The organism is Streptococcus sp. 1621 (assembly GCF_013276615.1).
Lineage (GTDB): Bacteria > Bacillota > Bacilli > Lactobacillales > Streptococcaceae > Streptococcus.
The window spans coordinates 1-57671 of the sequence record NZ_VMLJ01000027.1; the positions used below are offsets into that span (position 1 = coordinate 1).

The window sequence follows — 57671 nt, forward strand, 5'->3', positions numbered from 1 at the left end:
GGTTTGAAGAGATTTTCAAAGAGTATTAAATGCTGAAAAGTTGTCCTAGCAGAAAGGTAACTCCCATAGTTAAGAGACCAATAGCAAGGTTCCGAATCATAGCCGTTTTGGTTGGGGCTTTTCCAAGTCTGGCACTAGTGTAACCAGTGAGAAGAAGGGCTACACCGACAATCAGGACAGTAGCAGGGATGCGGTATTCACTTGGGAAAATGGTAATTGAAAGCATTGGTGGTAAGCTACCAAGGAAAAAAGAAATAAAGCTAGAGATAGCAGCATGCCAAGGATTGGTAAACTCTTCATACTCAATCCCATATTTTTCCTCTACCAAAGCCTTGAGTGGATTATTTAAAAAGGCTTTGTTGGTGAGAAGTTGGGCTGATGTTTCACACTCGCCATTTTGAATATAGGCAGCATAGAGGGATTTTTTGGCTAGTTCCATATCTTGGTCTAGCAAGAGCTGCTCACGCGCAACGGCTGCTTCCTCGGTATCTTTTTGAGTTGAAACGGATACATATTCTCCACCAGCCATTGAAAAGGCACCAGCTAAGATAGCTGCAAAACCTGATAAAAAAATAATCCAGATATTGCTGGTAGCACTGGCAACCCCGATAACCACACCAGCGATGGAAATAATTCCATCATTGGCACCAAGAACACCAGCACGCAGGATATTTAAACGACCTGCAAAATTTGAATCGATTTCGTGATTTGTTTCTGACATACTAATCTCCTTTTTATCCAGTATAAAGGAAAGAGGTAATGAAATCAATCTTTTAAAAGTATCTGAAAAAAGTTGCACGATTTTAATGATATAAAAATGTCGACATCTTCTCTAATAGATCAAACACCGAAGGTAAAGAGTATAGAATTTTTAAATTAAATACGATAAACATTTTGTTCACTTTATAATCGTTTACAAGAGAATAATGAGTATTAAATCAAATAAAATCCAAATATTTTGCGAACTTTTTTATATTTTTTTCGTAAAAGGCTTTACAAGTTCTTAAAAACATGATATAGTAATGGAGCTTAGAAAATGAGATGATGTTTTCTAGCAAATATAAACCCGAGTAAAAAATGCCTACGGACAGGCAGGGTTGAATGCCGAAGCGTGGTTGAAAAACCACATTATTGATAGGGTTAAAAGCCTACTTTTATAAGTTGATGTTAGGACACTTGTCCTAATTCATAAATTTTTAGTGTGGTGAAAGCACACGTCATCTTGTGAAACGATCAATAAAGTACGTAATATTTGCTACTAGAGAGTTAGGAAACATCGGGAACAGACATACTCAACAGAAACAAACATAAAAACGTCAGAAGATTGCAGAGCAGGTGAAATCCTGCTCTTTTTTCATGAGTCAACCTTTAGTTCCTTAGTTTTCATAAGGTACTAAAAATATGGAAAGGAGTATGTCTTGAAAGAGTTAGATCAAAACCAAGCCCCAATTTATGAGGCCTTGGTGAAGTTACGCAAGAAAAGGATTGTTCCCTTTGATGTTCCAGGTCACAAGCGCGGACGGGGAAATCCAGAACTTGTCGAACTGTTAGGTGAAAAATGTGTTGGCATTGATGTCAATTCGATGAAACCCTTGGATAATCTTGGTCACCCTATTTCGATTATTCGGGATGCAGAGGAGCTAGCGGCGGATGCTTTTGGAGCTAACCATGCCTTTCTCATGATTGGTGGAACAACTTCATCGGTGCAGACTATGATTCTGTCAACCTGCAAGGCTGGAGATAAGATTATTCTGCCACGAAATGTCCATAAATCTGCCATCAATGCGCTGGTTCTATGTGGTGCCATTCCCATCTATATCGAGATGAGTGTAGATCCTAAGATTGGTATCGCTTTAGGTCTTGAAAATGACCGAGTAGCCCAGGCCATAAAGGACCATCCAGATGCCAAGGCCATTTTGATTAACAATCCCACTTACTACGGAATCTGTTCAGACCTAAAGGGTTTGACAGAAATGGCTCATGAAGCTGGCATGATGGTTTTAGTAGATGAAGCCCACGGAGCGCATTTGCATTTCACTGATAAACTTCCAATTTCTGCTATGGATGCAGGTGCTGATATGGCAGCAGTTTCTATGCATAAGTCTGGTGGGAGTTTGACACAAAGTTCGCTTCTTTTAATCGGGGAGCAGATGAATCCCGAGTACGTACGTCAGATTATCAATCTGACCCAGTCAACATCCGCCTCTTACTTGTTGATGGCTAGTTTGGATATTTCACGTAGGAATTTAGCCCTTCGTGGTAAAGAGTCTTTTGAGAAGGTCATCGAGCTATCCGAGTACGCTCGTCGTGAAATCAATGCCATAGGTGGCTACTATGCCTACTCAAAAGAGTTAATAGACGGAGTGTCCGTTTGCGATTTTGACGTGACCAAGTTGTCAGTTTACACTCAGGGTATTGGCTTAACAGGTATCGAGGTTTACGACCTCTTGCGAGACGAATACGACATTCAGATTGAGTTTGGTGATATTGGCAATATCTTGGCCTATATTTCGATTGGTGACCGTATCCAAGACATCGAGCGCTTGGTCGGTGCTTTGGCTGATATCAAGAGACTCTATTCACGAGATGGGAAGGACTTGATAGCTGGAGAATATATCCAGCCCGAGTTGGTCCTTTCTCCTCAGGAAGCCTTCTATTCAGAGAGAAAAAGTTTGTCTTTAGACGAATCTGTTGGACAGGTCTGTGGGGAATTTGTCATGTGCTATCCTCCAGGTATTCCTGTCTTGGCTCCTGGAGAACGCATTACACGAGAAATTGTCGACTATATCCAATTTGCCAAGGAACGTGGTTGCTCCCTCCAAGGGACGGAAGATCCAGAGGTCAATCACATCAACGTCATTAAGAGAAAGGAGAACTAGATGGATTTATGGTTTTCTGAAGTTCATACTCCAGATGTGAAATTGTCCCTGAGAACAGCCAAGCAACTCTACGCTGGTAAAAGTGAATGGCAGGATATCGAAGTCTTGGATACACCAGCTTTTGGGAAAATACTAATTTTAAATGGGCACGTCTTGTTCTCAGATGCGGATGATTTTGTCTACAATGAAATGACCGTTCATGTTCCCATGGCTGTCCACCCAAATCCCAAGAAAGTCTTGGTTATTGGGGGTGGTGACGGTGGTGTTGCCCAAGTATTAACCCTCTATCCTGAACTGGAGCAAATCGATATTGTGGAACCAGATGAGATGTTGGTTGAGGTCTGTCGTGAGTATTTCCCAGACTTTGCTTCGGGACTTGATGACCCTCGTGTTACCATTTACTATCAAAATGGGCTACGCTTTTTGCGAAACTGCGAAGATGACTACGATATTATCATCAACGATGCGACAGATCCATTTGGACATACGGAAGGGCTCTTTACCAAGGAATTTTACGGTAACAGTTACAGAGCCTTGAAAGAAGACGGCATCATGATTTACCAGCATGGGAGTCCCTTCTTTGACGAGGATGAGTCAGCTTGTCGAAGCATGCACCGCAAGGTCAATCAAGCCTTTCCAATCAGTCGGGTCTATCAGGCCCATATCCCAACCAGCCCTGCTGGTTATTGGTTGTTTGGATTTGCATCGAAAAAATACCACCCTGTTAAAGATTTTGACAAGGAAGGCTGGAAAAAACGCCAGCTTTTCACAGAATACTACACTGCAAACTTACACGTGGGAGCCTTTATGTTACCCAAGTATGTTGAGGACATTTTAGAAGAAGAGGAAGGAAAAAAATGAGTCGTTTATTAGTTATTGGATGTGGGGGCGTTGCCCAAGTTGCTATTTCAAAGATTTGTCAAGATAGCAAAACCTTTACAGAAATTATGATTGCTAGCCGTACCAAGTCAAAATGTGATGACTTGAAAGCTAAATTGGAAGGCAAAACAAGTACAAAGATTGAGACAGCTGCTCTTGATGCTGACAAGGTTCAAGAAGTGATTGCCCTGATTGAAAGCTACAAACCAGAAGCTGTTTTGAACGTAGCTTTACCATATCAAGATTTAACCATTATGGATGCTTGTTTGGAAACAGGTGTTCACTATATCGATACGGCTAACTATGAAGCAGAAGACACAGAAGACCCTGAGTGGCGTGCTATCTACGAAAAACGTTGCAAAGAACTTGGTTTTACCGCCTACTTTGACTACTCATGGCAATGGGCTTATCAGGAAAAATTCAAAGAAGCAGGTTTGACTGCTCTGCTTGGATCTGGCTTTGACCCAGGTGTGACTAGTGTCTTTTCTGCCTATGCTCTCAAACATTATTTTGATGAAATCCACTATATCGACATTTTAGACTGTAATGGTGGTGACCACGGTTATCCATTTGCGACCAACTTCAACCCAGAAATCAATCTACGCGAGGTTTCTGCGCCAGGTTCTTACTGGGAAGATGGAAAATGGGTTGAAGTCGAAGCTATGTCTATCAAGCGTGAGTACGATTTCCCTCAAGTTGGACAAAAAGACATGTATCTCCTTCACCATGAAGAAATTGAATCATTGGCCAAAAACATTCCTGGAGTCAAACGCATTCGTTTCTTTATGACTTTTGGTCAATCATACTTGACGCACATGAAATGTCTTGAAAATGTTGGGCTCCTTCGTACGGATACCATTAACTTTAACGGTCAAGAAATTGTTCCAATCCAATTTTTAAAAGCGCTACTTCCAGATCCTGCAAGCCTTGGTCCACGTACAGTCGGAAAAACCAATATTGGATGTATCTTTACAGGTGTAAAAGATGGCGTTGAAAAGACCATCTACATCTACAATGTCTGCGACCATCAGGAATGTTACACAGAAGTTGGTTCACAAGCTATTTCTTACACGACAGGCGTTCCAGCCATGATTGGGACAAAATTGGTTATGAACGGTACTTGGAAACAAGCTGGAGTGTATAACCTTGAAGAATTGGATCCAGATCCATTTATGGAAGCTTTGAATGAGTACGGTTTGCCTTGGGTTGTGGTTGAAAATCCACAAATGGTGGACTAATGAAGCTAGAACAAGTACCAACACCAGCTTACGTCATTGACTTGGCAAAGTTAGAATCAAACTGCCGCATTCTACAATATGTACAAGAAGAAGCTGGTTGCAAGGTTTTGCTTGCCCAGAAGGCCTATTCCCTCTATAAAACCTATCCCTTGATTAGCCAGTATCTATCAGGTACGACAGCTAGTGGACTCTATGAAGCTAAGCTAGCTAGAGAGGAATTTCAAGGGGAAGTCCATGTCTTTGCGCCAGCTTTCAAGGATGCAGACTTGGAGGAATTGCTTGAGATAACAGACCATATCGTTTTTAACTCTGAGAGACAGTTGCGTAAACATGGGGCTCGTTGTCGGAAAGCTGGTATCAGTGTAGGTTTACGTCTCAATCCTCAGTGTTCAACTCAGGGTGATCACGCGCTCTATGACCCTTGTGCACCAGGCTCTCGTTTTGGAGTCACTCTAGACAAGATTCCTAGTGATTTACTAGATTTGGTGGATGGTCTTCATTTTCATACCCTTTGCGAGCAGGGAGCAGATGATTTACAAACAACTTTGAAAGCAGTAGAAGCGCAATTTGGTTCGTACTTACATGAGGTAAAGTGGCTCAATATGGGGGGCGGACACCACATCACAAGAGAAGGTTACGATGTGGATTTGCTGATTTCTGAAATCAAACGTATCCGAGAAACTTACAATCTTGAAATCTATATCGAGCCGGGTGAAGCCATTGCGCTCAATGCAGGTTATCTAGCAACTGAGGTATTAGATATTGTCGAAAACGGTATGGAAATCTTGGTTTTAGACGCCTCCGCGACCTGCCATATGCCTGACGTACTTGAGATGCCCTATCGTCCACCTTTGAGAAATGGCTCTGAGGCACAGGAAAAAGCCCATACCTATAGACTTTCTTCTAATACCTGTCTGACAGGCGATGTGATTGGTGATTATAGCTTTGAAAATCCAGTTCAAATCGGTGATAGACTTTATTTTGAAGACATGGCTATTTATTCTTTTGTCAAAAATAATACCTTTAATGGTATTGGATTGCCAAGTCTCTATCTCATGGACGAACAGGGAGACTGCAACTTAGTCAAATCTTTTGGTTATCAAGACTTTAAAGGGAGATTATCATGATGGACAGTCCAAAAAAATTAGGCTATCACATGCCAGCAGAGTACGAACCCCATCATGGTACCCTCATGATATGGCCGACTCGACCAGGTTCATGGCCTTTTCAAGGAAAAGCTGCTAAAAGAGCATTTAGTCAGATTATCAAAACCATAGCAGAAGGAGAAAGAGTCTATCTTTTGGTGGACCAAGACTACTTAGCTGAAGCCCAAGACTACCTTGGAGATAGCGCTGTTTATTTAGACATTCCTACCAATGATGCCTGGGCGCGTGATACAGGTCCAACTATTCTTGTCAATGATAAAAGAGAAAAGTTGGCAGTCGATTGGGCTTTTAATGCCTGGGGTGGCACCTATGATGGTCTTTATCAAGATTATGAAGATGATGACCAAGTAGCCAGTCGTTTTGCTGAGGCCTTGGAAATGCCTGTTTACGATGCTAAGCCTTTCGTCCTTGAAGGCGGAGCCATTCATAGCGATGGTCAAGGAACCATTCTTGTGACTGAAAGTTGCCTTCTAAGCCCTGGACGCAATCCTCATCTAAGTAAAGAGGAAATCGAGAGTACCTTATTAGAGAGCCTTGGTGCTGAAAAAGTTATCTGGCTTCCTTATGGTATTTATCAGGATGAAACCAATGAACACGTTGACAATGTTGCTGCCTTTGTTGGTCCTGCAGAACTTGTCTTGTCTTGGACGGACGACGAAAGTGATCCTCAATATGCCATGTCAAAAGCAGATCTCGAACTCTTAGAGCAAGAGACAGATGCAAAAGGACGGAAGTTTACCATTCATAAACTTCCAATTCCAGCTCTTCATCAAGTTGTAACCGAAGAGGATCTGCCAGGCTACATCTATGAAGAAGGAGAAGAAGAGCGATACGCAGGTGAACGACTAGCAGCTTCCTACGTAAACTTTTATATCGCCAACAAGGCAGTCTTGGTTCCACAGTTCGAGGATGTCAATGACCAAGTGGCCTTAGATATCCTCAGTAAGTGTTTCCCAGACCGTAAAGTTGTCGGAATACCAGCCAGAGATATTCTTTTAGGTGGTGGCAATATCCACTGTATCACCCAACAAATCCCAGAATAGGAGAAAAAGATGAGAAATGTAAGAGTTGCAGCCATTCAGATGCAATGTGCCAAGGATGTGGCAACAAATATTCAAACAGCGGAGCGTTTAGTACGTCAGGCTGCAGAACAAGGTGCACAAATTATCCTTTTACCCGAATTGTTTGAACGTCCCTATTTCTGTCAGGAACGTCAGTATGACTACTACCAACATGCCCAGTCGGTGACAGACAATACAGCCATTCAGCATTTTAAGGTGATTGCTAAGGAACTAAAAGTTGTTTTACCAATCAGTTTCTATGAAAAAGATGGCAATGTCTTGTATAACTCTATTGCCGTCATTGATGCAGATGGAGAAGTGCTGGGCGTTTATCGAAAGACCCACATACCAGATGACCATTACTATCAAGAAAAATTCTATTTCACGCCTGGCAATACAGGTTTCAAGGTCTGGGATACTCGCTATGCTAAGATTGGGATCGGTATCTGTTGGGATCAATGGTTCCCTGAAACAGCCCGTTGTCTTGCATTGAATGGTGCTGAATTGCTCTTTTATCCAACTGCTATTGGCTCTGAGCCTATCCTAGATACGGACAGTTGTGGTCATTGGCAACGTACCATGCAAGGACACGCAGCAGCAAATATTGTCCCAGTTATTGCAGCCAATCGTTATGGTTTGGAGGAAGTCACTCCTAGTGAGGAAAATGGTGGACAGAGTTCCAGTCTTGACTTCTACGGTTCATCCTTTATGACGGATGAAACAGGAGCTATTCTAGAGCGAGCTGAAAGACAAGGAGAAGCTGTTCTGTTAGCTACTTATGATCTTGACAAGGGAGCAGGCGAACGCCTAAACTGGGGCTTGTTTCGAGATAGAAGACCAGAAATGTATCGACGAATTACGGACTAGTAGGGGAGAAATGAGAGATTTATTATGCTAGACTCGTTTTTACTAGCAACTATAAGATACTAGGTCATCTAGCAAGTGAATTTTACATTTTAACCCTCTAAGGCTTTCTCGCGCTTTAATGCGAGGAGCTTTTCTATTTAAGCTTTATCAATAAAACATGCTATAATAGTTGCAGAAAGGTTGGTATTTATGGCTAGGATATTGGTTATTGAAGACAATAGTGACATTCAAGAGATTTTGCGAACACTTCTTACTGAGGAGCATGAGGTAATTCAAGCCTTTTCCGGTACAGAAGGAATCATGCGTTTTGACCAAGGTGGGATTGAGCTCGTTTTGCTAGATATCATGCTTCCTGGGAAAAATGGGGATCAGGTTTTAAAAGCCATCAGGGAACAAAGTCAAACTCCAGTCATTATGCTAACGGCTTTGAGCGATAAGAAGCTAATCAGTCAATATCTCTTAGATGGTGCCAATGATTACATAGTGAAACCTTTTGATTTGGATGAAGTCTTTGCTAGAGTTACTGTTCAGTTACGCCAAAGTGCAGAAAAACAGCCTGTGGAAATAGTAAAAACTGAAAATCTGCCACAAAACTTGAAAAATATCCAGTTTGATGCAGAAAGTTTTGAAATCAAAAATAACCAGGAAACGATTCGCCTTGCCAAGAAAGAATGCTTGATTCTCCAAACTCTCCTTAAACATCCTAAGAAAATTTTCACCAAGGAAGAACTGTATGAATTGGTCTGGGAGGAGAGCTACCTACCTGGAGATAATACCCTCAATACGCATTTGAGTAATCTTCGTAAAAAATTAAACCAGCTTGACCCAAATCAAGAATATATTGAAACCATCTGGGGCGTTGGGGTAAGATTAAAAGGAGACAAGCAATGACCTACATGATAATTTTTGTCCTACTAGTACTCCTAATTATTTTATCGATTGCATTGATTCGCTACCATCTAGCACTTAAAAACTTGAGTCAACAGATTGAAGACAAGATTCTCACAGGTAGTATGAAAAGAGTCGGAGTCAGCATTTTTTCCAAACATTTTTTACATCTCTACCAGCAGATTGATAATCTATTTCAGGAAGTGGAACAATCTCGATTGGTTATGAAAAGGGAAAAACAGACTCTGGATATGGCCATCAGCAATATCGCCCATGATATTCGGACGCCTTTGACTATCGCTTCAGGCTACACGCAACAATTGATAAAGTCTCCTGAAAACCAAGCAGAAACCCTACAAAAAATTGCCAATCATCTTGATTTAGTTTCCAAACGTTTGGAGGCACTCCTAGAATATCGTCGTTTGATGGAAGGGGCTGTCAAACCGAAACTGGAAGAAGTGGATTTTTCAACTTTTATCACCAAAAAGACTCTGGCTTATTATGATGTTTTTCAAGCGGCGAATATCACGCTTGATTTTAAGGTTGAAGATGATTTAAAAATGAGAACTGATGAAGACTTGCTGGATCGAATTTTACAAAATCTGCTTGGAAATGTCCTCAAACATGGCAAGGAAGAAGCGCGTCTATCTTTGAGAAAGGAAAAGGGACAGCTTGTCTTAGAGATTGCAAACCTTGTCAAACAGCCCATCAAAAAAATAGAAAATCTCAGCAACCGTTTTTATTCTGAAAATCTATCTGATACGGAAGAATCCTCTGGTTTAGGCCTTTATATCACTGAGGAATTATGTCATCTTCTCGGTGCAGAGATGAAACTAAGCACAGATGGACAGTGGTTATCGGTTTGTATTTACTTTTAACGAAAAGGAACCTCCTCTGTAGGCTAGAGGAGGTCTTTTTTTATAGACTTTTCTTTTTGAAAACTATCAATCCACTTATATTAAAGATTACAATAACAGCTAAGCTACCTATAAATGTGTAGAGAATTGACTCACTATTAGCAGTCATAGCATAAGTAAATTGCAATGATAAATATGGCAAAATTTTGATACTTGGAAAAATGAGCATTGGCATAGAAAGTAAGATCGAGCTGACAAAATAACCAATAAATACTGCAAGATAAGAATGGCTAACATAGAGAATAAAGGAAACAATGGAAAGCCAAGCAAGGAGGCAAAATAATTGAAGGAAAATGGTTATCAGTAGATTTCCGATAAAGCCATCAGGCATAGTTCCAAATCCATTTAAGATAGTTGCTGGAACAAAGGCAATCACAAGACTGATGATAAGTTGCAAAAGTGCAATACAAGCCACTACAAAGGCTTTAGCAAGGAAAAACTCTGTACGAGAAACACCTACTGTCAAACTATTTTTATAGAGCTTTCCGATTAAATCAACTCCGAGAACGAGGCAGGCTAGGATGATGCAGAGAAAAACGAGGTTTGAACCTTGACTAGATGCGTTGATCAGGGCTTGTACACCATTCCAACCTTGGGTTGGAATTTCTGATTCTTCTGCCTGGATTGCCATCAGATGACCCGTAGCTCCTATACTTGCACCCATTAGCATGAGAGCAAAGAGAATGAACTCTGTAATCCAGAATCCTTTGGAACGGAAAAGACGGTAAAAGTCTGCTTGAATGGTATGTATCATGATTTTCCTCCTATTCGACCAATTGAGTGAAGTATTCTTCTAGGTTTTGACGGGCATAGTAAATCTCGTCAATGTCAACATCTGCCAAAGTTAATTCCTTGAGAATCTGTTTGACATCTTGTTCCTGACCAAAGATGTGAATTTCGTTTTCAGGATTAACAACCTTGAACTGGAGCTGGATTTGTTCTTTCAATACTTGACAAGCTTTCTCTTGGTCGGCTGTCTTAAGCACAATATAATCCTCACTTAGTGTTTCAAATTCAGCCTTGCTGATTTCACGGATAATCTTGCCTTGATCTAAAATACCAAAACGATTAGCTACGAGGTAGAGTTCTGACAAGATATGGCTAGAGATGAGAATGGTTATCCCTTTTTCTTGATTGAGCCGTTGAATCATTAGTCGAAATTCTTTGATACCGATTGGGTCAAGACCGTTGATAGGTTCATCTAAGATCAGGAAGTCTGGTTTGGATAGAAGGGCAATGGCGATACCAAGTCTTTGTTTCATTCCTAGCGAGAAATCACGAAAGACTTTCTTACCTGTATCTGACAAACCTACATAGTCCAGCGTTTCTCGAATGACTTGATCAGCATTTGGAATATGACGAATCATACAGTAATATTTCAGATTTTGATAGGCTGTTAAGTGATTATGAGCTACAGGCGATTCGATAACAGAACCTACTCGAGATAGAGCCTTGGTCCACTCATTTTCCGTTTGGCTAGAGAAGAGGGAAACAGTCCCTTTATCCGCAAACAGTAGTTGCGTAATGATTTTTATCAAGGTGGTTTTCCCAGCTCCGTTCTTTCCAATAAGTCCATAAATATCTCCCTCTCTTATCGTTAAATGAAGATTCTGAAGAATAGCTTGTTTGTCAAAGTTTTTGGACAATCCATGAATATCAAGTACTGTTTTCATGATTCTCTCCTTTTGATTTATTTTGTTAACTTTAGTATAAAGCATAGAAATCAAAGAAAGCTCAAGGATTTCTAAAGAGTTTCTAAAGTTTTAGGAATTCTTAAATATCAAAACCCAGTTGATATGAACTGGGCTTCTTTACTATAAAATATATTTCTCAATGGCACGCGCAACGCCGTCTTCTTCGTTGCTGGCTGTAACAGCATCCGCAAGAGATTTGACATAATCGCTGGCATTTCCCATAGCAATACCAAGCCCTGCAAACTGGAGCATTTCGATATCGTTATTAGCATCGCCCATAGCCATAATCTCTGAGGAATCAATCTTCAAAATATCTGCTAGTCGAGAAAGAGCAGTAGCCTTTGTCGTACCAAGTGGCATGGCTTCATAAATAACAGGCTGTGAACGAACTCCACTAAATCGTTGACAGAGTTCCCCAGCAAAACGCTCTTCAAAATCGTCTGTTTGCTCTCTGGTGCCCAAAAACATCCCTTGGAACATCCGGTACTTGCCACTAGTCGCTTCCTCAAGAGAAATTTCAGTCAGGTCTGAAAAGACTAGTTTAGCATCATTTTGAACAATTTCATTAGGCTTGCCACCGAGGACAAAATAATGAGTCTCGTCAAAAAGTGTCAACTGAACCTCACTTTTTTCAGCAAGCTCATAGAGGTATTCGATGTCAGCTGGACTGAGTTCTTGCCAGTCGACTAGCCCCCAATCACTTGTCTGGTGAGTTGAACAACCGTTGTTAACAATCACATACTCATTCTGGAGATCAAGCCCCAGTTTTTGATAGTAGGGGAGGACACCAAAAAGCGGGCGACCTGTACAGAGAACCAGTTTGACACCTTTTTCAATAGCTTGGTGAATAGCAGTAATATGAGCTTGTGGGATTTCCTTGGCTTCATTGAGGAGGGTTCCGTCCATATCCAAGGCTAGTAGTTTAATCATAAGACTTCCTTCTTTATCTTTTGGTATTATTATAGCATATTTTGGAGAAGAAATTGATAGAAAGCTTGGGGCTAATTGATTTTACAGTTTAGGATGTTTTGATAACAATTCATGATTTGAAGAGGATATTTGGCCAAGATATGCTATACTAAAATTGTCAATGTTGCAACTAGACAAGCATAAAAAAACTAGCTTAAAATAGTTTTTTTGTAAGTAGGTATGAGTATCAGATTACTCAACTAATCTAAACAATAACGGAGGAAATATATCATGATTTTAATGACAAAAAATATAAATCTAACAAATGAAGAATTAGAGCTGATACAAGGTGGAGCAGATCCCTATGGAAAAGAACCTAATGGTTATTTTCCTTGGCAAATAGAGCCGGTATTAACTATGCCGGTTCATGGATTTTGTCCCAGAGGAACCTATGATTTAGGATATATTGGAGGAGGCAATCATCTTTGCAAAGGAAGTCCTGTGAGATTTTAAGTAAAATTTATTAGGAATATGGAGAAAACAGAGGATTTAATATGAAAAAACGGATTATTCAGATTTTACTAGCATTATCCTTAATTTTTTACAAATCAACTTGGTTTTGGGGAATTTTCAATCACCTCGCAAAGCCCTATCTACCAGCAAGTCGTGAATTTTTTCAGATTCTGCTTTGGATGGAGAGTGGAGGTCTTTTATTAGCGGTCATCTATCTACTAGTTTTTGCAGGAAAGAAGACTTTTCATTTCAAATGGCAGCTGAGGCACTTTATCTACCTTTTACTGGGTTACATCATTTTGTATATGTCTGACTTCCTCTTGTCTTATTTCATACCCTCGTCTTCAAATCAAATTTCTTTGAATGAAACGATAGAAATGATGGGGAGACAGGAATTACCCTATTTCTTGCTCATAGCTTGCTTCATCGGCCCTATTGCTGAGGAGTTGATTTACCGCGGTGTGCTTATGACAACCTTTTTCAAAAACTCGCCTTGGTACGGAGATGTCTTGCTTTCTGCTATTATTTTCGGTTATATTCATATCAATTTTGCTTTAACACCTCTTGCTTTTTTCATTTATGCTAGTGGAGGTCTCATTTTAGCTCTACTGTATCGCATGACAAAAAATCTCTACTATCCAATACTAGTTCATATTCTCATCAATATCACTGCCTTCTGGAATGTATGGTTACTCCTATTTTCAGGAAGTTAGCTTACTAAAACAATGTCGGAACTTTCCGGCATTTTCTTTTTTTCACAAATAGTCAACGTTTTTCTTTTCGATATTGGAGTGGTGTGTATCCAGTTATTTTTTTGAATTGATTTTGAAAATAAGATTGGCTTGAGAAAGGCAGATAGTGAAGATAGTTAAGAAGAATAGGATGTTCTTTTTTACTTTTTGGAAAACTTCTAAAATATGGTATAATGAAAAGATAAAGAAGTTGGGGGTAGAAGATGAACATTCAACAATTACGCTATGTTGTTGCCATTGCCAATAGCGGTACTTTTCGTGAAGCTGCTGAAAAGATGTATGTTAGTCAGCCGAGTCTGTCTATTTCTGTTCGTGATTTGGAAAAAGAATTGGGCTTTAAGATTTTTCGTCGGACCAGTTCAGGGACTTTCTTGACCCGTCGTGGTATGGAATTCTATGAAAAAGCGCAAGAATTGGTTAAAGGATTTGATATTTTTCAAAATCAGTATGCCAATCCTGAGGAAGAAAAAGATGAATTTTCCATTGCTAGTCAGCACTATGACTTCTTGCCACCGACGATTACGGCTTTTTCAGAGCGCTATCCTGATTATAAGAACTTTCGTATTTTTGAATCAACTACTGTTCAAATCTTAGACGAAGTAGCGCAAGGGCATAGTGAGATTGGGATTATCTACCTCAACAATCAAAATAAAAAGGGGATTATGCAACGGGTTGAAAAGCTAGGTCTGGAGGTCATTGAATTGATTCCTTTCCATACCCATATTTATCTCCGTGAGGGTCATCCTTTAGCCCAGAAAGAGGAATTAGTCATGGAGGATTTAGCGGATTTACCAACGGTTCGTTTCACTCAAGAGAAAGATGAGTACCTTTATTATTCAGAGAACTTTGTTGATACTAGTGCGAGCTCGCAGATGTTCAATGTGACAGACCGTGCCACCTTAAATGGCATTTTGGAGCGGACGGATGCTTATGCAACAGGTTCTGGATTTTTAGATAGTGACAGTGTGAATGGCATCACAGTTATTCGTCTCAAGGATAACCTAGATAATCGCATGGTCTATGTTAAACGTGAAGAAGTGGAGCTGAGTCAAGCTGGGACTCTCTTCGTAGAAGTCATGCAAGAATATTTTGATCAGAAGAGGAAATCATGAAAAAAAGAGGAATAGTGGCAGTCATTGTACTGCTTTTGATTGGTCTGGATCAGTTGGTTAAATCCTATATCGTCCAACAGATTCCACTGGGTGAAGTTCGTTCTTGGATTCCCAATTTCGTTAGCTTGACCTACCTGCAAAATCGAGGGGCAGCCTTTTCTATCTTACAAGATCAGCAGTTCTTATTCGCTGTCATTACTCTGGTTGTCGTGGTAGGTGCCATTTGGTATCTACATAAACACATGGAGAACTCACTTTGGATGGTCTTGGGTTTGACCTTGATTATCGCAGGTGGTCTTGGAAACTTTATTGACAGGGTGAGTCAGGGATTTGTTGTGGATATGATCCACCTTGACTTTATCAATTTTGCAATTTTCAATGTGGCAGATAGCTATCTGACGGTTGGAGTGATTATTTTATTGATTGCAATGCTAAAAGAGGAAATAAATGGAAATTAAAATTGAAACTGGTGGCCTGCGTTTAGATAAGGCTTTGTCGGATTTAACAGAATTATCACGCAGTCTCGCGAATGAACAAATTAAATCAGGACAGGTCTTGGTCAATGGCCAAGTCAAGAAAGCTAAATACACTGTCCAAGAGGGCGATGTCGTCACTTACCATGTGCCAGAGCCAGAGGTTTTAGAGTATGTGGCTGAGGATCTTCCACTAGAAATCATCTACCAAGATGAGGACGTTGCTGTCGTTAACAAGCCCCAGGGGATGGTGGTGCATCCGAGTGCTGGTCATACTAGTGGAACTCTGGTAAATGCCCTTATGTACCATATTAAGGACTTGTCGGGTATCAATGGGGTTCTGCGTCCAGGAATTGTTCACCGTATTGATAAGGATACGTCAGGTCTTCTCATGATTGCTAAAAATGATGAGGCGCACTTAGCACTTGCCCAAGAACTCAAGGATAAAAAGTCTCTCCGCAAATATTGGGCGATTGTTCATGGAAATTTGCCCAATGATCGCGGTGTCATTGAAGCACCGATTGGTCGTAGTGAAAAAGACCGTAAGAAACAGGCTGTGACTGCTAAAGGTAAGCCTGCAGTTACCCGTTTTCACGTCTTGGAACGCTTTGGTGATTATAGCTTAGTAGAGTTGCAACTGGAGACAGGGCGCACCCATCAGATTCGTGTTCACATGGCTTATATTGGCCATTCAGTCGCTGGTGATGAAGTCTATGGTCCACGCAAGACACTTAAGGGGCATGGACAGTTTCTCCATGCCAAGACTCTAGGATTTACCCATCCGAGAACAGGTGAGACCTTGGAATTTACAGCAGATATCCCAGAGATATTTAAGGAAACCTTGGAGAAATTAAGGAAGTAAGAATGAAAAAGAAATTGATTAGTTTAGCACTTGCAGGCGCTTTTTTAGGTTTGTCATGGTATGGGAATGTTCAAGCTCAAGAAAGTTCAGGAAATAAAATCCACTTTATCAATGTTCAAGAAGGTGGCAGTGATGCGATTATTCTTGAAAGCAATGGACATTTTGCCATGGTGGATACAGGAGAAGATTATGATTTCCCAGATGGAAGTGATTCTCGCTATCCATGGAGAGAAGGAATTGAAACGTCTTATAAGCATGTTCTAACAGACCGTGTCTTTCGTCGTTTGAAGGAATTGGGTGTCCAAAAACTTGATTTTATTTTGGTGACCCATACCCACAGTGATCATATTGGAAATGTTGATGAATTACTGTCTACCTATCCAGTTGACCGAGTCTATCTTAAAAAATATAGTGATAATCGTATTACTAATTCTGAACGTTTATGGGATAATCTGTACGGTTATGATAAGGTTTTACAGACTGCCGCCGAAAAAGGTGTTTCAGTTATTCAAAACATCACACAGGGAGATGCTCATTTTCAGTTTGGGGACATGGATATTCAGCTCTATAATTATGAAAATGAAACTGATTCATCGGGTGAATTAAAGAAAATTTGGGATGATAATTCTAATTCCTTGATTAGCGTGGTAAAAGTCAATGGTAAGAAAATTTACCTTGGGGGCGATTTAGATAATGTTCATGGAGCAGAAGACAAGTATGGTCCTCTCATTGGAAAAGTTGATTTGATGAAGTTTAATCATCATAAGGATACCGAAAAATCAAATACAAAAAACTTTATATTAAATCTATCTCCAGAAATCATAGTGCAGACAAGTGATGCTGTTCCAGGTTTTTATGATAGTCCTATTGTAGACAACCCTGAATATATAGCATGGTTAGATAGTTTAGGGATAAAGCGAATAAATGCAGCTAGTACAGAATATGATGCAACTGTTTTTGATATTAGACAAAATGGCATAGTTGATATAAGTAAACAATATAAAAAAATACCATCGTTTGTTTCGGGATGGCATCAGAAATCTAATGGCGAGTGGTGGTACCAAGCACCAGATTCTACAGGAAATTATTCTATCGGTTGGAACGAAATTGATGGAAAAAGATATTATTTTAATCAAAAAGGAATTCTAATAGAGCAATAATGAAAAAGAAATTGATTAGTTTAGCACTTGCAGGCGCTTTTTTAGGTTTGTCATGGTATGGAAATGTTCAAGCTCAAGAAAGTTCAGGAAATAAAATTCACTTTATCAATGTTCAAGAAGGTGGCAGTGATGCGATTATTCTTGAAAGCAATGGACATTTTGCCATGGTGGATACAGGAGAAGATTATGATTTCCCAGATGGAAGTGATTCTCGTTATCCATGGAGAGAAGGAATTGAAACGTCTTATAAGCATGTTCTAACAGACCGTGTCTTTCGTCGTTTGAAGGAATTGGGTGTTCAAAAACTTGATTTTATTTTGGTGACCCATACCCACAGTGATCATATTGGAAATGTTGATGAATTACTGTCTACCTATCCAGTTGACCGAGTCTATCTTAAAAAATATAGTGATAGTCGTATTACTAATTCTGAACGTCTATGGGATAATCTGTACGGTTATGATAAGGTTTTACAGACTGCTTCAGAAAAAGGTGTTTCAGTTATTCAAAACATCACACAGGAAGATGCTCATTTTCAGTTTGGGGACATGGATATTCAACTCTATAACTATGAAAATGAAACTGATTCATCAGGTGAATTAAAGAAAATTTGGGATGACAATTCCAATTCCCTGATTAGTGTAGTGAAAGTCAATGGCAAGAAAATTTACCTTGGGGGCGACTTAGATAATGTGCATGGAGCGGAAGATAAGTATGGACCTCTTATTGGAAAAGTTGATTTGATGAAGTTTAATCATCACCATGATACAAACAAATCAAATACCAAGGATTTCATTAAAAATTTGAGTCCGAGTTTGATTGTTCAAACTTCGGATAGTCTACCTTGGAAAAATGGTGTTGATAGTGAGTATGTTAATTGGCTCAAAGAACGAGGAATTGAGAGGATCAACGCAGCCAGCAAAGACTATGATGCAACAGTTTTTGATATTCGAAAAGACGGTTTAGTAAACATTTCAACTTCCTACAAGCCGATTCCAAGTTTTCAAGCTGGTTGGCATAAGAGTGCGTATGGGAATTGGTGGTATCAAGCACCTGATTCTACAGGAGAGTATGCTGTCGGTTGGAATGAAATCGAAGGTGAATGGTATTACTTTAACCAAACGGGTATCTTGTTACAGAATCAATGGAAAAAATGGAACAATCATTGGTTCTATTTGACAGACTCTGGTGCTTCTTCTAAAAATTGGAAGAAAATTGATGGAATCTGGTATTATTTCAACAAAGAAAATCAGATGGAAATTGGTTGGGTAAATACTGGAGGTCAGAATTATTATTTATCCAAGGATGGTTCGCTGCAAACAGGTTGGCTTCAATATAAGGGGCAATGGTATTACTTTGCTCAATCAGGAGAAATGAAAACGGGCTGGGTAAAAGATAAAGAAACTTGGTACTATATGAATTCTACTGGTATTATGAAGACAGGTGAAATAGAAGTTGCAGGTCAACATTACTATCTAGAAGAATCAGGAGCTATGAAGCAAGGCTGGCTTAAAAAGGCAAACGATTGGTATTTCTATAAGGAAGACGGTTCACGAGCTGTGGGTTGGATCAAGGACAAGGATAAATGGTACTTCTTGAAAGAAAATGGTCAATTGCTTGTGAACGGTAAGACACCAGAAGGCTATACTGTTGATTCAAGTGGTGCCTGGTTAGTGGATGTTCCGGTAGAGAAATCTGCTACAATTAAAACTACAAGTAATTCAGAAATAAAAGAATCTAAAGAAGTAGTGAAAAAGGATCTTGAAAATCAAGAAACGAGTCAACATGAAAGTGTTGCAAGTTCATCAACTAGGCAAGATTTTACTTCATCAACTTCAAAAAGCTCTGAGACGAGTACAAACAAATCGGAATCAGAACAGTAGTAAAAAAGAAGGTTTTAGGGCCTTCTTTTTCTATCAACTCTTTTCTATTTCCTGTCATTCATGTTATAATGGATGAATATGAAGAATCGGAGTGAGACTATGAAATACAAACGGATTGTCTTTAAGGTGGGGACTTCTTCTCTGACAAATGAGGATGGAAGTTTATCACGTAGTAAGGTAAAGGCTATTACCCAGCAGTTGGCTATGTTGCACGAGGCTGGTCATGAATTGATTTTGGTGTCGTCAGGTGCCATTGCGGCTGGTTTTGGGGCCTTAGGATTTAAAAAGCGTCCGACTAAGATTGCTGATAAGCAGGCTTCAGCAGCGGTAGGGCAAGGGCTTTTGTTGGAAGAATACACGACCAATCTTCTCTTGCGCCAAATCGTTTCTGCACAAATCTTGCTGACCCAGGACGACTTTGTGGATAAGCGTCGTTATAAAAATGCCCATCAAGCCTTGTCAGTTCTACTTAGCCGTGGGGCGATTCCTATTATTAACGAGAATGACAGTGTCGTCATTGATGAGCTCAAGGTCGGGGACAATGACACTCTAAGTGCCCAGGTAGCAGCTATGGTCCAAGCAGATCTTTTGGTCCTCTTGACAGACGTAGACGGTCTATATACAGGAAATCCTAATTCAGATCCAAGAGCAAAACGCTTGGAGAAAATCGAGACTATCAATCGTGAGATTATTGATATGGCCGGTGGAGCAGGTTCGTCTAATGGTACAGGGGGCATGTTAACCAAAATCAAAGCTGCAACTATCGCGACGGAATCAGGAGTTCCTGTTTATATCTGCTCATCCTTGAAGTCAGATGCCATGATTGAGGCAGCTGAGGAGACCAAGGATGGTTCCTACTTTGTTGCTCAAGAGAAAGGACTTCGTACCCAGAAACAATGGCTGGCCTTTTATGCTCAGAGTCAAGGTTCTATTTGGGTTGATAAAGGGGCTGCAGAAGCTCTCTCCCAACATGGAAAGAGTCTTCTCTTATCTGGTGTTGTTGAAGCAGAAGGAGCCTTTTCTTACGGTGATATCGTGACAGTATTTGACAAGGAAAGTGGAAAATCACTTGGAAAAGGGCGTGTGCAATTTGGTGCATCTGCTTTGGAGGATATGTTGCGTTTTCAAAAAGCCAAGGGGGTCTTGATTCACCGTGATGACTGGATTTCCATTACTCCTGAAATCCAACTACTCTTTACAGAATTTTAGAGGTAAACTATGGTAAGTACACAAGAACAATTTGAACAGGTACAGGCTGTTAAAAAATCAATCAATACAGCTAGTGAAGACGTGAAAAACCAAACCTTGCTAGCCATGGCTGATCACTTAGTAGCTGCTACAGAGGAAATTTTAGCAGCCAATGCCCTTGATATGGAAGCGGCCAAAGGTAAAATCTCAGATGTGATGCTGGATCGTCTTTATTTGGATGCAGGTCGTATAGAAGCGATGGCAACTGGTATTCGTGAAGTGGTTGCTTTACCAGATCCAATCGGTGAAGTTTTAGAAACAAGTCAGCTTGAAAATGGTTTGGTTATCACCAAGAAACGTGTGGCCATGGGTGTTATCGGTATAATCTATGAAAGCCGTCCAAATGTGACGTCTGATGCGGTTGCTTTGGCTCTTAAGAGTGGAAATGCAGTTGTTCTTCGTAGTGGTAAGGATGCCTATCAAACAGCACATGCTATTGTCACAGCCTTGAAGAAGGGCTTGGAGACGACTACTATTCACCCAGATGTGATTCAACTGGTGGAAGATACCAGCCGAGAAAGCAGCTATGCCATGATGAAGGCAAAGGGCTATCTAGACCTTCTCATTCCTCGTGGAGGAGCTGGTTTGATCAATGCCGTAGTTGAGAATGCTATCGTACCCGTTATCGAGACAGGAACTGGGATTGTCCATGTTTATGTCGATAAGGACGCAGATGACGACAAGGCACTGTCTATCATCAACAATGCTAAAACAAGTCGTCCTTCTGTCTGCAATGCCATGGAGGTTCTGCTGGTTCATGAAGACAAGGCAGCAAGCTTCCTTCCTCGCTTGGAGCAAGTTCTAGTTACAGAGCGTAAGGAAGCTGGACTGGAACCAATTCAATTCCGCTTGGATAGCAAAGCAAGTCAGTTTGTTTCAGGCCAAGCAGCTGAGGATCAAGACTTTGACACCGAGTTTTTGGACTATGTCCTAGCTGTTAAAGTAGTTTCAAGTCTTGAGGAAGCCGTCGAGCATATTGAAGCACACAGTACTCATCATTCGGATGCCATTGTGACGGAAAACGCTGCAGCTGCAGCTTACTTTACAGATCAAGTGGACTCTGCAGCGGTTTATGTCAATGCCTCAACTCGTTTCACAGATGGAGGCCAATTTGGTCTGGGTTGTGAAATGGGAATTTCTACTCAGAAACTGCACGCGCGTGGTCCAATGGGCTTAAAAGAATTGACTAGCTACAAGTATGTGGTTACTGGTGACGGACAGATAAGGGAGTAAGAGATGAAGATTGGATTTATCGGATTGGGGAATATGGGTGCTAGTTTGGCCAAGGCTGTTTTGCAGGCCAAGACGGGTGCTCAGATTCTCCTTGCCAATCGTAGCCAAGACAAGGTGGATGCTTTCATCGCCAACTTTGGTGGTCAGGCTTCCAGCAATGAAGAAATTTTTGCAGAAGCAGATGTGATTTTTCTAGGAGTTAAGCCTGCTCAGTTTTCTGAACTGCTTTCTCAATACCATACTATCCTTGAAAAGCGAGCATGTCTTCTTTTAATCTCCATGGCAGCTGGATTGACTTTAGAAAAACTAGCAAGTCTTATCCCAAATCAACACAGAATTATTCGTATGATGCCAAATACCCCTGCTTCTATTGGTCAAGGAGTCATTAGTTATACCTTGTCAGCCAACTGCCAAGCAGATGATAAGGAAGTCTTTTGTCAACTTTTACAACATGCCGGTTTATTGTTTGAAATCAGTGAAGGCTTAATCGATGCAGCGACAGGTCTTGCAGGCTGTGGGCCGGCCTTTGTCTATCTCTTTATTGAGGCCTTGGCAGATGCAGGTGTTCAGACTGGATTGCCACGAGAGACAGCATTGAAAATGGCGGCTCAAACTGTGGTAGGAGCTGGTCAATTGGTCCTAGAAAGCCAAGAGCATCCTGGAGTATTGAAAGACCAAGTCTGCAGCCCAGGAGGTTCGACTATCGCTGGTGTAGCAAGCTTAGAAGCGCATGCTTTTCGAGGAACAGTCATGGATGCAGTTCATCAAGCCTATAAACGAACACAAGAATTAGGTAAATAAGAGGTGGATTTGTCTGCCTCTTTTATGGTGGTTGATACTCTTCGAAAATCTCTTCAAACTGCGTCAGCTTCCATTTGCAACCTCAAAACAGTGTNNTTTTCATTGAGTATGAAATGAGAAGACAAAAAAGATTGTCACAAACCTCTATTTTTTTGATAGAATAGAAGTAGTAAAAAAGAAATGAGTTAGACATGTCAAAAGGATTTTTAGTCTCTCTTGAGGGACCAGAGGGAGCAGGAAAGACCAGTGTTTTAGAGGCTCTGCTCCCAATTTTAGAGGAAAAAGGGGTAGAGGTGCTGACGACCCGTGAACCTGGCGGAGTCTTGATTGGGGAGAAGATTCGGGAAGTAATTTTGGATCCAAGTCATACTCAGATGGATGCGAAGACAGAGTTGCTTCTTTATATTGCCAGTCGCAGACAGCACTTGGTGGAAAAAGTTCTTCCAGCACTTGAAGCTGGCAAGTTGGTCATTATGGACCGCTTCATCGATAGTTCGGTTGCCTATCAGGGATTTGGTCGTGGCTTGGACATTGAAGCCATTGACTGGCTTAACCAGTTTGCGACAGATGGCCTCAAACCCGATTTGACACTCTATTTTGATATTGAGGTGGAAGACGGACTGGCTCGCATTGCTGCTAATAGCAATCGTGAGGTCAATCGTTTGGACTTGGAAGGGTTGGACTTGCATAAAAAAGTCCGTCACGGTTACCTTTCTCTTCTGGATAAAGAGGGAAATCGCATTGTCAAGATTGATGCTAGTCTTCCTTTTGAGCAAGTTGTGGAAACTACCAAGGCTGTCTTGTTTGACAGAATGGGCTTGGCCAAATGAAACAAGATCAACTAAAGGCTTGGCAGCCAGATCAGTTTGACCGCTTTGTCCGTATCTTGGAGCAAGACCAGCTCAATCATGCCTACCTCTTTTCAGGTTTCTTTGGAAGTTTGGAAATGGCGCAATTTTTAGCTAAGAGCCTCTTTTGTACGGATAAAGTTGGCGTCTTACCATGTGAGAAATGCCGAAATTGCAAGCTGATTGAACAGGAAGAGTTTCCAGATGTCACCTTGATTAAGCCAGTTAATCAGGTCATTAAGACAGAACGCATTCGGGAATTGGTGGGTCAGTTTTCCCAAGCAGGGATTGAAAGTCAGCAACAGGTCTTTATTATCGAGCAAGCTGAGAAAATGCATCCTAACGCAGCCAATTCTTTGCTCAAGGTCATCGAAGAACCCCAGAGTGAGGTTTATATTTTCTTCTTGACTAGCGATGAGGAAAAGATGTTGCCGACAATCCGAAGTCGGACCCAGATTTTTCACTTTAAAAAGCAAGAAGAGAAGCTCATCTTGCTCTTAGAACAAATGGGGCTGGTTAAGAAAAAAGCAACTCTATTAGCCCAGTTTAGTCAATCGCGAGCTGAAGCAGAAAAGTTAGCCAATCAGGCAAGTTTTTGGACCTTGGTCGATGAAAGTGAACGCCTGCTGACTTGGTTAGTAGCTAAGAAAAAAGAAAGTTATTTGCAAGTTGCCAAACTAGCTAGCTTGGCAGATGACAAGGAAAAGCAGGATCAGGTTTTACGGATTCTTGAAGTGCTCTGTGGGCAGGACCTCTTGCAAGCAAGAGTAAGGGTGATTCTACAAGATTTGCTAGAAGCTAGAAAAATGTGGGAAACTAATGTCAGCTTTCAAAATGCCATGGAATATCTGGTCTTGAAAGAAATATAAACTAAAAAATGAATGATAAAGAAAGGAAAGGGCTGGTTTATGGACAAAAAAGAATTATTTGACGCGCTGGATGATTTTTCCCAACAGTTATTGGTAACCTTAGCTGATGTGGAAGCCATCAAGAAAAATCTCAAGAGCTTGGTAGAAGAAAATACAGCTCTTCGCTTGGAAAATTCTAAGTTGCGCGAACGCTTAGGTGAGGTGGAAGCAGATGCTCCCGTCAAGGCCAAGCATGTTCGTGAAAGTGTTCGTCGCATTTACAAAGACGGATTTCACGTATGTAATGATTTTTATGGACAACGTCGAGAACAGGACGAAGAATGTATGTTCTGTGACGAGTTGTTATACAGGGAGTAAACATGCAGATTCAAAAAAGTTTTAAGAGGCAGTCTCCCTATGGCAAGCTGTATCTAGTGGCAACACCGATTGGCAATCTAGATGATATGACCTTTCGCGCCATCCAAACCCTGAAAGAAGTGGACTGGATTGCGGCTGAGGACACGCGCAATACAGGTCTATTGCTCAAGCATTTTGACATTTCTACCAAGCAGATTAGTTTTCATGAGCACAATGCCAAGGAAAAGATTCCTGATTTGATTGGTTTCCTGAAAGCAGGGAAAAGTATTGCTCAAGTATCCGATGCGGGTCTGCCTAGTATCTCAGACCCTGGTCATGATTTGGTTAAGGCAGCTATTGAGGAAGAAATTGCGGTTGTCACAGTCCCAGGTGCTTCTGCAGGGATTTCTGCCTTGATTGCCAGTGGTTTAGCGCCACAGCCACATATCTTTTACGGCTTTTTACCAAGAAAATCAGGCCAGCAAAAGCAATTTTTCGATTTGAAAAAAGACTATTCTGAAACACAGATTTTCTATGAATCCCCCCATCGTGTGGCGGATACGTTGGAAAATATGCTAGAAGTCTACGATGATCGCTCGGTCGTCTTGGTCAGGGAATTGACCAAAATCTATGAAGAATACCAAAGAGGTACCATTTCTGAATTGCTGGAAAGCATTTCTGAAACGCCACTCAAGGGTGAATGCCTTCTCATCGTTGAAGGTGCCAGTCAGGATGTGGAAGAAAAAGACGAGGAAGATTTGTTCTTAGAAATCCAAGCCCGTATTCAGCAAGGCATGAAGAAAAATCAAGCTATCAAGGAAGTCGCTAAGATTTACCAGTGGAATAAAAGCCAGCTTTATGCTGCCTACCACGAATGGGAAGAAAATGACTAAACAGGGAAGTTTGCCTTCTTCCCTGTTTTTGTTATACTAGTAGAAGAAAAAAATAGAAAGATTTGTGGGTGTCAAACAGTCCAGTGGGGTGTTTTGATATGGACTTACGTCCCACCCAAAGAGGTATTAGTGTCGTGTCTCAATCTTATATCAATGTTATCGGTGCTGGTTTGGCAGGTTCTGAAGCAGCCTACCAAATTGCAGAACGTGGTATTCCAGTTAAACTTTATGAAATGCGTGGTGTCAAGTCAACACCTCAACACAAAACAGATAATTTTGCAGAGTTAGTTTGTTCTAATTCCTTGCGTGGGGATGCCTTGACTAATGCTGTTGGTCTCCTCAAGGAAGAAATGCGTCGCTTGGGTTCTGTTATCTTGGAATCTGCTGAAGCAACTCGTGTTCCTGCAGGAGGAGCGCTTGCGGTGGACCGTGATGGTTTCTCCCAAATGGTGACCGAAAAAGTGGCCAACCACCCCTTGATTGAAGTGGTGCGTGATGAAATTACAGAATTGCCGACAGATGTTATTACGGTTGTCGCTACTGGTCCTTTGACTAGCGATGCCTTGGCTGAAAAGATTCATGCCCTTAATGATGGCGATGGTTTCTATTTCTACGATGCGGCAGCGCCTATTATCGATGTCAACACTATCGATATGAGCAAGGTTTATCTCAAGTCTCGTTATGATAAGGGAGAAGCCGCTTATCTCAACGCTCCCATGACCAAGCAGGAGTTTATGGATTTCCATGAAGCCTTGGTCAATGCAGAAGAAGCACCGCTCAATTCCTTTGAAAAAGAAAAGTACTTTGAAGGCTGTATGCCTATCGAAGTTATGGCCAAACGTGGCATTAAAACTATGCTTTATGGTCCTATGAAACCAGTCGGTTTGGAGTATCCAGACGACTACACAGGACCTCGTGATGGAGAATTTAAAACACCTTATGCGGTTGTGCAACTTCGTCAGGATAATGCAGCTGGTAGCCTATACAATATTGTTGGTTTTCAGACCCACCTCAAATGGGGAGAACAAAAGCGTGTCTTCCAAATGATTCCAGGTCTTGAAAATGCCGAGTTTGTCCGTTATGGTGTTATGCATCGCAATTCTTACATGGATTCACCAAATCTTCTTGAGCAGACTTACCGTTCTAAGAAACAACCAAATCTCTTCTTTGCTGGTCAGATGACGGGTGTGGAAGGCTATGTTGAGTCCGCAGCGTCAGGATTAGTTGCGGGTATTAACGCTGCTCGTCTCTTCAAGGGAGAAAGCGAGGCTATTTTCCCAGAGACAACAGCGATTGGAAGTCTGGCTCATTACATCACCCATGCTGACAGCAAGCATTTCCAACCAATGAATGTCAACTTTGGGATTATCAAGGAGTTGGAAGGCGAACGTATCCGTGATAAGAAGGCTCGTTATGAAAAAATTGCAGAGCGTGCTCTTAGCGACTTAGAGGAATTTTTAACGTTCTAATTTTTTTGAAAGAATTGCTCATGATACTATAAAAATCTTAGAAATTGTGATAAAATAGGTAGGATAAAAAAAGGAGAGTGAAAATGGCGAATCCCAAGTATAAACGTATTTTAATCAAGTTATCAGGTGAAGCCCTTGCCGGTGAACGTGGCGTAGGGATTGATATCCAAACAGTTCAAACAATCGCAAAAGAGATTCAAGAAGTTCATAGCTTAGGTATCGAAATTGCCCTTGTTATTGGTGGAGGAAATCTCTGGCGTGGAGAACCTGCTGCTGAAGCAGGAATGGACCGCGTTCAGGCAGATTACACAGGGATGCTTGGGACTGTTATGAATGCTCTTGTGATGGCAGATTCATTGCAACAAGTTGGGGTTGATACACGTGTGCAAACAGCTATTGCTATGCAACAAGTGGCAGAGCCTTATGTCCGTGGACGTGCCCTTCGTCATCTTGAAAAAGGCCGTATCGTTATCTTTGGTGCCGGAATTGGTTCACCTTACTTCTCAACCGATACAACAGCGGCCCTTCGTGCAGCTGAAATCGAAGCAGATGCTATTCTTATGGCTAAAAACGGTGTCGATGGTGTTTACAATGCCGATCCTAAGAAAGACAAGACAGCCGTTAAGTTTGAAGAATTGACCCACCGTGACGTTATCAATAAAGGTCTTCGTATCATGGACTCAACAGCTTCAACCCTCTCAATGGATAACGACATTGACTTGGTTGTCTTCAACATGAACCAACCAGGCAACATCAAACGTGTCGTATTTGGCGAAAATATCGGAACAACAGTTTCAAATAATATCTAAGAAAAGGAATAAGAAAGATTATGGCTAACGCAATTATTGAAAAAGCTAAAGAGAGAATGACCCAGTCTCACCAATCACTTGCTCGTGAATTTGGTGGTATCCGTGCTGGTCGTGCCAATGCAAGCTTGCTTGACCGTGTACATGTAGAATACTATGGAGTAGAAACTCCTCTTAACCAAATCGCTTCAATTACGATTCCAGAAGCGCGTGTTTTGTTGGTAACACCATTTGACAAGTCTTCATTGAAAGACATCGAACGTGCCTTGAACGCTTCTGATCTTGGTATCACACCAACTAATGACGGTTCTGTGATTCGCTTGGTTATCCCTGCTCTGACAGAAGAAACTCGTCGTGACCTTGCTAAAGAAGTGAAGAAGGTCGGCGAAAATGCTAAAGTGGCTGTCCGCAATATCCGTCGCGATGCTATGGACGAAGCTAAGAAACAAGAAAAAGCAAAAGAAATCACTGAAGACGAATTGAAGACTCTTGAAAAAGACATTCAAAAAGTAACAGACGATGCTGTTAAACACATCGACGACATGACTGCCAACAAAGAGAAAGAACTTTTGGAAGTCTAAAAATAAAAAACAGAAAAACTCAGTTGGCATTGCTGGCTGAGTTTTATTCGAAAGAAGGAAATATGAATACAAATCTTGCAAGTTTTATCGTTGGACTGATCATCGATGAAAACGACCGTTTTTACTTTGTGCAAAAGGATGGTCAAACCTATGCTCTTGCCAAGGAAGAAGGTCAACATACAGTAGGGGATACGGTCAAAGGTTTTGCCTACACGGATATGAAGCAAAAACTCCGCCTGACAACCATAGAAGTGACTGCCACTCAGGACCAATTTGGTTGGGGAACTGTAACGGAAGTTCGTAAAGACTTGGGTGTCTTTGTGGATACAGGACTTCCTGACAAGGAAATCGTTGTGTCACTCGATATTCTCCCTGAGCTCAAGGAACTCTGGCCTAAGAAGGGCGACCAACTCTACATCCGTCTTGAAGTGGACAAGAAAGACCGTATCTGGGGACTCTTGGCCTATCAAGAAGACTTCCAACGTCTGGCTCGTCCTGCTTACAACAACATGCAGAATCAAAACTGGCCAGCCATTGTTTACCGCCTCAAGCTGTCAGGGACCTTTGTATATCTGCCAGAGAATAACATGCTTGGCTTTATCCATCCTAGCGAACGCTATGCAGAGCCACGTTTGGGGCAAGTCTTAGATGCGCGTGTCATTGGTTTCCGCGAAGTGGACCGCACTCTGAACCTCTCCCTCAAACCACGTTCTTTTGAAATGTTGGAAAATGATGCTCAGATGATTTTGACTTATTTGGAAAGCAATGGCGGTTTCATGACTTTAAATGATAAGTCATCTCCAGATGACATCAAAGCAACCTTTGGTATCTCTAAAGGTCAGTTCAAGAAAGCACTCGGTGGCTTGATGAAGGCTGGTAAAATCAAGCAAGACCAGTTTGGGACAGAGTTGATTTAGGGTGACATATGAGAAAATCATTTTACACATGGCTCATGACTGAGCGCAATCCTAAAAGTAACAGTCCCAAGGCTATATTGGCAGACCTCGCTTTTGAAGAGTCAGCTTTTCCAAAACACACAGACGATTTTGATGAGGTCAGTCGCTTTTTGGAGGAGCATGCCAGTTTCTCTTTTAACCTAGGTGACTTTGACGCTATCTGGCAAGAATACTTAGAACACTAGCATGATTCATTGGGTTTGGGCTAGTAATTTCTCCATCCCTTTGCTATAATAAAAAGAAATAAACGGATTAGAGAGGTTCTTTATTTGAAGGAACATTCAATTGACATTCAACTGAGTCATCCAGATGACCTGTTTCATCTTTTTGGTTCCAATGAACGCCATCTTCGTTTGATGGAAGAAGAGCTTGATGTGGTGATTCATGCTCGTACGGAGATTGTCCAGATTTTGGGAGAGGAGACTGCTTGTGAGGAAGCTCGTCAGGTTATTCAAGCTCTCATGGTCTTGGTAAATCGTGGGATGACTGTCGGTACACCAGATGTGGTGACGGCTATTAGCATGGTCAAAAATGATGAAATCGACAAGTTTGTTGCCCTTTACGAAGAAGAAATCATCAAGGACAATACAGGGAAGCCTATCCGTGTCAAAACACTGGGTCAAAAACTTTATGTGGACAGTGTCAAACAGCATGATGTGACCTTTGGAATCGGACCTGCAGGGACAGGGAAGACCTTCCTTGCAGTGACCTTGGCAGTGACTGCCCTTAAACGTGGGCAAGTCAAGAGGATTATTCTAACTAGACCAGCGGTGGAAGCAGGAGAGAGTCTAGGTTTTCTTCCGGGTGATCTTAAGGAGAAGGTAGATCCTTACCTTCGCCCCGTTTATGATGCCTTGTATCAGATTCTGGGAAAAGACCAAACAACTCGTCTCATGGAGCGTGAAATTATCGAGATTGCGCCCCTTGCCTATATGCGTGGACGAACCTTGGATGATGCCTTTGTCATTCTCGATGAGGCTCAAAATACGACCATCATGCAGATGAAGATGTTTTTGACGCGTTTAGGCTTTAATTCTAAGATGATTGTCAATGGAGATATCAGTCAGATTGACCTGCCACGTAATGTCAAGTCAGGTTTGATTGACGCCCAAGAAAAGCTCAAGAACATTCACCAGATTGACTTTGTTCATTTTTCAGCTAAGGATGTGGTTCGCCATCCTGTTGTCGCTCAGATTATCCGAGCTTATGAACCAGCTCCAATTAAAAATGAAGAGAATGAAGAAGTCCAAGAAGAAACAGAATAGCAAAAAAGAGCAGTTCGGTTGGAATTGCTCTTTCTTTTATCTAATAATTAGATTTTTTAGATTAGTTCATCAATTGGAGTATGTTTTTTATCGAGGCCTTGGGCTACTGGAAGACTGGCTAAGTAACCTTGATAAGTGGTAACACCTTGGCGCAAGCCCTCATCTTCAGCAATTGCTTGCACAAATCCTTTTCCTGCCAAGGATTCTATATATGGAAGTGTGACATTGGTTAGGGCAATGGTAGAAGTACGGGCTACAGCACCTGGGATGTTGGCAACTGCATAGTGGAGTACACCGTGTTTTTCATAGACAGGTTCATCGTGAGTTGTCACACGGTCAGCTGTCTCGATAACACCACCTTGGTCAACGGCAACGTCAACGATGACTGAACCTGGGCGCATTTGCTTGACCATCTCATCTGTCACCAATTTTGGTGCTTTGGCACCTGGGATGAGAACCGCTCCGATCACCACATCTGCATCTCTCACACTGGCTTCAATGTTAAATGAATTGGACATAAGTGTTTGGATTTGATGGCCAAAGACCTCCTCTAAAACGGAGAGACGTTTAGCACTGATATCAAGGATTGTTACTTGAGCACCAAGACCAAGCGCAATTCGAGCAGCATGGGTTCCTACGACACCGCCACCGATGATGGTTACTTTCCCTTTAGGTACACCCGGTACACCACCTAGTAGGACGCCAGAACCTCCTGCTTGCTTAGTTAGGAAATGAGCACCGATTTGGACTGCCATACGGCCTGCAACCTCACTCATAGGTACGAGGAGTGGTAATTGACCTTGGGAATCACGGACAGTTTCATAGGCAATCCCAGTTGTTTTTGATTCCAACATAGCATCTGCTAATTCTGGAGCAGCGGCCATGTGCAAGTAGGTAAAGAGAAGCAGGTCGTCACGTAAGTAACCATATTCAGAAGCTAGTGGTTCTTTTACTTTCACGACCAACTCAGCTGCCCAGGCTTCACCAGCAGTAGCGACAATTTCAGCTCCTTGCTTTTGATAGTCAGCATCAGTAAAGCCAGAACCGAGACCAGCATTTGTTTCGATAAGGACGCGATGACCACGACCGACTAAACTGTGGACACCAGCAGGTGTGAGGGCAACACGGTTTTCATTATTCTTAATTTCTTTTGGAATTCCGATTAACATAGAGAAAAACTCACTTTCTATTGACGGGTTGTAAATGATTTATCACAATTATCTATAAAATAAGGTGATGATTTTATTCTATATGAAACCGCTTTAAAAAGCAAGAAAAATTTGTTGTAACTTATTTTTTATGCTAGACTGATAGAAAATACTTTTGAATGGTAGAAACGTATGGAATCAATCTTTTTAAAACTAGCTCAGTATCCAATAGTGGAGACTGAGCGTTTATTGCTTAGACCTGTAACTTTGGATGATGCGGAAGCAATGTTTGAGTATGCCTCGGATAAGGATAATACACGTTACACTTTTCTAACCAATGAAAGCTTGGAAGAAACCAAGAATAACATTGCTCAGTTCTACTTGACCAATCCCTTGGGACGCTGGGGAATAGAATTAAAAAGCAATGGCAAATTTATTGGAACCATTGACTTGCACAAGATTGATCCTGTTCTTAAGAAGGCAGCTATTGGCTACATTATCAATAAAAAGTATTGGAATCAAGGATTGACGACAGAAGCCAATCGTGCCGTGATTGAGCTGGCTTTTGAGAAGATAGGGATGAATAAGTTGAGTGCCCTTTACGATAAGGACAATCCTGCATCTGGAAAGGTCATGGAGAAATCAGGCATGCGTTTTTCACATGAAGAACCATATGCTTGTATGGACCAGCATGAAGAAGGCCGAATCGTGACAAGAGTTCATTATGTCTTGACCAAGGAAGACTATTTTGCAAATAAATAAGCAGTTGAGAAGAAATTTTCAACTGTTTTTTCTTCCTCTTACGAATAATCTAAGAGAGGAGAAAATATGGAAGCAATTATCGAAAAAATCAAAGAGTATAAAATCATTGTCATCTGTACTGGTCTGGGCTTGCTTGTAGGAGGATTTTTCCTGCTAAAGCCAACTCCACAAACACCTGTCAAAGAAACGAATTTACAGGCAGAAGTCGCAGCTGTTTCCAAGGATTCATCGACCGAAAAGGAAGTGAAGGAAGAACCGGTTGAACAAGATCTAATCACAGTAGATGTCAAAGGTGCTGTCAAATCTCCGGGTATTTACGATTTGCCGGTAGGTAGTAGAGTCAATGATGCCGTGCAGAAAGCAGGTGGCTTGGCAGAGCAAGCAGACAGCAAGTCGCTCAATCTAGCTCAGAGAGTCAGTGATGAGGCTCTGGTTTACGTTCCAACTAAGGGAGAAGAAGTAGCTGGTCAACAGGCAGGTTCTGGAGCGCCTTCTTCAACAAGCAAGGACAAGAAGGTCAATCTCAACAAGGCCAGTCTGGAAGAACTCAAGCAAGTCAAGGGACTGGGAGGAAAACGAGCTCAGGACATTATTGACCATCGTGAATCAAATGGGAAATTCAAGTCAGTAGACGAGCTCAAGAAAGTCTCTGGCATTGGCGCCAAGACTATAGAAAAGTTAAAAGACTATGTTACAGTGGATTAAGAACATCCCCATTCTCCTAATCTATCTGAGTTTTCTATTACTCTGGCTTTACTATGCTATTTTCTCAGCATCTTATTTTGCTTTGTTGGGCTTTGTTTTTCTGCTAGTTTGTCTCTTTATTCAATTTCCTTGGAAATCATCAGGCAAAGTTCTAGTGATTTGTGGAATATTTGGATTTTGGTTTCTGTTTCAAACTTGGCAACAGAGTCAAGCTAGTCAAAACTTAGCGGATTCTGTTGAGAGGGTACGGATTTTGCCTGACACTATTAAGGTTAATGGTGATAGTCTATCCTTTCGTGGTAAGTCTAACGGTCGTGCTTTTCAAGTTTATTATAAACTCCAGACAGAGGAGGAGAAAGAAGCCTTTCAAACCTTGACAGACCTTTATGATATAGAACTAGAAGGGAAGCTTTCGGAGCCAGAAGGGAAGAGAAATTTTGGTGGCTTTGACTACCAAGCCTATCTGAAGACTCAGGGAATTTACCAGACTCTCAATATCAAAAAAATCCAGTCAGTTCAAAAGGTTGGCAGTTGGGATATAGGTGAAAACCTGTCCAGTTTACGTCGAAAGTCTGTGGTTTGGATTAAGACGCACTTTCCAGACCCTATGCGAAATTATATGACAGGGCTCTTGTTAGGACATTTGGACACTGACTTTGAGGAGATGAATGAGCTTTATTCTAGTCTAGGAATTATCCACCTTTTTGCCTTGTCGGGCATGCAGGTAGGTTTTTTCATGGATGGCTTTAAGAAAATCCTCTTGCGATTGGGCTTGACCCAAGAAAAGTTGAAATGGCTGACTTATCCCTTTTCCATTATCTATGCAGGTATGACAGGATTTTCAGCTTCGGTTATTCGCAGTCTCTTGCAAAAGTTACTGGCTCAACATGGTGTTAAGGGCTTGGATAATTTTGCCTTGACGGTGCTTGTCCTCTTTATCATCATACCCAACTTTTTCCTGACTGCAGGAGGAGTCTTGTCCTGCGCTTATGCTTTTATCTTGACCATGACCAGCAAAGAAGAGGAGGGGCTTAAGGCTATTGCCAGAGAAAGTCTGGTTATTTCTTTGGGAATATTACCCATTCTATCCTTCTATTTTGCAGAATTTCAGCCTTGGTCCATCCTTTTGACCTTTGTCTTTTCCTTTCTTTTTGACTTGGTCTTCTTACCGCTCTTGTCCATCTTATTTGCCCTTTCCTTTCTCTATCCAGTCATTCAGCTGAATTTTATCTTTGAATGGTTAGAGGGAATGATTCGCTTTGCATCACAGGTGGCAAGTAGACCTCTGGTCTTTGGACAACCTAATGCGTGGCTTTTAATCTTGTTGTTAATTTCCTTGGCTTTGGTCTATGATTTGAGGAAAAACATTAAAATGTTAACGGTATTGAGCTTATTGATTACAGGTCTCTTTTTCCTGACCAAGAATCCACTAGAAAATGAAATCACCATGCTGGATGTGGGGCAAGGCGAAAGTATTTTCCTACGGGATGTAACTGGTAAGACTATTCTCATAGATGTCGGTGGCAAGGCAGAATCTGATAAGAAAATTGAAAAATGGCAAGAAAAGACGACGACCAGCAATGCCCAGCGAAGCTTGATACCCTATCTTAAAAGTCGAGGAGTAGCTAAGATTGACCAGCTAATTTTGACTAACACGGACAAGGAGCATATTGGCGATTTGTTGGAGGTGACCAGGGCTTTTCATGTAGGCGAAATTTTAGTGTCAAAAGGCAGTTTGAAACAGAAGGAATTTGTGGCAGAACTAGAGGCGACTCAAACCAAGGTTCGTAGTGTGTCAGTGGGAGAGAATTTGCCAATTTTCGGAAGTCAGTTAGAAGTCTTATCTCCAAGGAAAATTGGAGATGGAGGTCATGAAGATTCCATAGTTCTGTATGGGAAACTCTTGGATAAGCACTTCCTCTTCACAGGAAACTTGGAGGAGAAAGGAGAGAAGGACTTGCTGAAGCACTATCCAGACTTGAAGGTGGATGTCTTGAAAGCTAGCCAACATGGCTCCAAAAAATCATCAAGTTCAGCCTTTTTAGAACAGTTCAAACCAGAGATGACTCTCATCTCAGTTGGAAAGAATAATCGAACGAAATTACCCCATCAGGAAACCTTGACCCGACTGGAAGATATCAATAGCAAAGTTTACCGAACTGACCAGCAAGGAGCTATACGCTTTAAAGGGTGGAGGAGTTGGAAAATAGAAAGCGTTCGATAGGAAGGACAAATATTATATATTAGTAAAATAAATCCAAAAAACTATTGCATAACAGAGGAAAAAATGATATAATTAAAGCGCTTTCGAAAGTAAATATATTAGTGAGGTGAAAACCATGAAAAAATCAGCAAAAGTTGTTTTATTAGCTACTTTGTTATCACTTGGTCTTTTTCAGTCCAGTGTATCTGCTGTGAGCGTTCTTAAAACTTATCGGTATGATTGGAATATCTTCTATAGGTCTAGTATGAATTATCACAAACATAGATATAGTGATATTCCGGAATGGTCTCGTTATTACAGCTATTCTGAGTATAAAGTTGGCGGAGGTTGGAACTATGATCGTTATGAGGTAATAAACTACTACAGCGGAGGCTATTAATCCTTAAAGAGTGATAAAAAGGAGGACTAGATATGTTGCAGCTTACTCATGTGACCTTAAAAACGCGACAAGTCATCTTACAAGATGTTGATTTTACATTTGAAAAGGGTAGGATTTATGGTATTCTTGCTATCAATGGTTCTGGAAAGACGACACTATTCCGCGCCATTAGCAATTTAATTCCTATAAGTAGCGGAAATATTGCAGCCCCTCCTTCTTTATTTTATTATGAGAGCGTTGAATGGCTGGATGGAAACTTAAGTGGGATAGACTATCTTCGCCTTATCAAAAATATCTGGAAGTCAGGTCTGAACTTGAGGGATGAAATTGATTACTGGGAAATGTCTGACTATATCAGCCTTCCCATTCGCAAGTATTCCTTAGGCATGAAGCAACGCTTGGTGATTGCCATGTATTTCCTGAGTCAGGCCAAATGCTGGCTCATGGATGAGATTACAAATGGCTTAGATGAGTATTATCGACAGAAGTTTTTTGATAGGCTTGTACAAATCGATAGGCAAGAACAGCTGGTTCTTTTAAGTTCCCACTATAAGGAAGAGTTGGTTGATGTCTGCGATAGAGTAGTAACCATTCATCAGGGGCAGATAGAAGAGGTTTAGTTTATGAAAGATGTTAGTCTATTTTTATTGAAAAAAGTTTTCAAAAGTCGCTTAAACTGGATTATCTTACTTTTATTTGCATCTGTACTCGGTGTTACCTTTTATTTTAATAGTCAGACTGCAAACTCAGTCAGCTTAGAGACTAGCTTGGATGCCCATCTTGTAGCAAATGAGAGAGCTATCAATGAAAATGAAGCGAAACTTTCCCAAATGTCTGACACCAGCTCGGAGGAATACCAGTTTGCTAAAAGTAATTTAGAATTACAAAAAAATCTTTTGAAGCGAAAGACAGAAATTTTGACTTTATTAAAAGAAGGGCGCTGGAAAGAGGCCTACTATCTGCAGTGGCAAGATGAAGAGAAGAATTATGAATTTGTATCAAATGACCCGACTGCTAGCTCTGGCTTAAAAATGGGGGTTGACCGCGAACGGAAGATTTACCAAGCCCTGTATCCCTTGAACATAAAAGCACATACTTTGGAGTTTCCGACCCACGGGATTGATCAGATTGTCTGGGTTTTAGAGGCTATCATCCCAAGCTTGTTTGTGGTTGCTATTATTTTTATGCTAACGCAACTATTTGCAGAAAGATATCAAAATCATCTGGACACAGCTCAGTTATATCCTTTTTCAAAAGTGGCATTTGCCATGTCCTCTCTTGGAGTTGGAGTGGGCTATGTAACTGTGCTGTTTATCGGAATCTGTGGATTTTCTTTTCTAGCGGGAAGTCTGATAAGTGGTTTTGGACAGTTAGATTATCCCTACCCGATTTATGGCTTAGTGAATCAAGAGGTAACTATTGGAAAGATACAAGATGTGTTATTTCCTGGCTTGTTCTTAGCTTTCTTAGCCTTTATCGTCATTGTGGAAGTAGTGTACTTGATTGCTTACTTTTTCAAGCAAAAAATGCCTGTCCTTTTTCTTTCACTCATTGGGATTGTTGGCTTATTGTTTGGTATCCAAACCATTCAGCCTCTTCAAAAGATTGCACATCTGATTCCATTTACTTACTTGCGTTCAGTGGAGATTTTATCTGGAAGATTACCTAAGCAAATTGATAATGTCAATCTAAATTGGAGTATGGGGATGTTCTTACTTCCTTGCCTGATTATCCTTTTGTTAGTGGGGATTCTATTTATCGAAAGATGGGGAAGTTCACAGAAAAAAGAATTTTTTAAGGCTTAGTTTTCCTATAGGGAAAATAAGTAAAAACTAACATAGAGAGGGAATCAACTTGGTTCTCTCTTTTTGATGCGTAAACCAAGTCAAAATACAAACAGAAACTTTTCAAAAAAATAACTTTTTATCTTGACAAGAGCTAGAAAACTTGGTATCATATAAAAGTTGAGAAAAGCAGAAGTGAGAGCTTCTCGCCTTGTGACATTAAGTTGCCTGGCCCTACGGATGAAAAGTTTCTAAGAAACGCTATCATAACGTGCGGGCTTGTATATTTACGAGTCCGCTATTGTTTTTCTCTAATAAAACAAAAGAGGTGAAAACCATAGCAAAGCAAGACTTATTCATCAATGATGAGATTCGTGTACGTGAAGTTCGCTTGATCGGTCTTGAGGGAGAACAGCTAGGCATCAAGCCACTCAGTGAAGCGCAAGCTTTGGCTGATAATGCTAATGTTGACCTAGTATTGATTCAACCCCAAGCCAAACCGCCTGTTGCAAAAATTATGGACTACGGTAAGTTCAAATTTGAGTACCAGAAGAAGCAAAAAGAACAACGCAAAAAACAAAGTGTTGTTACTGTGAAAGAAGTTCGTCTAAGTCCAACGATTGACAAGGGTGACTTTGATACAAAACTTCGCAATGCACGCAAATTCCTTGAAAAAGGAAATAAAGTTAAGGTATCTATTCGCTTTAAGGGTCGTATGATTACCCATAAAGAGATTGGTGCAAAAGTTTTAGCCGAGTTTGCTGAAGCAACTCAAGATATTGCCATCATCGAACAACGTGCTAAAATGGATGGACGTCAAATGTTCATGCAATTGGCGCCAGCAACTGACAAAAAATAATTGTCAGAAAGTTAAATAAAGGAGAAAAAATCATGCCAAAACAAAAAACACACCGCGCATCAGCTAAACGTTTCAAACGTACAGGTTCTGGTGGACTTAAACGTTTCCGTGCTTACACTTCTCACCGTTTCCACGGAAAAACTAAGAAACAACGTCGTCATCTTCGTAAAGCATCTATGGTGCATTCAGGAGATTACAAACGTATCAAAGCAATGCTTACTCGCTTGAAATAATAGCTTGACTGTAAGTAAACAATTCTAGGAAATATTTGGAGGAAATAAAACATGGCACGTGTTAAAGGTGGCGTTGTATCACGCAAACGTCGTAAACGTATTCTTAAATTAGCAAAAGGTTACTATGGAGCTAAACACATCTTGTTCCGTACTGCAAAAGAACAAGTAATGAACTCTTACTACTATGCATACCGTGACCGTCGTCAGAAAAAACGTGACTTCCGCAAATTGTGGATCACTCGTATCAACGCGGCAGCTCGTATGAACGGACTTTCATACTCACAATTGATGCATGGTTTGAAATTGGCTGAGATTGAAGTTAACCGTAAAATGCTTGCTGACTTGGCTGTTAACGATGCAGCAGCTTTCACAGCTCTTGCAGATGCGGCTAAAGCAAAACTTGGTAAATAATAACTGATAAGACTGGAACAGGATTGTCCAGTCTTTTTAAAAATAAAGGAGAAAAATATGGCTTCAAAAATGCTACACACTTGCTTGCGAGTAGAAAATCTTGAAAAATCAATTGCATTCTATCAAGATGCTTTTGGATTTAAAGAATTGCGTCGCAGAGATTTTCCAGATCATGCCTTCACGATTGTCTATCTAGGACTTGATGGTGACGATTATGAGTTGGAGTTGACTTATAACTATGATCATGGCCCTTATGTAGTTGGAGATGGTTTTGCCCATATCGCCCTAAGTACACCTGATCTTGAGGCTCTTCACCAAGAGCACAGTGCAAAAGGCTATGAAGTGACTGAGCCAAATGGTCTACCAGGAACTGCACCAAACTATTACTTTGTCAAAGACCCTGATGGATACAAGGTCGAAGTCATTCGTGAAAAATAATCCCGTGAAGTCAAGTAGAATGTTCGTTTTCTACTTGACTTTTTTTAGCTGAAAGAGTATACTAGTAAAAATTTAACCTTTAAGGGGAGTCCAGAGAGACTCACAAGGTGTCGGATAAAAGAATAGTACAATTTTCCAGAGGAGACTTTTTGAGTGTGCTCTCTTGTGTTGTACGATTTTAACTGAGGCCTTGCAATCGCAAGGTCTTTTCTTTGTCTGGTCCCCTTAAAATTTAAGGAGGAAAAATCATGAATCCCACATGTAAGAAGCGTTTGGGTGCCATTCGTTTGGAAACCATGAAGGTGGTTGCACAGGAGGAAATTGCGCCAGCAATCTTTAAATTAGTCCTAGAAGGGGAAATGGTTGAAGCTATGCGAGCAGGTCAATTTCTTCATCTGCGTGTGCCTGATGATGCCCATCTCTTGCGTCGTCCTATTTCAATTTCGTCTATCGATAAGGTTAAGAAGCAGTGTCGCCTTATTTATCGGATTGAGGGAGCTGGGACAGCTATTTTTTCAACCTTAGGTCAGGGAGATACTCTTGATGTGATGGGGCCTCAGGGAAATGGTTTTGACTTGTCTGAACTGGACAATCAGAGCCAGGTTCTCTTAGTTGGTGGGGGGATTGGTGTTCCGCCCTTGCTTGAAGTAGCCAAGGAATTGCATGCGCGTGGTGTGAAAGTGGTGACAGTCCTTGGTTTTGCTAACAAGGATGCTGTTATCCTTGAAACGGAATTGGCCCAATATGGGCAGGTCTTTGTAACGGCAGATGATGGTTCTTATGGCATCAAGGGGAATGTTTCTGTTGTCATCAAGGATTTAGACAGTCAGTTTGATGCTGTTTATTCTTGTGGGGCGCCTGGAATGATGAAGTATATCAATCAAACCTTTTATGACCACCCAAGAGCCTATCTATCTCTGGAATCTCGTATGGCTTGTGGGATGGGTGCCTGCTATGCCTGTGTCCTAAAAGTGCCAGAAAGCGAGACGCTCAGCCAACGTGTCTGTGAAGATGGCCCTGTTTTCCGCACAGGAACAGTTGTATTATAAGGGGAAAATCATGTCTACAAATCGTTTACAAGTTTCTCTACCTGGTTTGGATTTGAAAAATCCGATTATTCCAGCATCAGGCTGTTTTGGTTTTGGACAAGAGTATGCCAAGTACTATGATTTAGATCTTTTAGGTTCTATTATGATCAAGGCGACAACCCTTGAAGCCCGTTTTGGCAATCCAACTCCAAGGGTGGCAGAAACACCTGCTGGCATGCTCAATGCAATTGGCTTGCAAAATCCTGGTTTGGAAGTTGTTTTGGCCGAAAAGCTACCTTGGTTGGAAAGAGAATATCCAAATCTTCCTATTATTGCCAATGTGGCTGGTTTTTCAAAACAAGAGTATGCGGCTGTTTCTCATGGTATTTCCAAGGCAGCTAATGTAAAGGCTATCGAGCTCAATATTTCTTGCCCCAATGTTGACCACTGTAATCACGGACTTTTGATTGGTCAAGATCCAGATTTGGCTTATGATGTGGTGAAAGCAGCTGTGGAAGCCTCCGAAGTGCCAGTTTATGTCAAATTAACCCCGAGTGTGACCGATATCGTTACTGTCGCAAAAGCTGCAGAAGATGCGGGAGCAAGTGGCTTGACCATGATCAATACTCTAGTTGGAATGCGCTTTGACCTCAAAACCAGAAAACCAATCTTGGCCAATGGAACAGGTGGAATGTCTGGTTCAGCAGTCTTTCCAGTAGCACTCAAACTCATCTGCCAAGTCGCCCAAACTACAGACCTGCCCATCATTGGAATGGGAGGAGTGGATTCGGCTGAAGCTGCCTTAGAAATGTATCTGGCCGGGGCATCTGCAATCGGAGTTGGAACAGCCAACTTTACCAATCCCTATGCCTGTCCTGATATCATCGAAAATTTACCAAAAGTTATGGACAAATACGGCATTAGCAGTCTGGAAAATCTCCGCAAGGAAGTAAAAGAGTCTTTGAGGTAAACTGCAATCTATCTGTTCTTGATTTTTTATTAGTTTGTAATATGAATTTAAGAGAATTTTGGTACAATAAAATAAATAAGAACAGAGGAAGAAGGTTAATGAAGAAAGTAAGATTTATTTTTTTAGCTCTGCTATTTTTCTTAGCTAGTCCAGAGGGTGTAATGGCCAGTGATGGTACTTGGCAAGGAAAACAATACCTGAAAGCAGACGGTAGTCAAGCAGCCAATGAATGGGTTTTTGATGCTCACTATCAATCTTGGTTTTATATAAAAGCAGATGCCAACTATGCTGAAAATGAATGGCTGAAACAAGGTGATGATTATTTTTACCTAAAATCTGGTGGCTATATGGCCAAGTCAGAATGGGTAGAAGACAAGGGAGCCTTTTATTATCTTGACCAAAATGGAAAGATGAAAAGAACTGCTTGGGTAGGAACTTCCTATGTTGGTGCAACAGGTGCCAAGGTAATAGAAGACTGGGTATTTGATTCTCAATACGACTCTTGGTTTTATATAAAAGCAGATGGCCAGCACGCAGAGAAAGAATGGCTCCAAATTAAGGGCAAGGACTATTATTTCAAATCTGGTGGTTATTTGCTAACAAGTCAGTGGATTGACCAGGCTTATGTGAATGCCAGTGGTGCCAAAGTGCAGCAAGGTTGGCTTTTTGACAAACAATACCAATCTTGGTTTTACATCAAAGAAAATGGAAAACATGCTGAGAAAGAATGGATTTTCGAAAATGGTCACTATTATTATCTAAAATCCGGTGGCTATATGGCAGCCAATGAATGGATTTGGGATAAGGAGTCATGGTTTTACATCAAATCTGATGGTAAAATGGCTGAGAAAGAATGGCTATACGATGCTAAAAGTCAAGCCTGGTACTACTTCAAATCTGGTGGCTACATGGTGAAAAATGAAACAGTAGATGGTTATCAGCTTGGAAACGATGGTAAATGGCTTGGAGAAAAAGCTACAAATGAAAATGCTGCTTATTATCAAGTAGTACCTGTCACAGCAAATGTTTATAATGCAGATGGTGAAAAGCTCTCCTATATATCGCAAGGTAGTGTCGTCTGGCTAGATAAGGATAGAAAAAGTGATGACAAGCGCTTGGCTATTACTATTTCTGGTTTGTCAGGCTATATGAAAACAGAAGATTTACAAGCGCTAGATGCTAGTAAGGACTTTATCCCTTATTATGAGAGTGATGGACACCGTTTTTATCACTATGTGGCTCAGAATGCTAGTATCCCAGTAGCTGCTCATCTTTCTGATATGGAAGTAGGCAAGAAATATTATTCGGCAGATGGCCTGCATTTTGATGGTTTTAAGCTTGAAAATCCCTTCCTTTTTAAAGAATTGACAGAGGTTACAAACTATAGTGCTGAAGACTTGGATAAGGTATTTAGTCTGTTAAATATTGACAATAGTCTCTTGGAAAATAAGGGATCTACCTTTAAGGAAGCCGAAGAGCATTACCATATCAATGCCCTTTACCTCCTTGCCCATAGTGCTTTAGAAAGTGATTGGGGACGAAGTAAAATTGCCAAAGATAAGAATAATTTCTTTGGAATTACAGCCTATGATACGACACCTTACCTTTCTGCCAAGACATTTGATGATGTGGATAAGGGAATTTTAGGAGCAACCAAGTGGATTAAGGAAAATTATATCGATAGGGGCAGAACTTTCCTTGGAAATAAGGCGTCTGGTATGAATGTTGAATATGCCTCAGACCCTTATTGGGGCGAAAAAATTGCTAGTGTGATGATGAAAATCAATGAGAAACTAGGTGGTAAAGATTAGTCTTATTATTGGATATGATTTGAGTGAATAGTATGTTAAAAATCCTGATTTCAAGTAAAATCAGGATTTTTTCATGGATGCGATTTTTTCTGGGTCTGGTGTAACACGGAGGGTCTTTTGTCCTGTGTAAGTGACAAAGCCGGGTTTGCCACCAGTTGGTTTGTTAAGTTTCTTGACCTCGATCATATCTACCTGAACCAGATTTGACAGGCGAGCTTGCGAGAAGTAGGCGGCTAGCTCTGCTGCGTCTGTCTTGACTTCATCAGATGGGTCTAGGTTGCCTGAGATGACAACATGGCTTCCAGGAATGTCCTTGGCATGGAACCAAAGTTCCTCCTTGCGGGCCATTTTAAAGGTTAGTTCCTCATTTTGCAGGTTATTGCGGCCAACATAGATGATGGTTTTGCCATCGCTGGCCAGATATTGTTCTGGTTTTTTGCGTTTCTGGATTTTCTCCCGTTGTCTTCTGCGGATAAAACCTGTTTGAATCAATTCTTCACGGATTTCAGCGATTTCTTCTAGTCCTGCTTGGTTGAGGACGGTTTCCACACTTTCCAGATAGAGAATGGTTGCCTTAGTTTCTTCAATCAAATCAGTCAAGTATTTGACAGCTTCTTTGAGTTTCTGGTACCGTTTGAAATAGCGTTGGGCATTCTGGTTGGGAGTCAGAGCCTTATCAAGCGCAATGGTGATCGGTTGGTTGGTGTAGTAGTTGTCCAGGATAACCTGGTCTTGGTCGTTAGGCACTTGATGGAGGAAGGTTGTTAGCAATTCCCCTTTTTGGCGAAATTCTTCAGCGTTGTCTGTCGCCAGTAACTCTTTTTCTTGTTTTTTGAGTTTGTGGCGGTTTTTCTGAAGTTCATTTTCAACACGGCGAATGAGTTCACTGGCTTGCTGTTTGACGCGGTCTCGCTCAGCCTTATCCTTATAGTAGGTGTCCAACAAATCAGAAAGACTGGTAAAAGGTTCTCCTACACGATTTGCAAAAGGAACTGGACTGAAGGAAGTCTCAGTCAAGCATGGCTTGGTTTCTTGATTGAAAAAGTTTCGGAAAGTGGAAAGTTTTTCACTAACCAGTATGCTTTCCAATTCATTTGCCGTATCACGTCCCAGACCTTGAAAGAGGTTTTGAAGGTTTTTAGCTGTCGTTTCCTGTGTTTGCAGGATTTCAAAGAGCTTTTCATCCTTGATCGTGAAAGGATTGAGAGATTCCGTACTTGGCGGAGCGATGTAGGTCGACCCAGGAAGCAAGGTGCGGTAGCTATTTTGTGAAAAGCCGACGTGTTTAATGACTTCGAGAATTTTATGACTGCTCTTATCAACCAGTAGAATATTACTGTGTTTACCCATAATCTCGATAATCAAGGTAGCCTGGATATGGTCTCCAATCTCGTTTTTATTGGAAACTGTAATTTCCATAATACGGTCATTTTCCACTTGCTCAATCGACTCAATCAGGGCACCCTGCAAATATTTTCTTAAAACCATGATAAAGGTAGAAGGTTGGGATGGATTTTCAAAAGTCGTTTGGGTCAGCTGAATGCGTCCAAAAACTGGATGGGCAGAAAGGAGCAGGCGATGGCTTTGGCGATTGCTACGGATTTGCAAGACCAACTCTTGTTCAAAAGGCTGATTGATTTTCTGAATGCGACCATTCACTAACTGTCTGCGCAATTCCTCAACCATGTGGTGTAAAAAAAATCCGTCAAATGACATCGTTCTCTCCTTGTGATTGTATTCCATAGTATTATATCAAAAAGGTAGAATAAAATCATGGAAATGTGGTATAATAAAGCCAAGTAAAGAGAAACGAGAAGCACATGTATATTGAAATGGTAGATGAAACTGGTCAAGTTTCAAAAGAAATGTTGCAACAAACCCAAGAAATTTTGGAATTTGCAGCCCAAAAATTAGGCAAAGAAGACAAGGAGATGGCGGTTACCTTTGTGACCAATGAACGTAGTCATGAACTTAATCTGGAGTACCGTGACACAGACCGTCCGACAGATGTTATCAGTCTTGAATATAAACCAGAGTTGGAAATTGCCTTTGACGAAGAGGATTTGCTTGAAAATCCAGAATTGGCAGAGATGATGTCTGAGTTTGATGCCTATATTGGGGAACTGTTCATCTCTATCGATAAGGCACATGAGCAGGCCGAGGAATACGGTCACAGCTTTGAGCGTGAGATGGGCTTCTTGGCAGTACACGGCTTTTTACATATCAATGGCTATGATCACTACACTCCGGAAGAAGAAGCGGAGATGTTCGGTTTACAAGAAGAAATTTTGACAGCCTATGGACTCACAAGACAATAAACGAAAATGGAAAAATCGTGACCTGATATCTAGTTTAGAATTTGCTTTGACAGGTATTTTTACTGCTATCAAGGAAGAACGCAATATGCGAAAACACGCAGTGACGGCTCTAGTGGTCATCCTTGCAGGTTTTGTTTTTCAGGTGTCACGAATCGAATGGCTCTTTCTCCTATTGAGCATTTTCTTGGTAGTAGCCTTTGAGATTATCAACTCTGCTATTGAAAATGTGGTGGATTTGGCCAGTCACTATCACTTTTCCATGCTGGCTAAAAATGCCAAGGATATGGCGGCTGGCGCGGTATTAGTGGTTTCTCTTTTCGCAGCCTTAACAGGCGCATTGATTTTTCTCCCACGAATCTGGGATTTATTATTTTAAACAGTAAGAGGAAATTATGACTTTTAAATCAGGCTTTGTAGCCATTTTAGGACGTCCCAATGTTGGGAAGTCAACTTTTTTAAATCATGTCATGGGGCAAAAGATTGCCATCATGAGTGACAAGGCGCAGACAACGCGCAACAAAATCATGGGAATTTACACGACTGATAAGGAACAAATCGTCTTTATCGACACACCAGGGATTCACAAACCTAAAACAGCTCTCGGAGATTTCATGGTTGAGTCTGCCTACAGTACCCTTCGCGAAGTGGATACCGTTCTTTTCATGGTGCCTGCTGATGAAGCGCGTGGTAAGGGGGACGATATGATTATCGAGCGTCTCAAGGCTGCTAAGGTTCCTGTTATTCTGGTGGTGAACAAGATTGACAAGGTTCATCCAGACCAGCTTTTGTCTCAGATTGATGATTTTCGTAATCAAATGGACTTTAAGGAAATCGTTCCAATCTCAGCTCTTCAAGGGAATAACGTCTCTCGTCTAGTGGATATTTTGAGTGAAAATCTGGACGAAGGTTTCCAATATTTCCCGTCTGATCAAATCACAGACCATCCAGAACGATTCTTGGTTTCAGAAATGGTTCGCGAGAAAGTTTTGCACCTAACTCGTGAAGAGATTCCGCATTCTGTTGCAGTAGTAGTGGATTCTATGAAACGAGATGAAGAGACAGACAAGGTTCACATCCGTGCAACCATCATGGTCGAGCGCGATAGTCAGAAAGGGATTATCATCGGTAAAGGTGGCGCTATGCTTAAGAAAATTGGTAGCATGGCCCGTCGTGATATTGAACTCATGCTAGGAGACAAGGTTTTCCTAGAAACCTGGGTCAAGGTCAAGAAAAACTGGCGCGATAAAAAGCTAGATTTGGCTGACTTTGGCTATAATGAAAAAGAATACTAAGTAGAGGTGGGCTCATGCCTGCTTCTTGTTTTTACAGAAGGAGGACGTATGCCTGAATTACCTGAGGTTGAAACCGTTCGTCGTGGTTTAGAAAAATTGATTCTGGGTAAGAAGATTTCGAGTGTAGAAATTCGCTATACCAAGATGATTAAGACAGATTTGGACGAGTTTCAAAAGGAGGTGCCTGGTCAGATTATTGAGTCAATGGAACGTCGGGGCAAATATTTGCTTTTTTACCTGACAGACAAGGTCTTGATTTCCCATTTGCGCATGGAAGGCAAGTATTTTTATTATCCGTATCAGGTTCCCGAACGCAAGCATGCCCATGTTTTCTTTCAGTTTGAGGACGGTGGCACGCTTGTTTATGAGGATGTTCGCAAGTTTGGTACTATGGAACTCTTGGAGCCTGATCTTTTAGACGCCTACTTTATTTCTAAAAAATTAGGGCCTGAACCAACAGACCAGGACTTTGATTTAGAGAATTTTATAGGTGCCCTGAAGAAATCTAAAAAGCCTATCAAATCCCATCTCCTAGACCAGACCTTGGTAGCTGGACTTGGCAATATCTATGTGGATGAGGTTCTCTGGCGAGCTCAGGTTCATCCGGCTAGACCTTCCCAGACTTTGACAGCAGCAGAAGTGACTGCCATTCATGACCAGACCATTGCTGTATTGGGACAGGCTGTTGAAAAAGGCGGTTCCACCATTCGGACCTATACCAATGCCTTTGGGGAAGATGGAACCATGCAGGATTTTCATCAGGTCTATGATAAGGCTGGTCAAGAATGTTCACGTTGTGGCACCATCATTGAGAAAATACAACTAGGCGGACGTGGAACCCACTTTTGTCCTCAGTGTCAAAGGAGGGACTGATGGGAAAAATCATCGGAATCACTGGGGGAATTGCCTCTGGTAAGTCAACCGTGACAAATTTTCTAAGAAAGCAAGGCTTTCAAGTAGTGGATGCCGACGCAGTCGTCCACCAACTACAGAAACCTAGTGGTCGTTTGTTTCAGGCTCTAGTCCAGCATTTTGGGCAAGAAATCATCCTTGAAAACGGAGAACTTAATCGCCCTATCCTAGCTAGTCTTATCTTTTCAAATCCTGAAGAACAGGAATGGTCTAAGCGAATCCAAGGAAAGATTATCCGTGAGGAGCTAGCTACGTTGAGAGACCAGTTGGCTCAGACAGAAGAGATTTTCTTCATGGATATTCCCTTGCTTTTTGAGCAGGACTACGTCTCTTGGTTTGATGAGACTTGGTTGGTCTATGTGGACCGAGATGTCCAAGTAGAACGTCTAATGAAAAGGGATCAGCTATCCAAGGATGAAGCTGAGTCTCGTCTGGCAGCCCAGTGGCCTTTAGAAAAAAAGAAAGATTTGGCCAGCCAGGTTCTTGATAATAATGGCAATCAGAACCAGCTTCTTAATCAAGTGCATATCCTTCTTGAGGGAGGTAGGCAAGATGACAGAGATTAACTGGAAGGATAATCTGCGCATTGCCTGGTTTGGTAATTTTCTGACAGGAGCCAGTATTTCTTTGGTAGTGCCCTTTATGCCCATCTTTGTGGAAAATCTGGGTGTAGGGAGTGATCAAGCTGCTTTTTATGCAGGTTTAGCTATTTCTGTCTCTGCCATTTCTGCGGCGCTCTTTTCTCCTATATGGGGAATCCTTGCTGATAAATACGGCCGAAAACCCATGATGATTCGTGCTGGTCTGGCCATGACTATTACTATGGGAGGCTTGGCCTTTGTCCCAAATATCTATTGGTTAATCTTTCTTCGTTTATTAAACGGTGTATTTGCAGGATTTGTTCCTAATGCAACTGCCTTGATAGCCAGTCAGGTTCCCAAGGAAAAATCAGGCTCTGCCTTAGGTACTTTGTCTACAGGCGTAGTTGCAGGTACTCTAACTGGTCCCTTTATTGGTGGCTTTATCGCAGAATTATTTGGTATTCGTACAGTTTTCTTACTGGTTGGTAGTTTTCTATTTTTAGCTGCTGTTTTGACTATTTGCTTTATCAAGGAAGATTTTCAACCAGTAGCCAAGGAAAAGGCTATTCCAACAAAGGAATTGTTTACCTCAGTTAAATATCCCTATCTTTTGGTCAACCTCTTTCTGACCAGTCTTGTCATCCAATTTTCAGCTCAATCGATTGGCCCTATTTTGGCTCTGTATGTGCGCGACTTAGGCCAGACAGAGAATCTTCTCTTTGTATCTGGTTTGATTGTATCCAGTATGGGCTTTTCCAGTATGATGAGTGCAGGAGTCATGGGAAAGCTAGGTGACAAGGTGGGCAACCATCGTCTCTTGGTTGTAGCTCAGTTTTATTCAGTTATCATCTATCTCCTCTGTGCCAATGCCTCTAGTCCGCTTCAACTAGGACTCTATCGATTCCTCTTTGGCTTGGGAACCGGTGCGCTGATACCTGGGATCAATGCCCTTCTCAGCAAGATGACGCCCAAAGCTGGTATTTCGAGGGTCTTTGCCTTTAATCAGGTATTCTTTTATCTGGGAGGTGTCGTTGGGCCTATGGCAGGTTCTGCAGTAGCAGGTCAATTTGGCTATCATGCAGTCTTTTATGCGACAAGCATTTGTGTTGCCTTTAGTTGTCTCTTTAACCTGCTTCAATTTCGAACATTATTAAAAGTAAAGGAAATCTAGTGCGAGTAAAAATTAATCTCAAATGCTCCTCTTGTGGCAGTATCAATTACCTAACCAGTAAAAATTCAAAAACCCATCCAGACAAGATCGAGGTTTTAAAGTATTGTCCCAAGGAAAGAAAAGTAACCCTACATCTTGAATCTAAGTAGATTTTATGGTAAAATAATAGGGATTTTAAGGAGTTTGATATGTATAACCTATTATTAACCATTTTATTAGTATTATCTGTTGTAATTGTGATTGCGATTTTCATGCAACCAACCAAAAACCAATCCAGCAATGTATTTGATGCCAGCTCAGGTGATTTGTTTGAACGCAGTAAAGCACGCGGTTTTGAAGCTGTAATGCAGCGTTTGACAGGGATTTTAGTCTTTTTCTGGCTAGCCATTGCCTTAGCATTGACGGTATTATCAAGTAGATAAGAAAATAATGGGCAGGACTAGGTCTTTGCCTCTTTTTATTTTTAAAGGATATTTGAGAAGGTTTTACAGTAAAAGAAAATAAAAAATCTAGAAAGAAAATATGAAAGATAGAATAAAAGAATATTTACAAGACAAGGGAAAGGTAACTGTCAATGACTTGGCTCAGGCTTTGGGAAAAGATGGTTCCAAGGATTTTCGTGAGTTGATTAAAACCTTATCCCTAATGGAAAGAAGGCATCAGATTCGTTTTGAAGAAGATGGCAGTCTGACCTTGGAAGTTAAGAAAAAACATGAGATTACTCTCAAGGGGATTTTTCATGCCCATAAAAATGGCTTTGGCTTTGTCAGTCTGGAAGGCGAGGAGGACGACCTTTTTGTAGGAAAAAACGATGTCAACTATGCTATTGATGGTGATACCGTCGAGGTAGTGATTAAGAAAGTCGCTGACCGCAATAAGGGAACAGCAGCGGAAGCCAAAATTATTGATATCCTAGAACACAGTTTGACAACAGTTGTCGGGCAAATCGTTCTGGATCAGGAAAAGCCTAAGTATGCTGGCTACATCCGTTCGAAAAATCAGAAAATCAGTCAACCTATTTATGTTAAGAAACCAGCCCTAAAACTAGAAGGAACAGAAGTTCTCAAGGTCCTTATCGATAAATACCCAAGCAAGAAACATGATTTCTTTGTCGCTAGTGTCCTCGATGTGGTGGGGCACTCAACGGATGTCGGAATTGATGTTCTTGAGGTTTTGGAGTCTATGGACATTGTCTCCGAGTTTCCAGAGGCTGTTCTTAAGGAAGCAGAAAGTGTTCCTGATGCTCCGTCTCAAAAGGATATGGAAGGTCGTCTGGATCTAAGAGATGAGATTACCTTTACCATTGATGGTGCGGACGCCAAGGACTTGGACGACGCAGTGCATATTAAGCCTATGAAAAATGGAAATATCGAACTCGGAGTTCACATAGCAGATGTTTCCTACTATGTGACCGAGGGTTCTGCCCTGGACAAGGAAGCCCTTAACCGCGCGACTTCAGTCTATGTGACAGACCGAGTGGTGCCAATGCTTCCAGAGCGTTTGTCAAATGGCATCTGCTCCCTCAATCCTCAAGTTGACCGCTTGACCCAGTCAGCCATTATGGAAATTGATAAACATGGTCATGTGGTCAACTACACCATCACACAAACAGTTATCAAGACCAGTTTTCGTATGACCTATAGCGATGTCAATGATATCTTAGAGGGCGACGAGGAAAAGAGACAAGAGTATCAGAAAATTGTTCCAAGTATCGAACTTATGGCCAAGCTCCATGAAACTTTAGAAAACATGCGAGTGAAACGTGGAGCCCTCAATTTTGATACCAATGAGGCGAAGATTTTAGTAGATAAACAAGGAAAGCCTGTTGATATCGTTCTTCGTCAGCGTGGTGTTGCCGAGCGCATGATTGAGTCCTTCATGTTGATGGCCAATGAAACAGTTGCTGAGCATTTTAGCAAGCTGGATTCGCCTTTCATCTATCGAATTCACGAGGAGCCAAAGGCTGAAAAGGTTCAGAAATTTATTGATTATGCTTCGAGTTTTGGTTTGCACATTTATGGGACTGCCAGTGAGATGAGCCAGGAGGCTCTCCAAGACATCATGCGTGCTGTTGAGGGAGAACCTTATGCAGATGTATTGTCCATGATGCTTCTTCGCTCTATGCAGCAGGCTCGCTATTCAGAGCACAATCACGGCCACTATGGATTAGCGGCTGATTATTATACTCACTTTACCAGTCCGATTCGTCGTTATCCGGACCTCCTTGTTCACCGTATGATTCGGGACTACGGCTGTTCTAAGGAAATAGCCGAGCATTTTGAGCAAGTGATCCCAGAGATTGCGACCCAGTCCTCAAACCGTGAACGTCGTGCTATCGAGGCTGAGCGTGAAGTCGAAGCCATGAAAAAGGCTGAGTATATGGAAGAATACGTGGGCGAAGAGTACGATGCGGTTGTGTCTAGCATCGTTAAATTCGGTCTCTTTGTTGAATTGCCAAACACAGTTGAAGGCTTGATTCACATCACCAATCTACCTGAATTTTATCATTTCAATGAGCGTGATTTGACCCTGCGTGGGGAGAAATCAGGAACAACCTTCCGTGTAGGTCAACAAATTCGTATTCGGGTTGAAAGAGCCGACAAGATGACGGGGGAAATTGACTTCTCTTACATTCCAAGTGAGTTTGATGTGATCGAAAAAGGCTTGAAACAGTCTAGTCGTAGTGACAGAGGGCGTGGTTCCAGTCGTCGTTCAGATAAGAAGGAAGACAAGAGAAAATCAGGACGCTCAAATGATAAGCGCAAGCATTCACAAAAAGACAAGAAGAAAAAAGGAAAGAAACCTTTTTATAAGGAAGTAGCTAAGAAAGGAGCCAAGCATGGCAAAGGGCGAGGGAAAGGTCGTCGCACAAAATAAAAAGGCGCGGCACGACTATACAATCGTAGATACGCTAGAAGCAGGAATGGTCCTGACTGGAACTGAAATCAAGAGTGTACGAGCTGCTCGAATCAATCTCAAGGATGGCTTTGCCCAAGTGAAAAATGGGGAGGTCTGGTTGAGCAATGTTCATATCGCTCCTTACGAAGAGGGAAATATCTGGAATCAAGAACCAGAACGTCGTCGCAAACTCCTGCTCCATAAAAAGCAAATCCAAAAGTTGGAACAAGAGACCAAAGGGACAGGAATGACCCTGGTTCCCCTTAAGGTCTATATCAAAGATGGTTATGCCAAGCTCCTTTTAGGTTTAGCTAAAGGGAAGCATGACTATGATAAACGGGAGTCAATCAAACGACGTGAGCAAAATCGCGACATTGCGCGCGTGATGAAAGCTGTTAATCAGCGATAAAAAGAGGAATGAAAATGGAAAAACTAATTGCCTATAAACGTATGCCCTTGTGGACTAAAGAAACCATGCCAGAGGCTGTTCAGCAGAAACACAATACCAAGGTTGGGACTTGGGGCAAGATTACTGTTTTAAAAGGAACTCTCAAGTTTATTGAATTGACAGAGGATGGTGAGGTTCTAGCTGAGCATCTCTTTGAAGCGGGGGCTGACAATCCAATGGCACAACCACAAGCCTGGCACCGAGTGGAGGCTGTAACAGACGATGTAGAATGGTACTTGGAATTTTATTGTAAACCTGAGGATTATTTCCCTAAGAAATACAATACCAATCCTGTTCATTCAGAGGTCCTAGAGGCTATGCAGACAGTAAAACCAGGGAAAGCCTTGGATTTGGGCTGTGGTCAGGGGCGTAATTCCCTCTTTCTAGCCCAGCAAGGTTTTGATGTGACAGCTGTGGATCAAAATGAACTGTCCCTTGAAATCTTGCAAAGCATTGTGGAGCAGGAAGATTTGGATATGCCTGTTGGTTTTTAAGATATCAATTCAGCTAGCATTGGGCAAGCTTATGATTTCATCGTATCGACAGTTGTTTTGATGTTTTTGCAAGCAGACCGCATTCCTGCAATTATCAAAAATATGCAGGAGCATACCACGGTCGGTGGCTATAATCTTATCGTTTGTGCTATGGATACGGAAGATTACCCTTGCTCTGTGAACTTCCCATTTACCTTTAAAGAAGGGGAATTGGCATACTATTACAAGGACTGGGAATTGGTCAAGTACAATGAAAATCCAGGCCATTTGCACCGTCGCGATGAGAATGGCAATCGTATTCAACTACGCTTTGCGACCATGCTAGCCAAGAAAATCAAGTAAACACACATGAAGATTAGGAAATTTCCTGATCTTTTTTCTTTTTTTACGAATAGATAAGATAGAAGAATTGACAAAAATACGCATTATAAGTATAATTTTAGCTAGAAAGGTGACCATAAATGCCAATAACAGGTAAGGAAATGGTAAAATTAGCTCTTGCAAATGGATGGATTGAAGTTCGTAAGAGAGGAAGTCATCATCATTTTAAGAAAGAAGGGGTCTCCTATCTTGTCACTATTCCAGTTCACGGTAATGAGGATTTAGGAAAAGGTCTAGAGAGAAAAATATTAAAAGATTTGGGATTATAGTTGATTTGGAAATTGTGGAGGTGTATTATGCTAAAATCTTATCCTGCTATTTTTCATAGAGAAGGCACTGGATACTGGGTTGAATTTCCTGAATTTGGAGGTGGGACAGAGGGAGCAACGATTGAACTTGCAATGAAAAATGCTCGGGAAATGCTTGAGAGTGTTTTAGCTTCTTATATTGATGAAGGACTGGCTTTGCCTACTCCTAGTGACATTGCTGAGTTGAAGGCTCCCGATGGATTTGTGACTTTGATTCAGGTCAATCCCTTGCCTTTCGTAAAGAATAATAAAGCGATTCGAAAAAATGTTACGGTTCCAGAGTGGCTAGTCAGACTTGCAGATCGTGAGAAAGTGAACTATTCTGAAGTGTTGACACAAGCTCTTGAAAGTCGCTTGCAACTCTAAAATTATAGAGTGATGAAGATTAGGGAATTTCCTGATCTTTTTTCTTTTTTTACGAATAATATAGAAAAGGAGGGAAATCATGTTTGTTGCGAGAGATGCTAGGGGAGAATTGGTAAATGTGTTAGAGGATAAGCTTGAGAAGCAAGCCTACACCTGCCCAGCTTGTGGAGGTCAGCTCCGTTTGCGTCAAGGACCAAGTGTCCGGACCCATTTTGCACATAAATCTTTAAAAGACTGTGATTATTCCTCTGAAAATGAAAGCCCAGAACACCTGGCAAATAAAGAATCCCTTTATCACTGGTTGAAAACAGAGGCTGAGGTGCAATTAGAATACCCGCTTCCAGAGCTTAAACAGATTGCGGATGTATTTGTAAATGGCAATCTAGCTTTAGAGGTTCAATGTAGTCACTTGCCTCAAAAAGTTCTTAAAGAGCGTAGCGAGGGCTATCGTAGTCAGGGTTACCAAGTACTGTGGTTGTTGGGAGAAAAACTGTGGCTCAAGGAGCGGTTGACTCGTCTACAAGAAGGGTTTCTCTATTTCAGTCACAACATGGGATTTTATGTTTGGGAATTAGACCGTGAAAAACAAGTTTTAAGACTCAAATACCTGATTCACCAGGATCTCCGCGGCAAACTCCATTATCAGATTAAGGAATTTCCCTATGGTCAAGCTAGTCTACTGGAGATATTACGTTTTCCCTATAAGAAACAAAAAATATCTCATTTTACAGTTTCTCAGGACAAGGACATCTGTCGCTATATCCGACAGCAACTTTATTATCAAAATCCCATTTGGATGAAAGAACAAGCAGAAGCCTATCAAAAGGGAGAAAATGTCCTGAATTATGGGCTGAAAGAATGGTATCCACAAATTCGACCACTAGTAGGTGATTTTTGCCAAATTGAGCAAGATTTGACTAGCTATTATAAGCATTTTCAAACCTATTATCAACAAAATCCTCAAAATGATTGGCAAAAGCTCTATCCACCAGCCTTTTATCAGCAATATTTCTTGAAAAATATGGTAGAATAGAAAGGATGGAGGAATCTAATGGTATTACAAAGAAATGAAATAAATGAAAATGATACATGGGATCTATCAACGATCTACCCAACTGACCAGGCTTGGGAAGAAGCCTTAAAAGATTTAACAGAACAATTGGAGACAGTAGCCCAGTATGAAGGCCATCTCTTGGATAGTGCGGATAGCCTACTCGAAATTACTGAATTTTCTCTTGAAATGGAACGCCAAATGGAGAAGCTTTACGTTTATGCTCATATGAAGAATGATCAGGACACACGTGAAGCCAAGTACCAAGAGTACTATGCCAAAGCCATGACACTCTACAGCCAGCTAGACCAAGCCTTTTCATTCTATGAACCTGAATTTATGGAGATTAGTGAAAAGCAGTATGCTGACTTTTTAGAAGCTCAACCAAAATTGCAGGTTTATCAACACTATTTTGACAAGCTTTTGCAAGGCAAGGATCACGTTCTTTCACAACGTGAAGAAGAATTATTGGCTGGCGCTGGAGAAATCTTTGGTTCGGCAAGTGAAACCTTCGCTATCTTGGACAATGCGGATATTGTTTTCCCTTATGTTCTTGACGATGATGGTAAGGAAGTTCAGCTCTCTCATGGGACTTACACACGTCTGATGGAGTCTAAAAACCGTGAGGTGCGTCGTGGTGCCTATCAAGCCCTTTATGCAACTTATGAGCAATTCCAACATACTTATGCTAAAACCTTGCAAACAAATGTTAAGGTTCAAAACTATCGTGCCAAAGTTCGCAACTACAAGAGTGCTCGTCATGCAGCCCTAGCGGCAAATTTTGTTCCAGAAAGTGTTTATGACAACTTGGTAGCAGCAGTTCGCAAGCATTTGCCACTCTTGCATCGTTACCTTGAACTTCGTTCAAAAATCCTGGGAATTTCAGACCTCAAGATGTACGATGTCTACACACCGCTTTCATCTGTTGAATATAGTTTTACCTACCAAGAAGCCTTGAAAAAGGCAGAAGATGCCTTGGCAGTCTTGGGTGAAGATTACTTGAGCCGTGTTAAACGTGCCTTCAGCGAGCGTTGGATTGATGTTTATGAAAATCAAGGCAAGCGTTCAGGGGCCTATTCTGGTGGTTCTTACGATACCAATGCCTTTATGCTTCTCAACTGGCAGGACAATCTGGACAATCTTTTTACCCTTGTTCATGAGACAGGCCACAGCATGCATTCTAGCTATACTCGTGAAACGCAGCCTTATGTTTACGGAGATTATTCGATCTTCTTGGCTGAGATTGCCTCAACCACTAATGAAAATATCTTGACGGAGAAATTATTGGAAGAAGTGGAAGACGACGCAACGCGCTTTGCTATTCTCAATAACTTCTTAGATGGTTTCCGTGGAACAGTTTTCCGCCAAACTCAATTTGCTGAGTTTGAACACGCCATTCACCAAGCGGACCAAAATGGGGAAGTCTTGACAAGCGATTTCCTAAATAAACTCTACGCAGACTTGAACCAGGAGTATTATGGTTTGAGTAAGGAAGACAATCCTGAAATTCAATACGAGTGGGCTCGCATTCCACACTTCTACTATAACTACTATGTGTATCAATATTCAACTGGATTTGCAGCAGCCTCAGCCCTGGCTGAAAAGATTGTCCATGGTAGTCAAGAAGACCGTGACCGCTATATCGACTACCTCAAGGCAGGCAAGTCTGACTATCCACTTAATGTCATGAGAAAAGCTGGTGTTGATATGGAGAAGGAAGACTACCTCAACGATGCCTTTGCAGTCTTCGAACGCCGTTTGAATGAGTTTGAAGCCCTTGTTGAAAAATTGGGATTGGCATAAGATGGTTGAATCGTATAGTAAAAATGCTAACCATAACATGCGTCGCCCTGTTGTCAAGGAAGAAATTGTAGACTTGATGCGTCAGCGTCAAAAGCAAGTCACAGGATCTTTGAAAGGATTGGAAGATTTTGCCCGTAAGGAAAATATTCCCATTATCCCCCATGAAACGGTTGCTTATTTCCGTTTTCTTATGGAAACCATGCAACCTAAAAACATTCTGGAAATTGGGACGGCCATCGGTTTTTCAGCTCTCTTGATGGCAGAGCATGCGCCAAATGCTAAGATTACAACCATTGATCGCAATCCAGAAATGATTGGTTTTGCCAAGGAAAATTTTG

General features: G+C 41.3%; 62 protein-coding genes, 2 pseudogenes and 1 other annotated feature (1 of these 65 running past the window's edge). Of the genes and pseudogenes, 57 read left to right on the forward strand and 7 right to left on the reverse strand.

Annotation, left to right across the window (positions count from 1 at the left end; all coding sequences use genetic code 11):
* Positions 1-25: 25 nt before the first annotated feature.
* Positions 26-721, reverse strand: a complete 696-nt coding sequence (locus HT697_RS05980; protein WP_000005260.1) for a VIT family protein — start codon at positions 719-721, stop codon at positions 26-28.
* Between the two features lie 697 nt (positions 722-1418).
* Here HT697_RS05980 and HT697_RS05985 point away from each other — a divergent pair.
* The 8 genes from HT697_RS05985 to HT697_RS06020 all read left to right on the forward strand — a co-directional run bounded on the left by HT697_RS05985 (position 1419) and on the right by HT697_RS06020 (position 9856).
* Complete coding sequence (locus HT697_RS05985; RefSeq protein WP_173218218.1) at positions 1419-2879, forward strand: aminotransferase class I/II-fold pyridoxal phosphate-dependent enzyme; 1461 nt, start codon at positions 1419-1421, stop codon at positions 2877-2879.
* A complete protein-coding gene (gene speE, locus HT697_RS05990) occupies positions 2880-3740 on the forward strand; it encodes a polyamine aminopropyltransferase (RefSeq protein ID WP_000366729.1) in 861 nt (286 codons plus the stop codon).
* Positions 3737-4996 (forward strand): saccharopine dehydrogenase family protein, encoded by a 1260-nt coding sequence (locus HT697_RS05995; RefSeq protein WP_173218220.1) that lies wholly within the window; start codon positions 3737-3739, stop codon positions 4994-4996. Before speE ends, HT697_RS05995 begins: the two co-directional genes overlap by 4 nt.
* Entirely contained in the window at positions 4996-6123 is a 1128-nt protein-coding gene (gene nspC, locus HT697_RS06000) for a carboxynorspermidine decarboxylase (RefSeq protein WP_173218222.1), read from the forward strand. Before HT697_RS05995 ends, nspC begins: the two co-directional genes overlap by 1 nt.
* Positions 6120-7205, forward strand: coding sequence for an agmatine deiminase (gene aguA, locus HT697_RS06005; protein ID WP_173218224.1), 1086 nt, complete (start codon positions 6120-6122; stop codon positions 7203-7205). The genes nspC and aguA overlap by 4 nt, the downstream gene beginning before the upstream one ends.
* Positions 7206-7214: 9 nt before the next feature.
* Complete coding sequence (gene aguB / locus HT697_RS06010; protein ID WP_173218226.1) at positions 7215-8090, forward strand: N-carbamoylputrescine amidase; 876 nt, start codon at positions 7215-7217, stop codon at positions 8088-8090.
* Positions 8091-8279: 189 nt separating this feature from the next.
* Positions 8280-8981: a response regulator transcription factor gene (locus tag HT697_RS06015; protein WP_173218228.1), complete on the forward strand. Its 702-nt coding sequence runs from the start codon at positions 8280-8282 to the stop codon at positions 8979-8981.
* Entirely contained in the window at positions 8978-9856 is an 879-nt protein-coding gene (locus tag HT697_RS06020) for a HAMP domain-containing sensor histidine kinase (RefSeq protein WP_173218230.1), read from the forward strand. The genes HT697_RS06015 and HT697_RS06020 overlap by 4 nt, the downstream gene beginning before the upstream one ends.
* 40 nt (positions 9857-9896) lie before the next feature.
* On the opposite strand, the gene HT697_RS06025 is transcribed toward HT697_RS06020, so the two are convergent.
* The 3 genes from HT697_RS06025 to HT697_RS06035 form a co-directional block, all read right to left on the reverse strand.
* A complete protein-coding gene (locus HT697_RS06025; protein WP_173252996.1) occupies positions 9897-10649 on the reverse strand; it encodes an ABC transporter permease in 753 nt (250 codons plus the stop codon).
* Positions 10650-10659: 10 nt separating this feature from the next.
* Complete coding sequence (locus HT697_RS06030; RefSeq protein ID WP_173252995.1) at positions 10660-11568, reverse strand: ATP-binding cassette domain-containing protein; 909 nt, start codon at positions 11566-11568, stop codon at positions 10660-10662.
* Positions 11569-11709: 141 nt separating this feature from the next.
* On the reverse strand, positions 11710-12519 hold the full coding sequence (locus HT697_RS06035; RefSeq protein ID WP_173252994.1) for a Cof-type HAD-IIB family hydrolase: 810 nt from the start codon (positions 12517-12519) through the stop codon (positions 11710-11712).
* A gap of 270 nt (positions 12520-12789) precedes the next feature.
* On the opposite strand from HT697_RS06035, the gene HT697_RS06040 reads away from it, so the two are divergent.
* Together HT697_RS06040 and HT697_RS06045 are read left to right on the forward strand one after the other, a co-directional pair.
* The gene (locus tag HT697_RS06040; protein ID WP_173218238.1) at positions 12790-13011 is read left to right on the forward strand and encodes an SP_0924 family bacteriocin-like peptide; all 222 of its coding nucleotides are present in this window, start codon (positions 12790-12792) and stop codon (positions 13009-13011) included.
* Positions 13012-13052: 41 nt separating this feature from the next.
* Positions 13053-13724 carry a CPBP family intramembrane glutamic endopeptidase gene (locus HT697_RS06045; protein WP_173218239.1) on the forward strand — a complete coding sequence of 224 codons (672 nt, stop codon included), beginning with the start codon at positions 13053-13055 and terminating at the stop codon, positions 13722-13724.
* Between the two features lie 52 nt (positions 13725-13776).
* Here the strand turns inward: HT697_RS06045 and HT697_RS06050 are convergent, their stop codons facing one another.
* Entirely contained in the window at positions 13777-13974 is a 198-nt protein-coding gene (locus HT697_RS06050) for an AraC family transcriptional regulator (protein WP_173218241.1), read from the reverse strand.
* Here HT697_RS06050 and HT697_RS06055 point away from each other — a divergent pair.
* The 18 genes and pseudogenes from HT697_RS06055 to HT697_RS06140 all read left to right on the forward strand — a co-directional run bounded on the left by HT697_RS06055 (position 13967) and on the right by HT697_RS06140 (position 30558).
* Positions 13967-14875, forward strand: a complete 909-nt coding sequence (locus HT697_RS06055) for a LysR family transcriptional regulator (RefSeq protein WP_001025693.1) — start codon at positions 13967-13969, stop codon at positions 14873-14875. The genes HT697_RS06050 and HT697_RS06055 overlap by 8 nt on opposite strands.
* Complete coding sequence (lspA, locus tag HT697_RS06060) at positions 14872-15333, forward strand: signal peptidase II (RefSeq protein ID WP_173218243.1); 462 nt, start codon at positions 14872-14874, stop codon at positions 15331-15333. The genes HT697_RS06055 and lspA overlap by 4 nt, the downstream gene beginning before the upstream one ends.
* A complete protein-coding gene (locus HT697_RS06065) occupies positions 15323-16210 on the forward strand; it encodes an RluA family pseudouridine synthase (RefSeq protein ID WP_173218245.1) in 888 nt (295 codons plus the stop codon). Before lspA ends, HT697_RS06065 begins: the two co-directional genes overlap by 11 nt.
* A 2-nt stretch (positions 16211-16212) precedes the next feature.
* Positions 16213-17364: pseudogene (locus HT697_RS06070) on the forward strand (MBL fold metallo-hydrolase); the annotation flags it as partial.
* 5 nt (positions 17365-17369) lie between these two features.
* Positions 17370-19253 (forward strand): phosphorylcholine esterase CbpE, encoded by a 1884-nt coding sequence (cbpE, locus tag HT697_RS06075; RefSeq protein WP_173218247.1) that lies wholly within the window; start codon positions 17370-17372, stop codon positions 19251-19253.
* Between the two features lie 99 nt (positions 19254-19352).
* Positions 19353-20462, forward strand: coding sequence for a glutamate 5-kinase (gene proB / locus HT697_RS06080; RefSeq protein ID WP_240147146.1), 1110 nt, complete (start codon positions 19353-19355; stop codon positions 20460-20462).
* Positions 20463-20471: 9 nt separating this feature from the next.
* A complete protein-coding gene (locus HT697_RS06085; RefSeq protein WP_173218251.1) occupies positions 20472-21734 on the forward strand; it encodes a glutamate-5-semialdehyde dehydrogenase in 1263 nt (420 codons plus the stop codon).
* A gap of 3 nt (positions 21735-21737) precedes the next feature.
* Entirely contained in the window at positions 21738-22535 is a 798-nt protein-coding gene (gene proC / locus HT697_RS06090) for a pyrroline-5-carboxylate reductase (RefSeq protein WP_173249608.1), read from the forward strand.
* Positions 22536-22726: 191 nt separating this feature from the next.
* Positions 22727-23365, forward strand: a complete 639-nt coding sequence (gene tmk / locus HT697_RS06095) for a dTMP kinase (RefSeq protein WP_164226002.1) — start codon at positions 22727-22729, stop codon at positions 23363-23365.
* Entirely contained in the window at positions 23362-24252 is an 891-nt protein-coding gene (locus HT697_RS06100; RefSeq protein ID WP_173218255.1) for a DNA polymerase III subunit delta', read from the forward strand. The genes tmk and HT697_RS06100 overlap by 4 nt, the downstream gene beginning before the upstream one ends.
* A 39-nt stretch (positions 24253-24291) precedes the next feature.
* On the forward strand, positions 24292-24609 hold the full coding sequence (gene yabA, locus HT697_RS06105; protein ID WP_000358227.1) for a DNA replication initiation control protein YabA: 318 nt from the start codon (positions 24292-24294) through the stop codon (positions 24607-24609).
* 2 nt (positions 24610-24611) lie between these two features.
* Entirely contained in the window at positions 24612-25481 is an 870-nt protein-coding gene (rsmI, locus tag HT697_RS06110; RefSeq protein WP_173218257.1) for a 16S rRNA (cytidine(1402)-2'-O)-methyltransferase, read from the forward strand.
* A gap of 134 nt (positions 25482-25615) precedes the next feature.
* A complete protein-coding gene (gene trmFO / locus HT697_RS06115; protein WP_173218511.1) occupies positions 25616-26950 on the forward strand; it encodes a methylenetetrahydrofolate--tRNA-(uracil(54)-C(5))-methyltransferase (FADH(2)-oxidizing) TrmFO in 1335 nt (444 codons plus the stop codon).
* An 83-nt stretch (positions 26951-27033) separates the two neighbouring features.
* Positions 27034-27759, forward strand: coding sequence for a UMP kinase (gene pyrH, locus HT697_RS06120; RefSeq protein WP_000002995.1), 726 nt, complete (start codon positions 27034-27036; stop codon positions 27757-27759).
* A gap of 20 nt (positions 27760-27779) precedes the next feature.
* Positions 27780-28337, forward strand: a complete 558-nt coding sequence (gene frr, locus HT697_RS06125; RefSeq protein ID WP_173218259.1) for a ribosome recycling factor — start codon at positions 27780-27782, stop codon at positions 28335-28337.
* A 62-nt stretch (positions 28338-28399) separates the two neighbouring features.
* Positions 28400-29254 carry an RNA-binding virulence regulatory protein CvfB gene (gene cvfB / locus HT697_RS06130; RefSeq protein ID WP_001095435.1) on the forward strand — a complete coding sequence of 285 codons (855 nt, stop codon included), beginning with the start codon at positions 28400-28402 and terminating at the stop codon, positions 29252-29254.
* An 8-nt stretch (positions 29255-29262) separates the two neighbouring features.
* Positions 29263-29478 (forward strand): YozE family protein, encoded by a 216-nt coding sequence (locus HT697_RS06135; RefSeq protein ID WP_001232084.1) that lies wholly within the window; start codon positions 29263-29265, stop codon positions 29476-29478.
* An 84-nt stretch (positions 29479-29562) separates the two neighbouring features.
* Complete coding sequence (locus HT697_RS06140; RefSeq protein WP_173218261.1) at positions 29563-30558, forward strand: PhoH family protein; 996 nt, start codon at positions 29563-29565, stop codon at positions 30556-30558.
* A 56-nt stretch (positions 30559-30614) separates the two neighbouring features.
* Here the strand turns inward: HT697_RS06140 and ald are convergent, their stop codons facing one another.
* Positions 30615-31727 (reverse strand): alanine dehydrogenase, encoded by a 1113-nt coding sequence (ald, locus tag HT697_RS06145; RefSeq protein WP_173218263.1) that lies wholly within the window; start codon positions 31725-31727, stop codon positions 30615-30617.
* Positions 31728-31898: 171 nt separating this feature from the next.
* Here ald and HT697_RS06150 point away from each other — a divergent pair, with 171 nt between their 5' ends.
* From HT697_RS06150 to HT697_RS06210, 13 genes are all read left to right on the forward strand, one after another.
* Positions 31899-32468: a GNAT family N-acetyltransferase gene (locus tag HT697_RS06150; protein ID WP_173218265.1), complete on the forward strand. Its 570-nt coding sequence runs from the start codon at positions 31899-31901 to the stop codon at positions 32466-32468.
* Positions 32469-32534: 66 nt separating this feature from the next.
* Entirely contained in the window at positions 32535-33173 is a 639-nt protein-coding gene (locus HT697_RS06155) for a helix-hairpin-helix domain-containing protein (protein ID WP_173252991.1), read from the forward strand.
* Positions 33157-35397, forward strand: coding sequence for a DNA internalization-related competence protein ComEC/Rec2 (locus HT697_RS06160; RefSeq protein WP_173252990.1), 2241 nt, complete (start codon positions 33157-33159; stop codon positions 35395-35397). The genes HT697_RS06155 and HT697_RS06160 overlap by 17 nt, the downstream gene beginning before the upstream one ends.
* A 190-nt stretch (positions 35398-35587) precedes the next feature.
* Positions 35588-35776, forward strand: a complete 189-nt coding sequence (locus HT697_RS06165) for a hypothetical protein (protein ID WP_319946283.1) — start codon at positions 35588-35590, stop codon at positions 35774-35776.
* Between the two features lie 32 nt (positions 35777-35808).
* Positions 35809-36396, forward strand: coding sequence for an ABC transporter ATP-binding protein (locus HT697_RS06170; protein WP_173252988.1), 588 nt, complete (start codon positions 35809-35811; stop codon positions 36394-36396).
* Between the two features lie 3 nt (positions 36397-36399).
* Complete coding sequence (locus HT697_RS06175; protein WP_173252987.1) at positions 36400-37581, forward strand: hypothetical protein; 1182 nt, start codon at positions 36400-36402, stop codon at positions 37579-37581.
* 160 nt (positions 37582-37741) lie between these two features.
* Positions 37742-37873: a sequence feature (ribosomal protein L20 leader region), on the forward strand.
* Positions 37874-37888: 15 nt separating this feature from the next.
* On the forward strand, positions 37889-38419 hold the full coding sequence (gene infC, locus HT697_RS06180; RefSeq protein ID WP_000848180.1) for a translation initiation factor IF-3: 531 nt from the start codon (positions 37889-37891) through the stop codon (positions 38417-38419).
* A 32-nt stretch (positions 38420-38451) separates the two neighbouring features.
* On the forward strand, positions 38452-38652 hold the full coding sequence (gene rpmI / locus HT697_RS06185) for a 50S ribosomal protein L35 (protein ID WP_001125943.1): 201 nt from the start codon (positions 38452-38454) through the stop codon (positions 38650-38652).
* A 51-nt stretch (positions 38653-38703) separates the two neighbouring features.
* Complete coding sequence (gene rplT, locus HT697_RS06190) at positions 38704-39063, forward strand: 50S ribosomal protein L20 (protein ID WP_000124834.1); 360 nt, start codon at positions 38704-38706, stop codon at positions 39061-39063.
* A gap of 57 nt (positions 39064-39120) precedes the next feature.
* Positions 39121-39501, forward strand: coding sequence for a VOC family protein (locus HT697_RS06195; protein WP_173252986.1), 381 nt, complete (start codon positions 39121-39123; stop codon positions 39499-39501).
* A gap of 248 nt (positions 39502-39749) precedes the next feature.
* The gene (locus HT697_RS06200) at positions 39750-40550 is read left to right on the forward strand and encodes a dihydroorotate dehydrogenase electron transfer subunit (RefSeq protein ID WP_173252985.1); all 801 of its coding nucleotides are present in this window, start codon (positions 39750-39752) and stop codon (positions 40548-40550) included.
* Positions 40513-41499 carry a dihydroorotate dehydrogenase gene (locus HT697_RS06205; RefSeq protein WP_173252984.1) on the forward strand — a complete coding sequence of 329 codons (987 nt, stop codon included), beginning with the start codon at positions 40513-40515 and terminating at the stop codon, positions 41497-41499. Before HT697_RS06200 ends, HT697_RS06205 begins: the two co-directional genes overlap by 38 nt.
* Positions 41500-41540: 41 nt before the next feature.
* Positions 41541-43310, forward strand: coding sequence for a glucosaminidase domain-containing protein (locus HT697_RS06210; protein WP_173262537.1), 1770 nt, complete (start codon positions 41541-41543; stop codon positions 43308-43310).
* A 60-nt stretch (positions 43311-43370) separates the two neighbouring features.
* Here the strand turns inward: HT697_RS06210 and pavA are convergent, their stop codons facing one another.
* Positions 43371-45026: an Rqc2 family fibronectin-binding protein PavA gene (pavA, locus tag HT697_RS06215; protein WP_173262540.1), complete on the reverse strand. Its 1656-nt coding sequence runs from the start codon at positions 45024-45026 to the stop codon at positions 43371-43373.
* 104 nt (positions 45027-45130) lie between these two features.
* Here pavA and ybeY point away from each other — a divergent pair, with 104 nt between their 5' ends.
* The 16 genes and pseudogenes from ybeY to HT697_RS06295 form a co-directional block, all read left to right on the forward strand.
* On the forward strand, positions 45131-45628 hold the full coding sequence (gene ybeY / locus HT697_RS06220; RefSeq protein WP_000275156.1) for an rRNA maturation RNase YbeY: 498 nt from the start codon (positions 45131-45133) through the stop codon (positions 45626-45628).
* Complete coding sequence (locus HT697_RS06225) at positions 45609-46004, forward strand: diacylglycerol kinase (RefSeq protein ID WP_000378166.1); 396 nt, start codon at positions 45609-45611, stop codon at positions 46002-46004. Before ybeY ends, HT697_RS06225 begins: the two co-directional genes overlap by 20 nt.
* Before the next feature lie 16 nt (positions 46005-46020).
* The gene (era, locus tag HT697_RS06230; protein ID WP_000143264.1) at positions 46021-46920 is read left to right on the forward strand and encodes a GTPase Era; all 900 of its coding nucleotides are present in this window, start codon (positions 46021-46023) and stop codon (positions 46918-46920) included.
* A 48-nt stretch (positions 46921-46968) separates the two neighbouring features.
* Positions 46969-47793 (forward strand): DNA-formamidopyrimidine glycosylase, encoded by an 825-nt coding sequence (mutM, locus tag HT697_RS06235; RefSeq protein ID WP_173262543.1) that lies wholly within the window; start codon positions 46969-46971, stop codon positions 47791-47793.
* Positions 47793-48398, forward strand: a complete 606-nt coding sequence (gene coaE / locus HT697_RS06240) for a dephospho-CoA kinase (protein ID WP_173262546.1) — start codon at positions 47793-47795, stop codon at positions 48396-48398. Before mutM ends, coaE begins: the two co-directional genes overlap by 1 nt.
* Entirely contained in the window at positions 48385-49584 is a 1200-nt protein-coding gene (locus tag HT697_RS06245) for a multidrug efflux MFS transporter (RefSeq protein ID WP_173262549.1), read from the forward strand. The genes coaE and HT697_RS06245 overlap by 14 nt, the downstream gene beginning before the upstream one ends.
* Positions 49584-49733, forward strand: coding sequence for a 50S ribosomal protein L33 (rpmG, locus tag HT697_RS06250; RefSeq protein ID WP_001809104.1), 150 nt, complete (start codon positions 49584-49586; stop codon positions 49731-49733). The genes HT697_RS06245 and rpmG overlap by 1 nt, the downstream gene beginning before the upstream one ends.
* Before the next feature lie 39 nt (positions 49734-49772).
* Complete coding sequence (gene secG / locus HT697_RS06255; protein ID WP_000282517.1) at positions 49773-50006, forward strand: preprotein translocase subunit SecG; 234 nt, start codon at positions 49773-49775, stop codon at positions 50004-50006.
* A gap of 100 nt (positions 50007-50106) precedes the next feature.
* On the forward strand, positions 50107-52461 hold the full coding sequence (rnr, locus tag HT697_RS06260) for a ribonuclease R (protein WP_173262552.1): 2355 nt from the start codon (positions 50107-50109) through the stop codon (positions 52459-52461).
* Positions 52424-52891: an SsrA-binding protein SmpB gene (gene smpB / locus HT697_RS06265; RefSeq protein WP_001051750.1), complete on the forward strand. Its 468-nt coding sequence runs from the start codon at positions 52424-52426 to the stop codon at positions 52889-52891. The genes rnr and smpB overlap by 38 nt, the downstream gene beginning before the upstream one ends.
* Before the next feature lie 14 nt (positions 52892-52905).
* A pseudogene (gene tehB / locus HT697_RS06270) lies at positions 52906-53766 on the forward strand (SAM-dependent methyltransferase TehB).
* Between the two features lie 119 nt (positions 53767-53885).
* Complete coding sequence (locus HT697_RS06275) at positions 53886-54074, forward strand: type II toxin-antitoxin system HicA family toxin (RefSeq protein WP_101782206.1); 189 nt, start codon at positions 53886-53888, stop codon at positions 54072-54074.
* Positions 54075-54101: 27 nt separating this feature from the next.
* The gene (locus tag HT697_RS06280) at positions 54102-54479 is read left to right on the forward strand and encodes a type II toxin-antitoxin system HicB family antitoxin (RefSeq protein ID WP_033688727.1); all 378 of its coding nucleotides are present in this window, start codon (positions 54102-54104) and stop codon (positions 54477-54479) included.
* 79 nt (positions 54480-54558) lie between these two features.
* Positions 54559-55512 (forward strand): competence protein CoiA, encoded by a 954-nt coding sequence (locus HT697_RS06285; RefSeq protein WP_173262555.1) that lies wholly within the window; start codon positions 54559-54561, stop codon positions 55510-55512.
* 18 nt (positions 55513-55530) lie between these two features.
* Positions 55531-57333 carry an oligoendopeptidase F gene (pepF, locus tag HT697_RS06290; RefSeq protein WP_173262557.1) on the forward strand — a complete coding sequence of 601 codons (1803 nt, stop codon included), beginning with the start codon at positions 55531-55533 and terminating at the stop codon, positions 57331-57333.
* Between the two features lies 1 nt (position 57334).
* Positions 57335-57671: the 5' end (the start) of an O-methyltransferase gene (locus HT697_RS06295; RefSeq protein ID WP_112443783.1), read on the forward strand. 377 nt of this gene lie beyond the right edge of the window; only the first 337 of its 714 coding nucleotides appear in the window; the start codon lies at positions 57335-57337; its stop codon lies off the right edge, out of view.

Bases quoted from the DNA above. Each gene is read 5' to 3' on its own strand.
- HT697_RS06100 (WP_173218255.1), top strand. From the start codon at position 23,362: ATGAAACAAGATCAACTAAAGGCTTGGCAGCCAGATCAGTTTGACCGC.
- nspC (WP_173218222.1), top strand. From the start codon at position 4,996: ATGAAGCTAGAACAAGTACCAACACCAGCTTACGTCATTGACTTGGCA.
- pyrH (WP_000002995.1), top strand. From the start codon at position 27,034: ATGGCGAATCCCAAGTATAAACGTATTTTAATCAAGTTATCAGGTGAA.
- cvfB (WP_001095435.1), top strand. From the start codon at position 28,400: ATGAATACAAATCTTGCAAGTTTTATCGTTGGACTGATCATCGATGAA.
- HT697_RS06150 (WP_173218265.1), top strand. From the start codon at position 31,899: ATGGAATCAATCTTTTTAAAACTAGCTCAGTATCCAATAGTGGAGACT.
- HT697_RS06050 (WP_173218241.1), bottom strand. From the start codon at position 13,974: ATGTTCATCTTCTACCCCCAACTTCTTTATCTTTTCATTATACCATAT.
- HT697_RS06285 (WP_173262555.1), top strand. From the start codon at position 54,559: ATGTTTGTTGCGAGAGATGCTAGGGGAGAATTGGTAAATGTGTTAGAG.
- HT697_RS06275 (WP_101782206.1), top strand. From the start codon at position 53,886: ATGCCAATAACAGGTAAGGAAATGGTAAAATTAGCTCTTGCAAATGGA.
- HT697_RS06055 (WP_001025693.1), top strand. From the start codon at position 13,967: ATGAACATTCAACAATTACGCTATGTTGTTGCCATTGCCAATAGCGGT.
- HT697_RS06175 (WP_173252987.1), top strand. From the start codon at position 36,400: ATGAAAGATGTTAGTCTATTTTTATTGAAAAAAGTTTTCAAAAGTCGC.
- HT697_RS06135 (WP_001232084.1), top strand. From the start codon at position 29,263: ATGAGAAAATCATTTTACACATGGCTCATGACTGAGCGCAATCCTAAA.
- yabA (WP_000358227.1), top strand. From the start codon at position 24,292: ATGGACAAAAAAGAATTATTTGACGCGCTGGATGATTTTTCCCAACAG.
- era (WP_000143264.1), top strand. From the start codon at position 46,021: ATGACTTTTAAATCAGGCTTTGTAGCCATTTTAGGACGTCCCAATGTT.
- HT697_RS05980 (WP_000005260.1), bottom strand. From the start codon at position 721: ATGTCAGAAACAAATCACGAAATCGATTCAAATTTTGCAGGTCGTTTA.
- HT697_RS06065 (WP_173218245.1), top strand. From the start codon at position 15,323: ATGGAAATTAAAATTGAAACTGGTGGCCTGCGTTTAGATAAGGCTTTG.
- HT697_RS06225 (WP_000378166.1), top strand. From the start codon at position 45,609: ATGGACTCACAAGACAATAAACGAAAATGGAAAAATCGTGACCTGATA.
- mutM (WP_173262543.1), top strand. From the start codon at position 46,969: ATGCCTGAATTACCTGAGGTTGAAACCGTTCGTCGTGGTTTAGAAAAA.
- pavA (WP_173262540.1), bottom strand. From the start codon at position 45,026: ATGTCATTTGACGGATTTTTTTTACACCACATGGTTGAGGAATTGCGC.
- HT697_RS06280 (WP_033688727.1), top strand. From the start codon at position 54,102: ATGCTAAAATCTTATCCTGCTATTTTTCATAGAGAAGGCACTGGATAC.
- aguA (WP_173218224.1), top strand. From the start codon at position 6,120: ATGATGGACAGTCCAAAAAAATTAGGCTATCACATGCCAGCAGAGTAC.
- HT697_RS06040 (WP_173218238.1), top strand. From the start codon at position 12,790: ATGATTTTAATGACAAAAAATATAAATCTAACAAATGAAGAATTAGAG.
- speE (WP_000366729.1), top strand. From the start codon at position 2,880: ATGGATTTATGGTTTTCTGAAGTTCATACTCCAGATGTGAAATTGTCC.
- coaE (WP_173262546.1), top strand. From the start codon at position 47,793: ATGGGAAAAATCATCGGAATCACTGGGGGAATTGCCTCTGGTAAGTCA.
- aguB (WP_173218226.1), top strand. From the start codon at position 7,215: ATGAGAAATGTAAGAGTTGCAGCCATTCAGATGCAATGTGCCAAGGAT.
- HT697_RS06045 (WP_173218239.1), top strand. From the start codon at position 13,053: ATGAAAAAACGGATTATTCAGATTTTACTAGCATTATCCTTAATTTTT.
- HT697_RS06035 (WP_173252994.1), bottom strand. From the start codon at position 12,519: ATGATTAAACTACTAGCCTTGGATATGGACGGAACCCTCCTCAATGAA.
- HT697_RS06085 (WP_173218251.1), top strand. From the start codon at position 20,472: ATGGTAAGTACACAAGAACAATTTGAACAGGTACAGGCTGTTAAAAAA.
- HT697_RS05995 (WP_173218220.1), top strand. From the start codon at position 3,737: ATGAGTCGTTTATTAGTTATTGGATGTGGGGGCGTTGCCCAAGTTGCT.
- rsmI (WP_173218257.1), top strand. From the start codon at position 24,612: ATGCAGATTCAAAAAAGTTTTAAGAGGCAGTCTCCCTATGGCAAGCTG.
- HT697_RS06195 (WP_173252986.1), top strand. From the start codon at position 39,121: ATGGCTTCAAAAATGCTACACACTTGCTTGCGAGTAGAAAATCTTGAA.
- HT697_RS06030 (WP_173252995.1), bottom strand. From the start codon at position 11,568: ATGAAAACAGTACTTGATATTCATGGATTGTCCAAAAACTTTGACAAA.
- proC (WP_173249608.1), top strand. From the start codon at position 21,738: ATGAAGATTGGATTTATCGGATTGGGGAATATGGGTGCTAGTTTGGCC.
- HT697_RS06025 (WP_173252996.1), bottom strand. From the start codon at position 10,649: ATGATACATACCATTCAAGCAGACTTTTACCGTCTTTTCCGTTCCAAA.
- ybeY (WP_000275156.1), top strand. From the start codon at position 45,131: ATGTATATTGAAATGGTAGATGAAACTGGTCAAGTTTCAAAAGAAATG.
- rpmI (WP_001125943.1), top strand. From the start codon at position 38,452: ATGCCAAAACAAAAAACACACCGCGCATCAGCTAAACGTTTCAAACGT.
- rplT (WP_000124834.1), top strand. From the start codon at position 38,704: ATGGCACGTGTTAAAGGTGGCGTTGTATCACGCAAACGTCGTAAACGT.
- lspA (WP_173218243.1), top strand. From the start codon at position 14,872: ATGAAAAAAAGAGGAATAGTGGCAGTCATTGTACTGCTTTTGATTGGT.
- rnr (WP_173262552.1), top strand. From the start codon at position 50,107: ATGAAAGATAGAATAAAAGAATATTTACAAGACAAGGGAAAGGTAACT.
- tmk (WP_164226002.1), top strand. From the start codon at position 22,727: ATGTCAAAAGGATTTTTAGTCTCTCTTGAGGGACCAGAGGGAGCAGGA.
- HT697_RS06205 (WP_173252984.1), top strand. From the start codon at position 40,513: ATGGCCCTGTTTTCCGCACAGGAACAGTTGTATTATAAGGGGAAAATC.
- HT697_RS06200 (WP_173252985.1), top strand. From the start codon at position 39,750: ATGAATCCCACATGTAAGAAGCGTTTGGGTGCCATTCGTTTGGAAACC.
- pepF (WP_173262557.1), top strand. From the start codon at position 55,531: ATGGTATTACAAAGAAATGAAATAAATGAAAATGATACATGGGATCTA.
- secG (WP_000282517.1), top strand. From the start codon at position 49,773: ATGTATAACCTATTATTAACCATTTTATTAGTATTATCTGTTGTAATT.
- HT697_RS06245 (WP_173262549.1), top strand. From the start codon at position 48,385: ATGACAGAGATTAACTGGAAGGATAATCTGCGCATTGCCTGGTTTGGT.
- HT697_RS06210 (WP_173262537.1), top strand. From the start codon at position 41,541: ATGAATTTAAGAGAATTTTGGTACAATAAAATAAATAAGAACAGAGGA.
- HT697_RS06015 (WP_173218228.1), top strand. From the start codon at position 8,280: ATGGCTAGGATATTGGTTATTGAAGACAATAGTGACATTCAAGAGATT.
- proB (WP_240147146.1), top strand. From the start codon at position 19,353: ATGAAATACAAACGGATTGTCTTTAAGGTGGGGACTTCTTCTCTGACA.
- ald (WP_173218263.1), bottom strand. From the start codon at position 31,727: ATGTTAATCGGAATTCCAAAAGAAATTAAGAATAATGAAAACCGTGTT.
- smpB (WP_001051750.1), top strand. From the start codon at position 52,424: ATGGCAAAGGGCGAGGGAAAGGTCGTCGCACAAAATAAAAAGGCGCGG.
- frr (WP_173218259.1), top strand. From the start codon at position 27,780: ATGGCTAACGCAATTATTGAAAAAGCTAAAGAGAGAATGACCCAGTCT.
- cbpE (WP_173218247.1), top strand. From the start codon at position 17,370: ATGAAAAAGAAATTGATTAGTTTAGCACTTGCAGGCGCTTTTTTAGGT.
- HT697_RS06020 (WP_173218230.1), top strand. From the start codon at position 8,978: ATGACCTACATGATAATTTTTGTCCTACTAGTACTCCTAATTATTTTA.
- HT697_RS06170 (WP_173252988.1), top strand. From the start codon at position 35,809: ATGTTGCAGCTTACTCATGTGACCTTAAAAACGCGACAAGTCATCTTA.
- HT697_RS06160 (WP_173252990.1), top strand. From the start codon at position 33,157: ATGTTACAGTGGATTAAGAACATCCCCATTCTCCTAATCTATCTGAGT.
- HT697_RS06155 (WP_173252991.1), top strand. From the start codon at position 32,535: ATGGAAGCAATTATCGAAAAAATCAAAGAGTATAAAATCATTGTCATC.